The following is a 56,320-nucleotide window of genomic DNA, read 5'->3' as shown; positions in this document are numbered from 1 at the left end:
CACGCTACAGCGGCTGCAGGTCTGGTGCCGTGAGGTGGTGGACTTGCCTCACCCCAGCCCGATGAGCCTGCCGCTGATGGTCGAGCGCTTTCGTGAGAAGCTCAGCAACGAGAAACTGGCCGACCGGCTGGCCCGCATTCTGAAGGACGCCCAAAGGGCCCTGGGCCCGTGAGCCGCATGGCCCTTGACGAGCGGCCCGTGCAGATGCACGCCAGCCCCTGAGGGCATCCGACACGGATGCACGACGGGCCTCGCGCGGGTTCAGCTCTTCTTCGAGGTCTGTGCGAAAAAGCGGGTGGGCGTATGCTGCACAGCCGGGCTGCCGCACTTGGGGCAGGTCAGTCGCACGGTCTCGTGCTCGGCGATGTGTTCGACATGCTCGAAGACATGCCCGCATTTTTCGCAACGGTATTGATAGGTCGGCATGGCGATCCTCCTTGGAACCGGTCTGCCGTCGGGCCCGCGGGGCCCGGTGGTAGCCCCTGGGTGCATTCTGTCGCGGCAGGCCCCTGCTGGGCAAGGGCCTCGTCCCCGGAGTTGGCGGGCCAGGATCGCGCAGGCGGTGCTGGCCGTGTGCATGGCCTGGCCGGCTTCGGCAGGGGCGCAGGGCCGTGCGCCGGTGGAGCGCCTGGCCACCGTGGTCCATGTCACCGATGGCGACACGGTCTGGGTCGAAATGGGGCCGGCGGACCCGCTGCTCGCAGGGCGGGTGAAGGTGCGCATCGACGGCATCGACGCGCCCGAGTCCTGCCAGACAGGCGGCCCCGAAGCACGAGCGGCCTTGGCACAGCGGCTGCAAGGCCAATCGGTGCACCTGCTGCTACGGCGCCAGGACGCCTATGCCCGCTGGCTGGGGCGGCTGCACCACGAGGGTGAGGACGTGGGAGCCTGGATGGTCGCCCAGGGCCTGGCTTGGAGTTACCGCTTTGCCTCGGGGCGCGGGCCCTACGATGCCGAGGAAGCCCAGGCCCGGGAGGCGCGGCGTGGGCTCTTTGCCCATCCCGACCCGATGCCGCCCCGGGTGTTCCGGCAATGGCATGGTCCCTGTCACTGAGTCCGAGGTGGCGGGACGTCCGCGGATGTGACGGAATCGACGAAGGGCCGTGGCGGCATTGTTGCGAAATGTGAGTTCCCCCTCCTGGGGGACGTGGGCCCGCGATGCAACCGGCACAATGCTCGTTCCGTGCCGAATGAACACATCGTCCCCGCCGAGTCTGCTCGCATGAACTGGGGGTCCCCCGTGACGCCGCCGAGGCCTGTCCCCATGGGCATGAACCAGCCCGAGGAGCTGGCCGCCTGGCTGCGCTCCCTCGTGGGGGCCGAGCCGGCCGTGCGGGCCGAGGCGGTCGTGAAGCTGCAGCGCTGGCTGGAGTCGGTGGCGGCCGCACAGTCGGCGCTGGAGGCCGAGCTGGCCCAGGCCCGCCATCAGCATCGCGACGCCGAACGCATGCGCTTGGCCATGGAGAGCGTGCAGGACGCCTTCTGGGACTGGGATCTGGTGACCGGCGCGGCCTACTTCAGCCCCCGTCTGCTGGAGATCCTGGGCTACGCGCCGGGGGAGGTCGAGATGACCCTCGAGCGCTGGCGCGAGCACATGCACCCCGAGGATCGCCTCGAGGCCCGTGAGCAGCTCCGGGCTCATTTACGCAACGAGACCCCGCGCTATCAGGGTGAGTTCCGCGTGCGCAGCCGGGACGGCCAATGGCGTTGGGTGCGCTCGCGCGGCCGGGTGGTGGCGCGCGATGCTGCGGGCCAGGCGCTGCGCATGGTGGGCACGCACACCGACGTGACGCTGCAGCGCCAGGCCGAGGAGGAGGTGCTGCACCAGCTCCGTTTCATCGAGGAGCTGGTCGAGATCATCCCCAACCCGGTTTACTTCAAGGATGCGCTGGGCCGCTACATCGGCTGCAACCGGGCCTGCGAGAACCTGATCGGCCTGCGCCGCGAGGACTTCCTGGGTCGCACCGCCCGCGACGTGCTGGGCGGCGGCGGCGCGGACGAGGAAGTGCACGACCAGCGGCTGTTTGCCAGCGGTGGGGTACAGACCTTCGAGACGCGCCTGACCCTGCCCTCGGGCGAGATGCGTGAACTGATCCACAGCCGCACCTTGTTCACGGGAGCCCAGGGCCAGGTGGGCGGCATCCTGGGTGTGGTGACCGACATCACGCAGCACAAGCAGGTGGAGGCTGCCCTGCGCGAGGCCAAGGCCGCCGCCGAGGCGGCCAGCCGGGCCAAGAGCGAATTCCTCGCCAACATGAGCCACGAGATCCGCACGCCGATGAACGGCATCATGGGCCTGGTGGACCTCACGCTGGACACCCCGCTGAACGAGACACAGCGCCGCTACCTGACGCTGGTGAAGTCCTCGTCCACCTCGCTGCTGAACATTCTCAACGACATCCTCGACCTCTCGCGCATCGAGGCCGGCCGCCTGACGGTGGAGCAGCTCGGCTTCGACCTGCAGGGACTGCTGCACGAGGTGCTGGCGCCGCTGGAGCCGCGTGCGGCCGAGAAGGGCCTGGTTTTGCAGTGCACGATCGCGCCTGAGCTGCCGTCGCAGCTCGTGAGCGACCCGCTGAGGCTGCGTCAGATCCTGGTCAACCTGGTGGGCAATGCCATCAAGTTCACGCGCCAGGGCCGGGTGGACGTGACGGCCTGGCCCGAAGGCCGCGGCGGCTCGGCGGTGCTGCACCTGTGTGTGGCCGACACCGGCGTGGGCATCGCGCCGGACAAGCTCGATCGCATCTTCGAGTCCTTCACCCAGGCCGACAACTCCACCACCCGGGAATTCGGCGGCACCGGGCTGGGGTTGACGATCTCGCGCCGGCTGGCGCAGGCGCTGGGCGGACAGCTCTGGGCCGAAAGCGAGGTTGGCGTGGGCAGCCGCTTCCACCTGACCTTGCCGCTGCTGCCCTTGGCTGCGTCCGTCGATGCAGCAGGCGATGACGAAGTCCTGCAGGGCTGGAACGCCGCGGTGTCTGCCACGGTCAATGTCTCGCGTGACAAGGCGCGCTCGCGCTACGAGTCCACCGGCTACGTGGGGCTGGCCGGCCTGGAGACCGACGAGGGGGTTCCCGAGGGCGCGCAGGGCCTGCACGTGCTGCTCGTGGACGACCACGCGGTCAATCGCTTCATCGCCGGTCAGATGATTCGCCGAGCCGGCCACCGAGTGAGTGCGGCGGTGACGGCCGAGGAGGCGCTGTCACGCTGCGATGCCGAGGAATTCGACCTGATCTTCCTGGACCTGCAGATCCCGGGGATGAGCGGCATCGAACTTACTCACCGCATCCGGGCCTTGCAGGCTCAGTATGGCTGGCATTGCCCGATCGTGGCCCTCACGGCACGGGCGATGCCGATGGACCGGGCCCGCTGCATGGAGGCGGGCATGGACGACTATCTCACCAAACCGGTCGACCAGGAACGCCTGCAGGGGGTGCTGCGCCTGGTGGCCAGTGCCCGCTTGCAGCCGGCTTTCAGCGTGTCGCGGCGGTAGGGCCGGTGGATACCACCCCTCGACGCGAGGCCATCTCCATCCCCATCGCCGCTTGGGCTTGCGCGTCCAGCCGGACGCGGGCTGCGGGGTAGATCACGTTCTCCTCCAGCGCGATGTGGCTGTCGTACAGCCCGGTGAAGCGTTGCAGCAGTTCCAGTTCCTGGTGCGAGAAGTCGGCTTCCTGGCCTTGTGCGATGCGCTGCAGTGCCTCGCGCAGACCCTGCCACAGCTGGCGCATCAGCCGGTGGTCCTGCTCAAGCCGGCGCACTGCGGCGTGTACGGCGGCATGAGCTGCGTCCCGGGGCAGGGCCAACAGTGGCGGAAACACATGACGCTCCTCGTCTTCGTGGTGATGTGGGGCCGCCACGTCGAAGTAGCGCAGCACATCGGCCGCCGCCTGTCGGGCCGGCTCGTCGTTGCCCACCCGGTGGAGGTGCTCGGCCAGACGCTGCAGCAGGGCCACACTGCGTTGCACGCGCTCATGGCAGGCCTCGAGCATCTCGAAGGGCTGATCGAAGCCGACGGCGGGGGACTGGAAACCGGGAAGCATGGCAGCACTCTGGGGCCCGCTCCGACGGGCCCGGGGTCGCAAGCCATTGTGCGCGCAATGCGCTGGGCGGGGGATGCGCAGGGCCGATAGGCCTTGCGGTGGATCAAGTTTCATCCCTGGGGACAACCCGCGGGCCTTGGCAGGCCGCGCCAGTGCAGATCGGCTTTCTTGAGCCAACGCAACACCTGCCACGGGCCGAACTGAGAGAGTCAGGGTTCGACGATCTCCTGGTGTGTGGAGCAGACGATGAACAGGCTCATGGACCGATACCGAGGCCATCCCGCCGGCGCGGCCCAGCGTGAGCGGGGCATTCCTTTCGATGCCAGGGTGGCTTTGTTGCAGGCCGCGCTGGTGCCGGCGCGGGTCACTCGCGAGGCGGCGCAGGCCTTGGCCGCCTTGGCGCACGAACACCTGCTGGAGGGGGGGCAGGTGGTGCTCGATCGCACCCAGCGCGCGACGGCGCTGTGGCTGGTGGTCTCTGGGCAGGTGGCGCTGGGCACGCTGCGCCAGGGCAAGTTGGCCCAGCAGACTCGGCTGGTGGAGCCCGGTCAGTGGCTCGACGTGGCCAGTGCCTGGCTGGATGGGCGCTACCTCGAAGATGCGGTGACCCAAAGCGAGGCGCTGCTGTGGTCTTTCGACGTGGAGGCGGCCCGCGAGTGCTGCATGGACCATCCCAGCCTCGCCGACGGCCTGGTGCGGGCCCTGGCCCGTCGGGTGCGCTGCCTGACAGAAGGCACCCTGGGCTTGATGCTCAAGGACGCCGAGGCGCGCTGCGCGACTTGGCTGCTGGAGCATGCCGAGCTGCGGCCCGGCAGCGAGGGCAGCAAGACCGCGCTGGTGGCGCTGCGCGAACGCAAGCGGGCCATCGCCTCGCAACTGGCCGTGACCCCCGAGACCTTCTCGCGCGTGCTGCGCCAGTTGCGCGAGCGCCAGGTCATCGACGTGGCGGGCTATACCGTGAAGGTGCTGGACGTCGAGGCACTGCGCCGCGTGGCCGGCTCGCCGCTGAGCGAGCACGCGGCTGCGTGAGTCTCAGTTGGTGGCCGGGGAGGTGGCCTGCAGCAACTCGGCCGCCACCGCCACCGCGATCACCTCGGGTGCCTTGCCCTCGATGCCCGGCACGCCGATCGGACAGCGCATCCGCGCGATCGCCTGCGGCGCGACGCCCCGTTCGGCCAGTCGATGTTCGAACCGCGCCCGCTTGGTCTTCGAGCCGATCAAACCGAAATAGCGGAAGTCGCCGCGGCGCAGGATGGCCTCGGTGATGCGCAGGTCCAGGTCGTGCTGGTGCGTCATCACGAGGAAGCAGGCCCCCGGCGGGGCGCGGTCGACCTCGGCCTCCACGCTGTCCACACACAGGCGCTCGACATGGGCCTGTCCGCTCCCGGGTGCTTCGGTGGGGAAAGCGTCGTCGCGTTCGTCGATCCACTGCACCTGGCAGGGCAGGGTCGCCAGCAGGCGTACCAGCGCGCGTCCGACATGGCCGGCCCCATAGAGTTGCAACACGAAGCGGGGGGGCTGCACGGCCCAGCCCGCCCAGGCGGCTTCGTCCAGCGGCGCAAAGCGCAGCACGACCACGCCGCCGCAGCACTGTCCCAGGCGCGGGCCCAGCGGAAAACGCTGTGTAAAGACGGTCCATCCCGGCTGGGCAAGGGCCTCGCGCGCCAAGCGAATGGCCTCGAACTCCAGGTGGCCGCCACCGATCGTGCCGGCCACCTCGCCAGCCGACACCAGCATGCGCGTGCCGGCCTCGCGCGGGGCCGAGCCCTGGGTGTGGTCCACGCTCACCACCGCGGCCGCAAGGCCGCGGTCGAGCCAGGCGCGTGCGGTCTCGCGCAGCATCAGGCGACCTGTCGCACGGCCTCGACGGCCGCCAGGATAGCCTCGGGCGTGGCCGGCGCGCGCAGCGGGGGGTCGACGCGGTGGCTGCCCACGGCCGAGATGGCATCGCGGATCGCGAAGAACACTGAAAACGGCAGCAGCAGCGGCGGCTCGCCCACCGCCTTCGAGCGATGGATGCTGTCCTCGCGGTTCTCGGCGTCGTACAGGCGCACGTTGAACACCGGCGGCACGTCGTTGGCCGTGGGGATCTTGTAGGTGCTCGGTGCGTGCGTCATCAGCCGGCCGCTGCTTGGATGCCACCACAGCTCCTCGGTGGTCAGCCAGCCCATGCCCTGGATGAAGGCGCCTTCCACCTGGCCGATGTCCACGGCCGGGTTGAGCGAGCGCCCGGCGTCGTAGAGCACGTCGGCGCGCAGTGTGCGGGCCTCGCCGGTGAGTGTGTCCACGATCACCTCCGACACGGCAGCACCATAAGCAAAGTAGTAGAAGGGGCGGCCGCTGAGGGTTTTCGGATCCCAGTGGATCTTGGGCGTGGCGTAGAAGCCATCGCTCCACAACTGCACACGGGCCAGGTAGGCCGCCCACACCAGCTCGTGGAACGGCAGGCTGCGGCCGCCCACGCTCACGATGTCGTTGGCGAAGTGCACGTCCTGCGGCAAGCCGCCGAACCGGCTGGCGGCAAACGCGGCCAGCCGCTCGCGGATCTGGCGGGCGGCGTCCTGGGCCGCCTTGCCGTTGAGGTCGCTGCCGGTGGAGGCCGCGGTGGCCGAGGTGTTGGCCACCTTGTCGGTGTCCGTGGCGCTGCAGCGCACGCGCTCGAAGTGCACGCCCAGCTCGTGGGCCACCACCTGGGCCACCTTGGTGTTCAGGCCCTGGCCCATCTCGGTGCCGCCGTGGTTCACCAGGATGGAGCCGTCGTTGTAGACGTGCACCAGCGCGCCGGCCTGGTTGAAGTGCGGCACGTTGAAGGAGATGCCGAACTTCACCGGCGTGAGCGCGATGCCTTTTTTCAGCACGGCGCTCGCGGCATTGAAGGCCCGCGCGGCCTCGCGCCGGGCACGGTAGTCCGAGCTGCGCTCCAGCGCGTCCACGAGCTCGTGGATCACGTTGTCCTCGACGGGTTGGCCGTAGGGAGTGGTCTGTCCCTCGCGGGCATAAAAATTGAGCTTGCGCACGTCCAGCGGGTCACGACCCAGGTCGCGCGCGATGGAATCGAGGATCTGCTCGATCGCGATGGCGCCCTGCGGGCCCCCGAAGCCACGGAAGGCGGTGTTGCTTTGCGTGTTCGTCTTGGCCGAGTAGCCATGGATCGCCACCTCGGGCAGCCAGTAGGCATTGTCGAAGTGGCACAGGGCGCGGGTCATCACCGGGCCGGAAAGATCGGCCGAGAAGCCCGCGCGCGACACCATGTCGATCTCGGCGCCCAGCACGCGGCCCTCGTCGTCGTAGGCCACCTCGTACTCGTAGTGGAAGCAGTGGCGCCGGCCGGTGATGAGGAAATCGTCGTCTCGGTCCACGCGCAGCTTGACCGGGCGGCGCAGCGCGCGCGCCGCGATGGCCGCCACACAAGCGAACAGCGCCGACTGCGATTCCTTGCCGCCGAAACCGCCGCCCATGCGCCGGCACTCCACGCGCACGTGGTGGGCCTGCAGGCCCAGGGCATGCGCCACCACATGCTGCATCTCGGTGGGGTGCTGGGTGGAGCACTGCACCAGCATGCCGTCGTCTTCGAGGGGGCGGGCGTAGGCGATCTGTCCTTCCAGGTAGAACTGCTCCTGGCCGCCCACGTCGAACACGCCTTTGAGCTTGCGCGGCGCTTGGGCCAGCACCCGCTGGAGGGCTCCCGGGGCGCTCTCGCGCCTCATGTGCATGGGCGGCAGCACGTAGCGGCCGGCCGCATGGGCCGCTTGCGGGGTGAGCAGGGCCGGCAGGCTCTCGTAGGCCACCACATCGGGCTGCCGAGCCAGGGCTGCGGCACGCCGGGCGGCTTCCACCGAGGTGGCCACCACCGCAAACACCGGCTGGCCCACGTACTGCACCAGGCCGTCGGCCAGGATGGGGTCGTCGCCCTTCACGATGGGCGCGACATCGTTGGTGCCGGGGATGTCGCGCGCGGTGTAGACCGCCACGACGCCCGGTTGCGCCAGCACGCGACCGAGGTTCAGCGCGGTGATGCGCGCATGGGCCTCGCGCGACAGCCCCAGCGCCGCATACAGCGTGCCCGCCACCTCGGGGATGTCGTCCGTATAGGTGGCCTCGCCGGCCACGTGCAGGTGGGCCGATTCGTGGGGGCGGCTCACCCCCACGCGGGCCCCGGCGCGCAGGCGCTGCGCCTCGTCGTCGGCATCGATGCGCAGGGCCACGTTGTCCCGGTAGGCGGGGAAGGGCTCGCTGGGGTTCAGTTCGGTCAGGTCGGCACGCTTGTTCATGGCGGGGTCCTCACACATCGGCCGGGGCGGGCAGGGCGTGCGGCATGTCGTGCCACACCATCACGGGGGCGGCACCGGGGCGGGTGTCGTACCAGGCCCGCAGGATCAGGTTGCGCGCCACCTTCAGGCGGTACTCGGCCGTGGCCCGCATGTCGGTCAGCGGCTGGTAGTCCTGCGAGAGCGCCTCCATGGCGGCCTGCACACGCTCGTGCGACCAGGGCCCACCGCGCAGCGCGGCCTCGGCGCGGGGAGCGCGGCGCACCGTGGCGGCCATGCCGCCGTAGGCCAGGCGCACGTCACGCACGGTGTCGCCGTCCAGCCACAGGGACAGCCCCAGGCACACCGCGGAGATGTCGCTGTCGTAGCGCTTGCTGATCTTGTAGCCGCGCACCACCTGGCCCGCCTGGGGCAGGGGCACCTCCAGCGACTGAACGAACTCGCCCGGCTCCAGCGCGTTCTTCATGTAGTCGAGGTAGAAGTCGGCGAGCATCAGCCGGCGCACCCGTTCGCCGCGGCGCAGCACGATCTGCGCATCCAGCGCGATGAGCGCCGGTGCGCTGTCGCCGATGGGCGACCCGTTGGCCACGTTGCCCCCCATGGTGCCGGCATGCCGGATGGGCGGCGAGGCAAAGCGCAGCCACAGCTCGGCCAGATTCGGATACTGCGCCACCAGGGCGCTCCAGGCCGCCTCGAGCGTGGCGCCTGCACCGATGTGCAGCCGGCCGTCGCGCCGCTCGATGTGCCGCAGCTCGGCGACCTCGCCCAGGTAGATGAGGTCACCGAGATCGCGCAGCTGCTTGGTGACCCACAGGCCCACGTCGGTGGAGCCGGCCAGCAGCCGGGCCTGCGGATGGGCCAGGCGCAGATCGGCCAGCTCGGCCAGCGTGCGTGGGGCGAAGAAGCGGGCCGCGCCGGCGGGGGACGCGAGCTGCGCGCCCTGTTCGCCGGCCAGGCTGCGCAGCGCCTGTTCGATGGGCGCGGTGTCGAAGGTCGTCGCCGGCAGGTCGAACATGCGTTCGCCTGCGTCCAGGATCGGCCGGTAGCCGGTGCAGCGGCACAGGTTGCCCGACAGGTCGTCGGCCAGTTGCTGGCGGCTGGGCCGGCCGGCGGCACCGCAGCCGTGGCGTTCATAGGTGTGCCACAGTGACATCACGAAGCCCGGGGTGCAAAAGCCGCACTGCGAGCCATGGCATTCGACCAGGGCCTGCTGCACCGGGTGCAGGCGGCCGCCGGCCAGGCGCTTGAGATCCTCCACCGTGAACAGGGCCTTGCCGTCCAGCGTCGGCAGGAACTGGATGCAGGCATTGACGTTGCGCAGGTCCAGCGCACCCACGCGGCTGACACCGGGCGCCGGCGGGGCGGAAAGATCGGCCAGCTCGCCGATGACCACGGTGCAGGCGCCGCAGTCGCCCTCGGCGCAGCCTTCCTTGGTGCCGGTGCAGTGGAGGTCCTCGCGCAGGTACTGCAGCACCGTGCGAGTGGGCACGGCCTCGGGCAGGGTGTGCAGCCGGCCTTGGGCGTAGAAGCGGATCGGTCGCGTGAGCATGGCGTCGAAGGTGATGATGCAAGGCCGCTGCCGCAACGGCGGCGGCCCGGGGCGGATACCGCAACGGTAACGCCAACGTCTGCCCAGCGTATACGAGAATCCGAATAAAGGTTATTGGAGAACCGATATGGCACTGCGCGCCGATTTCGACAAGATCGAGCTCCATCTCGTCCGCGTCCTGCACACCGTGATCACCGAACGCAGCGTCTCTCGTGCCGCCTTGAAGCTGGGCCTGACCCAGCCGGCCGTCAGTGCCCATCTGCGCCGTCTGCGTGAGCTGACGGGCGATGCGCTGCTGGTGCGTTCGGGCAACGGCATGGCGCCCACGCCCAGCGCGCTGGATCTGCTCGAGCCTGCGGCCACCGTGCTGCGCGAGGCCGAGCGCCTGTTCGGGGCGCGTCAGCGCAGCCGCAGCTTCGACCCGCAGACGGCCACCTGGTCTTTCCGTGTGGCCGCCAGTGACTACCTCGACCCGCTCTTTCTGCCCCAGCTCGTGGCCCACATCAAGCACGAGGCGCCGCTGGTGCAGCTCGATCTCGTCCCACTGACAGCGGAGTTCGACGTGCGCCGCGCGCTGGCCTCGGGGGAGGTCGATTTGGTGGTGGGCAACTGGCTGGAACCGCCCGAGGAGCTGCACCTGGGGCGTCTGCTCACCGACGAGGTGGTCTGCCTGGTCAACCAGGACCACCCCGCCGTGCGCAGCGCCCGCGGCTGGACGGTCGAGCGCTACCTTGACTGTGAGCATGTCGCCCCCACGCCGCTGCACACCGGGCGCGAAGCCCTGGGCGTGATCGACGCCTACCTCGACGCTCAGGGCCTGCACCGGCGCGTCACCGTGCGCAGCGCCCACTTCGGGCAGATTCCGCAGATGGTGGCCGCCAGCCTGCTGGTGCTGACCACCGGGCGGCAGTTCTGCCAGCGCTACGTCCATCATCTGCCGGTGCGCATCGTGCGCTGCCCGGTGGCTTTTCCACCCATGAGCTACTACCAGCTCTGGCACGACCGCACCCATCCGTCCGCAGCCCACCGTTGGTTCCGCGAGCAGGTGCGTGATGTCGCTCGCGCCCTGGTGCCGCAATGACCCTGACTCCCAGGATGCCCTGCAGATGACCGCCACCTCCCGCTCCAAGTTCGCCCTGCGCGGCGACCTGCTCGACTTCACTGCCGATCCGGGCTGGGGCGTCGAGCCGGGTGCGGCCGTGCGCTTTCGGCCCGACCACTGGCTGCTGGTGGAAGACGGTGTGATCCGCGGCGCGCATTCCAGCGATGCTGCCCTCGATGCGAGCTGGACGCGCATCGACCACCGTGGCCGCCTGGTGCTGCCGGGTTTCGTGGACACCCATGTGCATGCCCCCCAGCTCGACGTGATCGCCAGCTTCGGCACCGAGCTGCTGGACTGGCTGAACACCTACACCTTCCCGGCCGAGCAGCGCTATGCCGATCCGCACGAGGCCCAGGCCGGGGCCGAGCGCTTCTGCGATGCCCTGCTGGCCCACGGCACCACCAGCGCGGTGGTCTTCCCCACCGTGCACAAGGTCAGTGCAGATGCGCTGCTGGCGGCTGCCCACGCCCGTGGCATGCGCATGGTGGCCGGCAAGGTGCTGATGGATCGCAACGCCCCGCCTGGGCTGCTGGACACCGTCGACAGCGCCGAACGCGACAGCCGCGAACTCATCGAACGTTGGCACGGCCGCGGCCGCCTCGCCTATGCGATGACCGTGCGCTTTGCTCCCACCAGCACCGTGGCGCAGCTCGAGATGGCCGGCCGCCTGATGCGCGAGGTGCCGGGGCTGTACATGCAGACCCATGTGGCCGAGAACCGCGCCGAGGTGGAGTGGGTGCGCGAGCTCTTTCCCCAGGCCCGCAGCTACCTCGACGTCTACCACCGCCACGGCCTGCTCGGCCGGCAGGCCGTGCTGGCGCACGGTATCTGGCTCGACGACGCCGACCGCGCCCTGCTGGCAGCCACCGGGGCCCAGATCGCCCACAGCCCGAGCTCCAACCTCTTTCTCGGCAGTGGCCTGTTCGGCTGGCGGGCCCTTGAAGACGCGGGCGCCCGGGTGAGCGTGGCCAGCGACGTGGGCGGCGGCACCAGCCTGTCGATGATCCGCACTCTGGCCGAAGCCTACAAGGTCCAGGCCCTGCAAGGGGTGAAGCTCACCGCTTGGAAGGGCCTGTACACCGCCACCCGAGGCGCCGCCATCGCCCTGGGGCTGGACCACGAGATCGGCAGCCTGGAGGCCGGCCGCCTGGCTGACCTGTGCGTGTGGGACTGGGCCTTGGGCCCCGTGGGCGAGCGCCGCCTGGCCGTGGCCACGGGACTGCACGAGAAGGTGTTTGCCTGGATGACTCTGGCCGACGAGCGCCACCTGGCCGAGGCCTTCGTGGCGGGCGTGGCACGCGTGCGGCGCGACACCGGCTGACCGTCGTTCCCCGAAACCCGTTCCCTGACCATCACAAGCGGGCGAGTCCGACCCGCACTGAGGAGACAAACCATGCAGGCCCAGACCGATCCCACGCCCGGCGTTGCCGACATCCACCCCCCGATGCCGTCCGCCGCGTCCCGACCGCTGCTGGAACGATGGTTCCAGCTGCACGCGCACGGCACCGACGTGCGCACCGAACTCACCGCAGGGCTGACGACCTTCCTGACGATGGCCTACATCATCTTCGTCAACCCCTCCATCCTGGGCGATGCCGGCATGCCCAAGGATGCCGTTTTCGTGGCCACCTGCCTGATCGCAGCACTGGGCACGCTGATCATGGGCCTGTACGCCAACTACCCCATCGCCCTGGCCCCGGGCATGGGGTTGAACGCCTACTTCGCCTACGTGGTGGTGCTGGGCATGGGCTACACCTGGCAGGTCGCACTGGGGGCGGTCTTCATCTCGGGCTGCCTCTTTTTGCTCGTCACCCTGCTCAAGCTGCGCGAGCTCATCATCCGGGGCATTCCCCACTCGCTGCGGGTGGCCATCACGGTGGGCATTGGGATGTTCCTGGCCATCATTGCCCTCAAGAGCGCCGGCATCGTCGCCGCGTCCAAGGCTACCTACGTGACGCTGGGCAACCTGCACCAGCCCTCCGTGGTGCTGGCCGTCCTGGGTTTTTTCACCATCGTCGTGCTCGACCGTCTCAAGGTGCGCGGCGCCATCCTGATCGGCATCCTGCTGGCCACCGTGCTGTCCTTCGTGTTCGCGGGCAACACCTTCGTGGGCGTGTTTTCCGCACCGCCTTCGATCGCACCGACCTTCCTGGCGCTGGACATCCGCGGGGCCCTCGCAGTGGGCGTGTTCAACGTGATCCTCGTGTTCTTCCTGGTCGAACTCTTCGACGCCACCGGCACGCTGATGGGCGTGGCCAAGCGGGCTGGCCTGCTTGGCGAAGGCAAGATGCACCGCATGAACCGGGCCCTGCTGGCCGACAGCGGCGCCATCTTTGCGGGATCGCTGCTGGGCACGTCCAGCACCACGGCCTACATCGAGAGCGCCTCGGGCGTGCAGGCCGGCGGGCGCACGGGCCTGACGGCCGTGACCGTGGCCGTGCTCTTCCTGGCCTGCCTGATGATCTCGCCGCTGGCCGGCTCGGTGCCGGCCTAGGCCACGGCACCGGCGCTGTTCTTCGTGGCCTGCCTGATGTTGCGCGAGCTCACCGAACTCGATTGGGAGGACACCACCGAGGTCATCCCGGCGGCCGTCACCGCCCTGACCATGCCGCTGACCTACTCCATCGCCAACGGCATCGCCTTCGGCTTCATCAGCTATGCGGTGCTCAAGCTGGGCACCGGCCAGGCCCGCCAGGCCCATCCGATGGTGTGGATCATCGGCGGCATCTTCCTCTTCAAGTTCATTTTCATCGGGGGCCACTGAGCCTGGCTGCACGGCGGCCTGCGCCCCGGCCCGGCTCTCGTGCTTCTGGCCGGGGCCGTCCCGGGAAAGGCACAATCACGGGCCGTGAACACGCCGGCCCGTCCTTCGGAGAACCCCATGCCCCTGCGCCTCGAACTGCTGGGCATCAGCAAGCAGTACCCTGCCGTCAAGGCCAACGATCGGGTGAACCTCAAGGTAGCGCCCGGCGAGATCCATGCCGTGCTGGGCGAGAACGGGGCCGGCAAATCCACGCTGATGAAGATCATCTACGGCGCGGTGCAGCCCGACGAGGGCGAGATGCGCTGGAACGGACAGCCGGTACGGGTGCGCAATCCGCACGAGGCGCGTGAGCTGGGCATCAGCATGGTGTTCCAACATTTCTCGCTGTTCGACACCCTCACCGCGGCCGAGAACGTATGGCTCGGCCTGGGCCGGGGACTGAGCCTGGCCCAGGTGAGCGAGCGCATCCGCGAGGTCTCCGGGCAGTACGGGCTGGACGTCGATCCCCAGCGCCCCGTGCACACGCTCAGCGTGGGCGAGCGCCAGCGCGTCGAGATCGTGCGGGCGCTGCTGACGAACCCACAACTGCTCATTCTGGACGAGCCCACCTCGGTGCTCACGCCCCAGGCGGTGGACAAACTCTTCGTCACCTTGCGCAAGCTGGCCGACACCGGCTGCTCCATCCTCTACATCAGCCACAAGCTCGACGAGATCCGTGCGCTGTGCCACCACTGCACGGTGCTGCGCGGCGGCCGGGTCACCGGCGAGGTCGACCCGACGAAGGAAACCAACGCCAGTCTGTCGCGCCTGATGATCGGAGCCGACCCGCCCGAGCTGGTGCATCGCGAGGCCCGGGCCGGCCCGGTGGCGCTGGCCGTGCAGGGCCTGAGCCTGCCCAAACTCCACCCCTTCGGCACTGCGCTGCACGACATCGCCTTCGAGCTGCGCGCCGGCGAGATCCTCGGGGTGGCCGGGGTGTCGGGCAATGGCCAGCAGGAGCTGCTGGCGGCCTTGTCGGGCGAGGACACGCGCGCCCCGGTGGGCAGCATCCGCCTGTTCGGCCAGGACATCGCCCGCCACGATGCCCGCCGCCGCCGCCGACAAGGCCTGCACTTCGTGCCCGAGGAGCGCTTGGGGCGCGGGGCCGTGCCCACGCTGTCGCTGGCGCTCAACACCCTGCTCACGCGCACCGAGGCCGTGCACCGCACGACCGGCTGGATCGACCTGCGCCACGTGCGTGAGATGACCGAGGCGATCATCGGCCGCTTCCAGGTCAAGGCCGGCGGCCCCGCCGCCGTGGCCAAAAGCCTGTCGGGTGGCAACCTGCAAAAGTTCATCGTCGGGCGCGAGATCAGCGCCAGCCCCAAGGTGCTGATCGTCGCCCAGCCCACCTGGGGGGTGGACGTCGGGGCCGCCGCGCAGATCCGCGGCGAGCTGCTGGCGCTGCGCGATGCCGGCTGCGCGCTGCTCGTGGTCAGCGAGGAGCTCGACGAGCTTTTCGAGATCAGCGACCGGCTCGTCGTGATCGCCCAGGGGCGGCTGTCGCCCGCTTTGCGCACGCGGGAGGCCACCGTCGAGCGCATCGGCGAGTGGATGAGCGGCCTGTGGCCGCGCGAGGCTGCCCAGGCGCCCTCACCGTCTCCCACCGGAGTGCACCATGCTTAAGCTCGAAGCCCGCGCGACGCCGTCGCGGGCGATGTCCTTCGCCTCGCCCTTGCTGGCACTGGCCATTACCGTGCTGATCGGCATCGGCCTATTCGTCATGCTCGGCAAGGATCCCGTGCGCGGCCTGCAGATGTTTTTCGTCGAGCCGCTCAAGAGCGGCTATCAGCTCAGCGAACTAGCGATGAAGGCCGTGCCCTTGGTGCTGATCGCCCTGGGACTGGCGGTGTGCTTTCGCTCCAATGTCTGGAACATCGGTGCCGAAGGCCAGTTCATCCTTGGGGCCATCTTCGCCGGCGGCGTGGCGATGCAGGCCGGACCCGACACCGCCCGCGGGTTCTTCGTCGTGGTGCTACTGGCCGGCGTGGTGGGCGGCATGGTGTGGGCAGCGCTCACCGCCGGCCTGCGAGACGGCTTCAACGCCAACGAGATTCTGGTGAGCCTCATGCTGGTCTACGTGGCCGACATGCTGCTGAGCTACCTCGTCTACGGTCCCTGGAAAGACCCGGCGGGCTTCAACTTCCCACAGACAGTCACGTTCGCCGATGCCACCAAGGTGCCGCGCCTGTTCACCGGTCTGCGGGTCAACATCGGCCTCATCGTGGCGCTCGTGATGGTGGCCGTGTTCAGCATCTTTCTCTTCCGCACCTACGCGGGCCTGAAGCTGCAGGTGGGTGGCCTGGCGCCGATGGCCGCGCGCTATGCGGGCTTCTCCTCGCGCCAGGCGCTGTGGACGGCGCTGCTGGTCTCCGGGGGCATGGCCGGCCTGGCCGGTGCGCTGGAAGCCGCCGGCCCGCTGGGCCAGCTCACGCCGCACGTGCCCTCGGGCTATGGCTTTGCCGCCATCATCGTGGCTTTCGTGGGGCGGCTCCACCCGGTGGGCATCGTCTTCTCCGCGATCCTCATGAGCATGTTTTACATCGGCGGTGAACTCGCCCAGTCGCGCATGGGCCTGCCCAAGTCCATTACCGGCGTCTTCCAGGGCCTGCTGCTGTTTGCGCTGCTGGCCTGCGACACGCTGATCCACCACCGCATCCGCTGGCGGCTCAGGGGGCGCCCAGTGGGGAGCGTTGCCAAGGAAGGGGCCTGACATGGAGCCGATCGCCCTGCTGATCGCGGCCACGATGAATGCCGGCACGGTGCTGGCCATCGCCTCGCTGGGCCTGCTCATCAACGAGCGCGCCGGCATCGTCAACCTTGGGGCCGAGGGCATGATGCTGGTGGCCGCCATCGCCGGTTTCGCCACTGGTGTGCACACCGGCAACGACTGGCTGGCCTTCGCAGCGGGCGCCGGTGCCGGCGCGACCATGGCGCTGGTGTTCGGGCTCCTGGTCATCTGGCTCAACACCAACCAGTACGCCTCGGGTCTGGCCCTCAGCCTTTTCGGCGTGGGCTTCTCGGCCTTCGTCGGCATCCGCTACACCCAGGAGCGCTTGAGCGACCGGCCCCGCTTCGAGATCCCGGGCCTGGCCGACCTGCCGTTCTTCGGCTCGGCCTTCTTCAAGCACCACCCCATGGTCTACTTCGCCATCGTGCTGACGCTGGCGCTGGCGTGGTTCCTCTATCGCTCACGGGCCGGCCTGGTGCTGCGTGCCGTGGGCGAATCGCCGGAGTCGGCCCACGCGCTGGGCTATCCGGTGCGGCGCATCCGGCTGCTGGCCGTGCTGGCCGGTGGCGCGCTGTGCGGCCTGGCCGGGGCCTACATCTCGGTCATCTACACCCCGCTGTGGGTGGAGGGCATGATCGCCGGCAAGGGCTGGATCGCGCTGGCCCTCACCACCTTCGCCACCTGGCGCCCGGCACGCGTGTTGCTTGGGGCCTACCTGTTCGGCGGCGTGACCATGCTCCAGTTCCACCTGCAGGGGCAGGGCGTGCAGATCGCCAGTCAGTTGCTGACGATGCTGCCCTACCTGGCCACCATCGTGGTGCTGGTGCTGATCTCGCGCAACCCGAGCTTCATCCGCGTCAACATGCCGGCCTCGCTGGGCAAGCCCTTCTACCCCGGCGGCTGATGGCGACATAATTGCCCGTTCACCTTCCTCCACCCTTTCATCGGAGACGCTTCGACATGACCGACTTCACCAAACGCACCCTGGTCCGTCTGGCCGGCCTGGGGGCCCTGGCGGCCGCGGCCGCCCTCGTGGGCTGCGGCAAGAAGGAAGAGCCGCCGGCGCCGGCGCCGGCCGCGCAGGCCCCGGCAGCCAAGCCCGAGCCGCTGAAGATCGCCTTCGCTTACGTGGGGCCGGTGGGGGATGCCGGTTGGACCTTCGCTCACGACAACGGCCGCAAGGCCATCGAGGCCGAGTTCGGCGACCGCGTGCAGACCTCCTTCGTTGAGAGCGTGCCCGAAGGCGCCGACGCCGAGCGCGTGATCCGCGACATGGTCAACCAGGGCAACAAGCTCATCTTCGGCACCACCTTCGGCTACATGGACTACATGCTGAAGATCGCCGGCGACCACAAGGATGTGAAGTTCGAGCATGCCACCGGCTACAAGACGGCCGAGAACATGCGCACCTACGACTCGCGTACCTATGAAGGGGCCTACATGGCCGGCGTGATCGCCGGCGCGATGACGAAATCGAACACCCTGGGCGTGGTGGGCTCGGTGCCCATTCCCGAGGTGATCCGCAACATCAACTCCTTCACCCTGGGCGCGCAGAGCGTCAACCCCAAGGTCACCACCAAGGTGGTGTGGGTCAACAAGTGGTTCGACCCGCCCAAGGAAGGCGAGGCCGCGCAGTCGCTGCTCAACCAGGGCGCCGACGTGCTGTTCCAGAACACCGATTCCTCGGCCGTGCTGCAGGCCGCGGAGAAGGCCGGCAAACTCGCCTTCGGCTGGGACTCCGACATGAGCCACTTCGGCCCCAACGCTCACCTCGCCTCGGCCATCATCAATTGGGCGCCGTACTACATCAAGGCCACGCGCGACGTGCTCGAGGGCACCTGGAAGACCGAGACCACTTGGTGGGGTGTCAAGGAAGGCGCGATCGACCTGGTCTCCGTCTCCGACAAGGTGCCGGCCGACATCCGCGCCAAGGTCGATGCCGTCAAGGCCGGTCTGAAGGACGGCAGCTTCCAGATCTGGAAGGGCCCCATCGTCGGACAAGATGGCAAGGAGATCCTGAAGGCCGGTGAGGTGGCTGACGACAAGTTCCTGCACGGTATCAACTTCTACATCAAAGGTGTGGAAGGCCGTGTGCCCACCGGGAGCTGACCCCAGGGCATGAAGACCGCCGGGGCCTTGTCCCCGGCTTTTTTTTGACCGAGGCCACTCGATGGGGGAGCGAGCCGAGAGGGCGCAGCAAAAAAAAGAAGCCCGCCGTGCGGCGGGCTCAACCCCGTTCCCTGAAGTTGATTGATCGTGGGTCAGTCGTCGTTCAGGCTGGACCAGACGGTGTCGCAGTGGTGCTCCGTGGCGAAGTTCAGGCGCGTGGCGATGCCCTCGCCGCCCGCCACATCCAGGCCCAGGTAGATCGGCGTGTCGCTGGCGAAGGCAGGCCAGGACGGCAGTCCGACCACATCGGGCTGGCCGGTGCGCGCAAACCTGGAAAAGTAGCGCACGATCGCATGCTTCAACGCCGTCTGTTCGGCATTCAGAGGGCGGGGCATGTCGAAGAGGTATTGAAGTTCAGCCGAGTGAGCGGCGCCTTGCGGGAAGCTCACGGCAGGCAAGACCTCGGGCGCGGTGCGGTCGCGAAACTCATAGGCATAGACCGACTGGCCGTGACCGGATAGCCGGCGTGCCACATTGAGGCCGTTGCAGGCAAACACCAAGTCGGTGCCCAGGGCCCCGAAGGCAAAGCTCGCGTTGTCGGCGAACAGGGCGGGGTGGTAGGTCCCGCTGGCCAGGATGCTGGCGATCGGCGCCGGCAGCCCCAGTCCCGTGATGGCCGCGGGCAGGGTCTCGGGCGTGAGTGGGGCTGCGCCCCCCAACTCGCTCAACGCGGCAAAGAGCCGGTACTCGTCTCGCGTGGAGCCTTGAAGCACAGGCATCGGGTGCTGAGTGCCCGCCCAAATTTTGTGGCGTACCGACGCATCGAGAACGCGGCCATCGATACTGGGAACCGGTCCGCGAGGGTAAGCCGTCATCTGCGCACCGAGCAAGGCTGTCACCGGAAGGCTGCGCAGGCACTCCACACTGCCGGTGTCGCACGTGGTGCCGCCGGACCCCGAGACGATGCTCATTGCGGCGGTGGCCAAGGCTTGTCCCTTGCTTTCCGACTGACTCAGGCTGTCTTGCACGTCCAGACCGTAGGCACCGCTCATCACGATGGCCTTGTGGAACAGCCCGGCCGACTCGGGGGCCGCCAGGTGGGACAAGACGCTGAAGCCGCCAGCCGACTCACCGAAGAGCGTCACATTGCCCGGATCACCGCCGAATGCGGCGATGTTGTCTCTCACCCACCGCAGCGCGAACTGCTGGTCCATCAATCCGTAGTTGCCGGAATGGCCGCCTTGCTCGGCACTCAAGGCCGGATGGGCCATGAAGCCGAGCGCTCCGAGGCGATAGTTCAGCGTCACGACGACCACGTTTTGGCCGACCAAGCTGGAGACATCCGGATACGCCGTGCTGGAGCCGAGGTAAAACGCTCCGCCATGGATCCATACCATCACCGGATGGGGACCGGGGGCCCTCGGACGGAATACGTTGAGGGTCAGACAGTCTTCATTGGTGGTCGGGCTGGGGGTGCCGAATGCGCTGGCCGGTTGAGCGCACGCGGGGCCGAATTCCTGGGCTTGGCGCTCTTGGGTCCAGGCGACCGGGGCTTGCGGCGCCCGCCAACGAAGGGCTCCGATGGGCGGCGCGGCATAGGGGATGCCCTTGAACTGCACCATCGAAGGACCAGCCGTGCCGCGCACAGGTCCATGGGTGGTCATCACGCGGGTGAGGGCGTCCTCGCCGTCCGGGCGTTCATTGCCGCCACCGCAGGCGACGACAGTCAGGGCGAGCATCCAGGCGGTCAGCAGTTTGAGTCTGACCCGGGTCTTTGAGGGGTGCAAGGGTGTCTCCTTCCTCATGATCGAGGCGCGTGTTCGCGCAGTTTTGCGCCATGATTCCACTCCCGCCCGTCGAGGAAGTGTCTCGTGGGCGGCAGGACGAACCCGCACCTCAGGCGTCACCTGTGCGACAGTTCAGCCTAGGTCTGGCAGTTGGGCGCGCTCACCCGAAAGGTGCAGAGCATCGAGGCTCCTTTCGTCAAGCGACTCAAGACCTTGCATGCGCAGCAAAGCGGTCAACTGCCGGAACCGGGTTCAACGGTCCTGACACGTTCGAGGCGACGACCATGCAAGTGAACGCGACACTTCCCCCGCAGGCCTTGGCCGATGTGCTGCGCACCATGCCGAAGGCCGAGTTGCACATCCACATCGAAGGCTCGCTGGAGCCCGAGCTCATCTTCGAACTGGCCCGGCGCAACGGCGTGGCCCTGGCCTACCCCGACGTCGAGAGCCTTCGGCGTGCTTATGCCTTCACCGACCTGCAAAGCTTCCTCGACATCTATTACGCCGGTGCGAGCGTGCTGCTGAAGGAGGACGATTTCTTCGATATGGCCATGGCCTATTTCCGCCGGGCTGTCGCGGACGGCATCGTGCATGCCGAGGTGTTCTTCGATCCGCAGACCCACACTGCGCGCGGCGTCCCCTTCGAGACGGTGATGCGCGGGCTCACGCGGGCCCGGGAGACGGCGCAGCGGGAACTGGGGCTGAGCAGCGCGTACATCCTGTGCTTCCTGAGACACCTCAGCGAAGACGCCGCTTTCGAGACGCTCGAAGAGGCGCTGCCTTGGCGGGAGCATTTCATCGGCGTGGGCCTGGACAGCAGCGAGCGCGGCCATCCTCCCGAGAAGTTCGCCCGGGTGTTCGCACGTTGCCGTCAGCTGGGTTTGCGCCTCGTGGCGCATGCCGGCGAGGAGGGGCCTGCCGCCTATGTGCGCAGTGCGCTGGACGAGCTGAAGGTCGAGCGCATCGACCATGGCGTGCGGGCCCTGGAGGATGCGGAACTGGTCCGGCGCCTGGCACGCGAGCGCGTTCCGCTCACGGTGTGCCCGCTGTCCAACGTCAAGCTGCGTGTCTTCGACCGGCTGTCCGATCACAATCTGGGACAATTGCTGGCTTCGGGGCTGGTGGCCACCGTCAATTCCGACGATCCGGCCTACTTTGGCGGCTACCTGCACCAGAACTTCGTCGAGACCTTTGCCGCGCTGCCTGCATTGCAGGTGCGCGAGGCCTACGTCCTGGCGCGCAACAGCATCGAGGCAAGCTTCGCCGAGGCCTCGGCCAAGGCGCGCTGGGTCGATCGGCTCGACGCCCATTTCGAGAGCTTTCACTGAACGCGTGTCCTCCGCGCCCCAGGAGGCCACGCGCCTGCTTCGGGGCCATGTAGAGGAACACCATGTACAAAAACCTCAGGCGTGCGGCCGCAGCCGCCGTCTCCGCACTCGTCTTCGCCAGCGGCCCGTCGGCCCAGACCCCTCCACCCAACCCGCTGCCGGCCGCACCCGCGCCGCTGAAGGTGGGCTTTGTCTTCGTCAGCCCAGTGGGCGAAGCGGGCTGGACCTACCAGCACAACCAGGGCCGACTCGAACTCGAGAAGAAGCTCGGCACCAAGGTGCAGACCACCTTCGTCGAGAACGTGGCCGAGGGGGCTGACTCCGAGCGCGTGATGCGCGACCTGGCGGCCCAGGGCCACCGCCTCATCTTCGCCACCAGCTTCGGCTACCTGGAGCCGGCGCTGAAAGTCGCTTCGGAGTTTCCGCAGGTGGCCTTCGAGCATGCGGGCGGCTACAAGACCGCGACCAACCTCAACACCTACAACGCCCGCTACTACGAAGGGCGCTATCTGGCCGGCCTGATCGCCGGGCGCATGACGCGCAGCGGCACGGCCGGCTATGTGGCGGGCTTCCCGGTGCCCGAGGTGGTGCAGGGCATCAACGCCTTCGCCCGCGGCCTGCGCGAGGCCAACCCTCAGGCCCAGTTGCGCGTGATCTGGCTCAACGCCTGGTTCGACCCGGCACGCGAGCGCGAGGCGGCCCTGACGCTGATGCGACAGGGGGCGGACGTACTCACCAACCATAGCGGCTCGACCGCGGTGGCCCAGACGGCCGAGGCCGAGGGCCGCTGGTTCATCGGCTACCAGAGCGACATGCGCCGCTTCGCCCCGAAGCGCCAGCTCACGGCCGTCACCCACCACTGGGGCGGCTACTACACCCGCGTGGCCCAAGCCGTGCTCGAAGGCCGCTGGACGGCCACACCGGCCTGGGGCGGGCTGAAGGACGGCTTCATCGACCTGGCGGCGCTGCACCCGGACATCCCGGCCGAGGTGGTGAAACTCGTGCGCGAGCGCCGTCAGGCCATCGAACAAGGCCGCTTCCACCCCTTCGCCGGGCGCATCGTCGACAACCAGGGCCGTGTGCGCCACGAGGGTGGCCCGATGGACGACCGCCGCATCGCGGCGATGGACTACTACGTCGAAGGCGTGGTGGGGCAGTTGCCCGGGCGGTGATCAGCCGGCCAGGGCCTGCGCGAGCCGGGTCGCCTGCGGGCCGAAGGCATAGGCGTCCATGCCCAGGCAGCCATAGGTCACGCCGGCGTGCAGCCGCACCGGCGCGGCCTGGCGTCCGCCCGCCCCGCCCGGGACGTAGAAAGGCAGCCAGTGCTCGTCGGTGGGGTGCATCAGGGCGGCATGCGGGGCCTGCCGCCGGTAGTCGATCAGGGCGGGCCAGTCGCGCGCCAGGCTGCGTTCCCACACCCAGTGGCGGAAGGCCGCGCATTCTGGCGTCTCGGGCCGGTCCTCAGAGCGGCCGCCACCGAGCGCCAGACGCAGGTTGTGCGTGAGGCTGCCGGTGCCCAGGATCAGCACACCCTCGTCAGCCAGCGGCGCCAGGGCCTCGCCGATCGCAAAGTGTTCGGCCGCAGCAGCAAAGGGTACCAGCGACAGCGGCACGATCGGGATGTCGGCCTTCGGCCAGGCGTGGATCAACGGCGTCCAGATGCCGTGATCCAGCCCGCCTGCGGCCAGCACGTGGTGCGCGATGCCGGCGTCGGTCAGGCATGCGGACGCGGCGTTCGCCACGGCAGGATCGCCCGGGGCGTCGTAGCGCATCTCGTCAAGCGCCTGGGGAAAGCCCCCGAAGTCGTGGACGGTGTGGTGCTGCGCGGCTGCCAGCAGCGCCGGCTCGCGCGTGGTGGTGTGCGCCGAGACCGCCAGGATGGCGCGCGGCCGGCCGAAGGCCTGCTCCAGGGCCGGCCCCAGGCGCCGGAAGAAGGCGCCGGTGTCGCCCGGGTCCAGCGCGATCAGCGGCGAGCCGTGGGACAGGAAGACCGGGGGCAGGGGGGAGATCGTCATACCGGCAGTGGACCATGACGCAGGCTGCACGGGGTTGCGCCGGCTTGACGTCAGCGTTCAGAACCGTTCACGCCGCCAGGGCCCGCCGCCCCGGAAGACCCCAGGGCGGCGCCCGGGTCCGGGCTCGGCTATCGTTGCCGTTCGCAAGCCCTCCACCTCCCATGCTGCAGCACATCCTCCCCCTTGCCATGCGCCAGACCCTGCGCGACTTCCGCGCGGGTGAACTGCGGCTGCTGGTCGTGGCCGTGATGCTGGCCGTGGCGGCGCTCACCGCGGTGGGCTTCTTTGCCGACCGGCTCAAGAACGGCCTGAACCGCGACGCTGCCCAGCTCTTGGGGGGCGATGCTCTCGTCGCCAGCGACCAGCCCATGCCCGAGGCCTTCGTCGAACGGGCCCGCTCGCAGGGGCTGCGCCAGGCCCGCACCGTGGCCTTTCCCAGCATGGCGCGTGCGCCGCAGGCCCAGGGCGGGGCCACCCGGCTGGTGGCGGTGAAGGCCGTGAGCGACGACTACCCGCTGCGCGGCCGCTTGCGCGTGGCCCCGGCGCCCGGCCAGGCCGACGCACCGGCCCAGGGTGTGCCGGCCCGCGGCAGCGTGTGGGTCGATGCGGCCCTGCTCGAGGCCCTGCAATTGGCCGTGGGCGACACCCTGCTGCTGGGGGACGCGGCCTTGCGCATCGAGCGCGTGATCACGCTCGAACCCGATCGTGGTGCCGGCTTCATGGCCTTTGCCCCGCGTGTGATGCTTCACGAGGCCGATCTGGCCGCCACCGCCCTGATCCAGCCTGCCAGCCGCGTCACCTACCGTCTGGCCGTGGCCGCACCGCCGGGGCGGGATGCCGAGATCGGCCGCTACCTCACCTGGGCACGGGCCCACATCGAGGAGGCGGGCCTGCGTGGCGTGCGCCTGGAGTCGCTGGACAACGGCCGTCCGGAGATGCGCCAGACGCTGGACCGGGCCGAGCGTTTCCTGAACCTGGTCGCGCTGCTGGCCGCCTTGCTGGCGGCGGTGGCGGTGGGCATCGCGGCGCGCGACTTCGCGTCACGCCACCTCGACGACTGCGCGATGCTGCGCGTGCTGGGCCTGCCACAGCGCACCATCGCCTGGAGCTATGCCCTGGAGTTCACCTTCGTGGGCCTGCTGGCCAGCACCCTGGGCGTGTCGGTGGGCTATGCCGTGCACCACGTCTTCGTGGCCCTGCTGGCCGGCCTGGTCGAGACCACCCTGCCGGCCAGCAGCGCTTGGCCGGCCGTCTTCGGCCTGGGCGTGGGCCTGACCCTGCTGTTCGGCTTCGGCCTGCCGCCGGTGCTGCAACTGGCCCAGGTGCCGGCGGTGCGCGTCATCCGTCGCGAGATGGGCGAACTGCGGCCGGCCTCCCTGGGGGTGCTGGCCGCCGGCGCCCTGGGCTTTGCCGCCTTGCTGGTGGCTGCCTCCAGCGACCTGCGCCTGGGTCTGATCGCCGTCGGAGGTTTTGCCGGCGCGATCGCACTGTTCGCCCTGGCGGGCTGGGTGGCGGTGCAGATCCTGCGCCGCACCGTGGTGGAGTTGCACGTGCCGCGCTGGCTGCGCCTGGCCACGCGCCAGGTGGCTGCCCGCCCGGGCTTTGCGGTGCTGCAGGTCTCTGCCCTGGCCGTGGGCCTGCTGGCCCTGGTGCTTCTGGTGCTGCTGCGCACCGACCTGATCGCCAGTTGGCGTCAGGCCACGCCGCCCGATGCGCCCGACCGCTTCGTGATCAACATCCAGCCCGAGCAGGCCCAGGCCTTCCGCGAGCGGCTCACGCAGGCTGGCTTGGAGGGCTTCGACTGGTACCCGATGATCCGGGGCCGGCTCGTGAGCGTGAACGGCCGGCCGGTGAACCCCGAGGCCTACACCGAGGACCGCGCGCGCCGCCTGGTCGACCGCGAGTTCAACCTCAGCCATGCCGCGGCGATGCCGGTGCACAACGGGCTGGCTGCCGGCCGCTGGACGCCCGAGGCGGCCGATGAGATCAGCCTGGAGGAGGGCATCGCCCGGACCCTGGGCCTGAACCTGGGCGACGTCCTGGTCTTCGACATCGCCGGGATGCCGGTGCAGGCCCGCATCACCAGCCTGCGCCGGGTGGACTGGGCCTCGATGCGGGTCAACTTCTTCGCGATGTTCCCTCGCAGCCGCATGGACGAGCTGCCCTCGACCTACATCGCCGCGTTTCGCGCGCCGCCGCAGGCCGGATTCGACAACGCCCTGATCCGGGAGTTTCCGAACATCACCAATGTGGATGTCTCAGCCTCCATTGGCCAGGTGCAGCGGGTGCTCGATCAGGTCATCCGTGCGGTGGAGTTCCTCTTCGGCTTCACGCTGGCCGCCGGGGTGGTGGTGCTGTTCGCGGCGGTGACGGCCACCCGCCAGACGCGCGAGCGGGAGTTTGCGCTGATGCGCGCGATGGGGGCGGGCAGCCGCCTGCTCTCGCGGGTGCAGCGTGCCGAGCTGGTGGGCGTGGGCGCTCTGGCCGGTGCCCTGGCCGCGGGGGCGGCCATCGCGGTGGGGTGGGCGCTGGCCCGCTATGCCTTCGAGTTCCACTGGGCGCCTTCGCCGTGGGTACCGCTGGCCGGCATGGGGGCAGGGGCGGGGCTGGCGTTGGCCGCTGGCTGGTGGGGGCTGCGCGAGGTGCTGCGCCGGCCGGTGGTGGAAACGTTGCGCAAGGCGGCGCTGTAGCGCTCAAGTCCGGGGTCGGCGTGTCGATAAGCCGGAAAATCGGCGTTCAATTCCCCGGGCCGGGCCCGGGGGGCTCGCTGCTAGACTGGATTCCACCGCTGCGCCGAAGCCAAGCACTCCGTGCCAACCGCCGCTCTGACCCACGACGCCCTGCGCCTGACCGAGCTCAAGCTCGAACAGGCGCTGAGCCTTTTGCAGCAGGCGGGATATCCCTTGCCTTCTCTGGCCGAAGCTCCGGCGACGATCGCGCTGCAGGCCATCATCGACGGCCTGTGTGACCTGTCGCTGCGCGACGCTCTCACCGGCTTGGCCAATCGTCGCCACTTCCGGGCGGTGCTCGAGCGCGAGATCGATCGTGTGGCGCGGACTGGCGAGTCGGCCTTGCTGCTGGTGGTCGACATCGACCACTTCAAGCACGTCAACGACACCCACGGCCATGCGGCCGGGGACGTGGTCATCCAGGCCGTCGGACAGCGCTTGTCCGAGTGCGTGCGACCGATGGATACGGTGGCGCGTTTTGGCGGCGAGGAGTTCGCGATGGTGCTGCCCAACTGCCATCCGGTCTACGGTGAAGCCGTGGCCGAGCGCATTCGCCGTACCATCGAGGGCCGCGCGATCCGCCTGCCATCGGGGCAGGATGTCCACGTCACCGTCAGCATCGGAGGAGCCTTCGCGCCCCAATGGGTGCGCTCGTCGGCGGCCTTGTGGACCGAACGCGCCGATCTGCAGCTCTACTGCGCCAAGACCGAGGGGCGTAACCGCGTCTGCCTCGAGCAATCCGTGGTCAGCAGCGTCAGCAGCGAGGAGAAATCCCTGCTCTTCGGTGTGACGGCCTGGGACGACAGCCTTGAATAAGCCCATGAACAGCCCAGACTCCAGCCCGTCGCTTCCTTTGCCCGGCGCCCAGCGCGCGTGGGTGCTGGCCGTCACCAGCGGCAAGGGGGGCGTGGGCAAGACCTTCGTCTCGGCCAACGTGGCGGCAGCGCTGGCCCGTCGCGGCCACCGCGTGCTCGTGCTCGATGCCGACCTCGGGCTGGCCAACCTCGACGTGGTGCTCAACCTGTACCCCAAGATCACGCTGCACGACGTCTTCACAGGCAAGGCCACCCTGGACGAGGCCGTGCTCAGGGCGCCGGGCGGCTTCTCGGTGCTGCTGGCCGGCTCGGGCCTGGTCGAATACTCGCGCCTCACGCCCGAGGTGCGCGAACAACTGCAACGTGTGGTGGCCTCGCTCATCCCGCGCTACGATTTCGTGCTGCTCGACACCGGTGCGGGCATCTCTGACGTCGTGCTCTACGCCATCTCCCTGGCCGACGACGTGCTGGTGGTGGCCACGCCCGAGCCCACCTCGCTCACCGATGCCTACGCCACCATCAAGGTGCTGGCCACCCAGCAGCGCCGTCGCTTGCTGCATGTGGCGGTCAACCAGGTCACCAAGTCCGGCGACGGCAGGATCGTCACCCACCAGCTCCAGCAGGTGGTCGACCGCTTCGTCGCCACCCCCCAGGGCGAGCCGGTGAAGCTCGTGCTGGCCGGCGACATCCCCAGCGACGCCGCGGTGCGCGAGGCCTTGCAGCGCCGTCAGCTGCTGTTCGAGAGCCTGCCCGGCAGTGCGGCGGCCCAGGCTGTGGCCGCGCTGGCCGGGCGCATCGAGGCGGCCGCGCCCGCCCCGGTCACGTCCTGAAACCCTGCGCGGGGCACGCGCGCAGGCGGCTTCCTACAATGGGTGTCCCTTCGACACCCGAAAGGACGCTCATGGATCCCCGCGCACTCGCCCAACGCCTGGCCCGCAACCGCCTGAGCCGCCGGGATGCCCTGTGGCTCCTGGGCGCGAGCACGGGGGTCGTGGCGGCCCCCTGGCTGCAGGGCTGCGCCACCTCGCCCGTCACCGGACAGACCATCGTCGTGGGCATGAGCGAGACCCAGGAACGCCAGGTCGATGCCCAGGTCTCGCCCCACCAGTTCTCCCAGGACCTCGGGCCCGTGCAGGATGCCGCCGTCAATGACTATGTGGTGTCGGTGGGCCGCAGCCTGCAGACCCACACCCACCGGCCGCAGATGCCCTATTCGTACCGCGTGCTCAACGCCAACCATGTCAATGCCTACACCTTCCCGGCCGGGGCCATGGGCGTGACGCGTGGCATCCTGGTCGAGATGGACGACGAGGCCCAATTGGCTGCGCTGCTGGGCCACGAGATGGGCCATGTGAACGCCCGCCACGCCGCGCAGCGCCAGGGCCAGGCCCTGATCGCGCAGTCGGTGGTGGCGGGCCTCAACGTGGCCGCCTCGAATTCGCAATGGGGCGGCCTCGTGGGCCTGGGCAGCCAGATCGGCGCCAGCGCGTTGCTGGCCAGCTATTCGCGCGACAACGAGCGCGAGGCCGACGCCCTGGGTCAGGCGTACATGGTGCGGGCCGGCTACCCGGCCGGTGGCATGACGGCGCTGCACCAGATCCTGGTGGACCAGGAAAAGGCCCGGCCCAGCCTGCTGCAGACCATGTTCTCCTCCCATCCGATGAGCACCGAACGGCGCGACACTGCACGCCGCCTGGCGCAGGAGCGCTACGGCGCCAGCGCCTCGCGGCCCGTGCAGCGCGAGCGCTACATGGACCAGACGGCCTCGCTGCGGCGCCTGAAGCCCACCATCGAGGCCTGCCAGCGCGGTGAGACGGCGATGGCGCGCAAGTCCTACGATGAAGCGGCCGCGGCCTTCACCCGAGCCCTGACACTCACGCAGGAGGACTACGCGGCCAACCTGCGCATGGCCCAGTGCCTGCAGGCCCAGGGCCGCCATCGCGACGCGCTGCGCTATGCCGAGGCGGCCAAGACCCTCTACCCGCAGGAGGCTCAGGCCCGCAAGCTCACCGGTGTGCTGGCCCTGGTGGAAGGCGATCCGGGCAGGGCCCATGCCGAACTGCTGGCCTTCGATCGCCTGCTGCCCGGCGACCCGGGCGTGACCTTCCTGCGCGGCGTGGCCCTGGAGGGCCTGGGCGAGCGCGAAGCCGCCGCGCGCCAGTACCACGCCTTCCTGCGCCTGGGGGCGCAGGGGCAGGCCGCCCAATACTCCGCCAGTCGCCTGAAGGCCTGGGGCTACGTGAAGTGAAGACTCGATGACCCCGAATCCCCCTGATCAAGCCACCCAACCCGAGACAGCCTACGAGTGGGTCGGCGGCGAAGCTGCCGTGCGTGCCCTGGTGGACCGCTTCTACGACCTGATGGACCTGGAGCCGGCCTATGCCGAACTGCGCGCGCTGCACCCCACCACGCTGGAGGGCTCGCGCGACAAGCTGTTCTGGTTCCTGTGCGGCTGGCTGGGCGGGCCGCAGCATTACGTCGAGCGCTTCGGCCACCCGCGCCTGCGCGCGCGTCACCTGCCGTTTCCCATCGGCATCAGGGAGCGCGACCAGTGGCTGGCCTGCATGGACCAGGCCATGCAGGAACTGCAGCTCGATCCGGCCCTGGTGAACCGCCTGCGCGAAACCTTCTTCAATACCGCCGACTGGATGCGCAACAAGGGCGGCTGAGGCTGGGGGCTCAGCCCGTGTTGCGCAGACCGGCGGCGATCCCGTTGATCGAGATGTGGATGCCGCGCTGCACGCGCTCATGCACCTCGCCGGCGTCTTTCTGCTGCCGGTAGCGCCGCATCAGCTCCACCTGCAGGTGGTTGATGGGGTCGAGGTAGGGGAAGCGGTGCTCGATGGAGCGTGCCAGCGCCGGGTTGGACGCCAGGCGCTGCTTCTCACCGGTGATCAGTGCCAGGGCCTCGTGCGTGCGCTGCCATTCGGCCTCGATGGCCTTGAAGATGCGCCGGCCCAGGCGCTTGTCCTCGACCAGCTCCACGTAGCGCGAGGCCACGGCCAGGTCGGTCTTGGCCAGCACCATGTCCATGTTCGACAGCAGGGTGCGGAAGAAGGGCCACTGGCGGTGCATGCGCGTCAGCAGGGCGAGCCGTTCCTTGCGCTGAGCACCCTGGCCCAGGTAGGCCTCGATGGCCGAGCCGAAGCCGTACCAGCCCGGCAGCGCCACACGGCATTGCCCCCACGAGAAACCCCAGGGGATGGCGCGCAAGTCCTCGATCGCGCGCGTGGCCTTGCGCGAGGCCGGGCGCGAGCCGATGTTGAGTTCGGCGATCTCGCGGATGGGCGTGGCGGCGAAGAAGTAGTCGGTAAAGCCCGGCGTCTCATAGACCAGCTTGCGGTAGGCCTTCATGCTGGCCTCCGACAGGGCCTGCGCGGCCTCCAGGAAGGCCTTCGGCGCGCTCTTGGTGGGGTGCAGTAGTGTGGCCTCCAGCGTGGCGGCCACCAGCGTCTCGAGGTTGCGCAGGCCGATCTCCGGGTTGGCGTACTTCGAGGCGATCACCTCGCCCTGCTCGGTCAGCCGGATCTGGCCGTTCACCGTGCCGGGGGGCTGGGCCAGGATGGCCTGGTAGCTCGGGCCGCCGCCGCGGCCCACCGTGCCGCCACGGCCGTGGAAGAGCCGCAGCGTGATGCCGTGCTCGGCCTTGAGGCGGTTGAAGTGCTCCACCAGCTCGATTTCGGCTCGGTAGAGCTCCCAGTTGCTGGTGAAGTAGCCGCCGTCCTTGTTGCTGTCGCTGTAGCCGAGCATGATGTCTTGCTCGCCGCCGCTGCGCTTGACCAGGTCGAGCACGCCGGGCAGCGCATAGAAGGTGCGCATGATGGGGCCGGCCTGGCGCAGGTCGCCAATGGTCTCGAACAGCGGCACGACGATGAGGTCGGCCACGGCATCCTCGCCCAGGGTGCCGCGCATCAGCCCGGCCTCCTTCTGCAGCAGCAGCACCTCCAGCAGGTCGCTCACCGTCTCGGTGTGGCTGATGATGTAGTGGCGGATCGCCTCGGGGCCGAAGCGCTCGCGCATCACCCGGGCCGTCTCGAAGATGGCGAGTTCGGATTCGGTGTGCTCGCTGTAGGTGGCGCCACGCACGCGCAGCGGCCGCGGGTCGCGCAACTGCTGGACGAGCAGTTCGATCTTGTGGATCTCGTGCAGGTGCGCGTAGCCCGACTCCACCCGCGCGCGTTCCAGCAGTTCGGCCACCACGGCCTCGTGTTTGTCCGAGCTCTGCCGCAGGTCCACCGTGGCCAAGTGAAAGCCGAACACCTGTACCGCTCGCATCAGCGGGCGCAGGCGCACCTCGGCCAGGGCCGTGCCGTGGTGATGCGCCAGCGAGTCGTCGATGACGCGCAGGTCGGCCAAGAACTCGCCGGCGCCGGCGTAGGGCGTGGACGGCGCCACCGCGTGGCGCAGCGCCTCGGTGCCGGTGAGGTGCGACAGCGTGGCCGCCAGACGCGCATACATGCCGATCAGCGCACGCCGGTAGGGCTCGTCGCGGCGATGTTCGTTGGTGTCAGGCGAACGCTCGGCCAGCGCCGCCAGCGCGGGCGTCACGTCCACCAGCATCGCCGAGACCGACAGCTCGGCCCCCAGCGCATGCACCTCGGTGAGGTAGTAGCGCAGGGCCGTCTCGGCTTGCTGGCGCAGCGCGAACTCCAGCGTCGCGGCGGTGACATTGGGATTGCCGTCGCGGTCGCCGCCGATCCAGTTGCCCATGCGGAAGAAGGGCGCGATGTCGAAGCCGGGCAGGGCGCGCTCCAGGCTGCGGTACATGCGGGGGATCTGCCGCAGGAAGGTGGTGTGGTAATAGCTCAACGCGTTCTCGATCTCGTTGGCCACCGTGAGCTTGGTGTAGCGCAGCATGCGCGTTTGCCACAGCTGCGTCACGCGCGCGCGGATCTGGGCCTCGTTGTCGTCCAGCTCGCGCTGGGTGTGCAGCTCGTCGCGCTGGTGGATCAGCTCGGCGATGGCGCGCTCGGCGTCCAGGATGGACTTGCGCTGCACCTCGGTGGGGTGGGCCGTGAGCACCGGGGAGATGTAGGCACGCTGCAGCGTGCGTGCGATGTCCTCGGCGCGCACGCCGCCTTCGGCAAGGCGCTCGAAGCTGTAGGCGAGCGAGCCTTCCTGCACATGGCCCTGGCGCTCGTGGTGCTCGCGCCGGCGCACGTGATGGCGGTCCTCGGCGATGTTGGCCAGGTGAGAGAAGTAGCTGAACGCGCGGATCACTGACACCGTCTGGTCGCTGCTCAGATTCTTCAGCAGCCGGTCCAGCGCGCGGCCGGCCTGGGCATCGCGCTTGAGCCGGTAGGCCACCGAGAGCTGGCGGATGCGCTCGATCAGCTCGTAGGCCTCGCGCCCTTCCTGCTCGCGGATCACGTCGCCCAGGATGCGGCCCAGCAGCCGGATGTCCTCGACCAGCGGACGGTTCTTCTCGGCGGCATCGGCCTCGATGCGCTTCGCGCGGGGCCGGGCGGGTGCGGTGCGGGCGGCGGGCATGGGTACCTCGGGGTGGCTGGCGATGGTAACTAAATTACAAGCCCAGGATGGTAGCACCGCCGCGGCCATGGGCGGGCATCGCACCGCCTGGTGCCCTCTGGTGCCTCGGGTAGCATCCGGCCATGATCACGTCTGAGCCTTCCTCCTCCTCCGGCCCCGTCGCGGCGAATGCCCGCTGGGTCATCGCCACCCGCGAAAGCCGCCTGGCCCTGTGGCAGGCGCGGCATGTGCAGACCCTGCTCGAGCAGCGCTTCGGTCATCGCGTCGGGCTGCTGGGCATGACCACGCGCGGCGACCAGATCCTCGACCGCACGCTGTCCAAGGTGGGTGGCAAGGGCCTGTTCGTCAAAGAGCTGGAAGTGGCGCTCGAGGAAGGCCGAGCCCACCTCGCTGTGCACTCGCTCAAGGACGTCCCGATGGAGCTGCCCGAAGGCTTCTTGCTGGCTGCCGTGCTCGAGCGCGAGGATCCGCGAGATGCCTTCGTCTCGACGCGGCATGCCAATCTGGCCAGCCTGCCGGCGGGGGCGGTGGTGGGCACCTCCAGCCTGCGCCGCCTGGTGCAGTTGCGTGCGCGCCGGCCCGACCTGCGCATCGAGCCATTGCGAGGCAACCTCGACACCCGGCTGCGCAAGCTCGACGAGGGGCAGTACGACGCCATCGTGCTGGCCGCAGCCGGCTTGAAGCGCCTGGGCCTGTCCGGGCGCATCCGCACGGTCTTCGAGCCCGAGGAGATGCTGCCGGCGGCGGGGCAGGGGGCCCTGGGCCTGGAGATCCGGGCCGATCAGGGCGAATTGCGCGAAGCGCTGGCCACGCTCGTACACCGCCCCACCTGGCTGGCGGTGCATGCCGAGCGCGCCGTCTCGCGCGCCCTGGGGGGCAGTTGCAGCGTGCCGCTGGCGGCCCATGCGCTGTGGCAGCACGAGGAGCTCGTGCTGCATGCTGCCCTGGGCGACCCGGACGCCGAGCCGCTTGGCCTGCTGCAGGTGCGCTGTGCCGCAGCGGTCGCCGACACCGAGGCAGCCACACGGCTGGGCATGCAGGCCGCCGCCCGGTTGCGCGAGCTTGGGGCCGAGGCGCTGCTGGCCCGCCTGGCGTCGAGCGCCTGAGGATGGCGGTGCTCCCCCCATGCCTGCTCGTCACGCGCCCTGCGGCGCAGGCCGGTGACTGGGTCCAGCGACTGCAGGCGCTGGGCGTGCCAGCGCGGGCCCTGCCGCTGATCGCGATCGCCGCGCCAGCCGATATGAGCGCCGTGCACCAGGCCTGGGCAGAACTGCCGGGGCGCAATCTGGTCGTCTTCGTCAGCCCCAGCGCCGTCGAGCAGTTCTTTGCCCAGGCCCCCGGCGGGGCGCGCTGGCCAAACGGTGTGCGGGTGGCCACGCCCGGGCCCGGCACCGATGCCGCGCTGGCGCGCGCCGGCGTGCCCGAGGCGCTGCGTTTGCGGCCGGCCGACGATGCCGAGCAGCTCGACTCCGAATCGCTGTGGGCCGTGCTGCGCGGCGAGCCCTGGGCGCGGCGTCGCGTGCTCATCGTGCGCGGCGAGGGCGGGCGGCCCTGGCTGGCCGAGCGTCTGACCGAAGCCGGTGCGGTGGTCGACTTCCTCGGCGCCTACCGGCGCGGCCTGCCGGTGCTGGACCCGGCGGACACGACGCTGCTGCACACGGTGCTGGAGACGGCTGGCGAGGCGGTGTGGCTCTTCAGCAGCTCCCAGGCCATCGACCATCTGGCGAGTCTGGCGCAGGCCCAGGGTCTGCGGCCCGACTGGGCGCAGCAGGTGGCCATCGTCACCCACCCGCGCATCGGCGAGCGCGCCCGTGCCCTGGGCCTGCGCAGGGTCCTGGGTTCGCACCCGGCCCCCGACGCCGTGGCCGCGGCCTGGGCGCGCAGGCGCGATGCGCCATAGGTGCTCGATACAATGGCCCTCACCGTGAGCGACACCACTTCCCCCACCACCCCGCCGACCTCCCCCGATCCCCCGTCAGAGCGCGCGGCCGCGCCCGCTGCGCAGGCCGCTGCGGCGCCCGGCCAGGCCGCACCGCAGGCGGCCAGCCGTTCCCTGTGGTGGGTCGCCGTGGTCGGCCTGCTGTTGCTGGCCGTCGTGGGCCTCACGCTGGCCTACCAGGCGCAGCAGCAGGTCCAGGGCCTGGAGCGCGAACTCGTGCGCCGCCAGCAGGACAGCCAGGACCTTGCCACCGAAGCCCGGGCCGTGGCCCGGCAGGCGCAGGACGCCGCGCGCGAGGCCCTGGCCAAGGCCTCCGTGCTGGAGGCGCGCTTGGCCGAGGTGGCGCTGCAGCGCGACCAGCTCGACGAACTGCTGCAGGCCCTGTCGCGCTCGCGGGACGAGAACGTGCTTGTGGAGATCGAGGCGGCCCTGCGCGTGGCCGTGCAGCACTCGGCCATCACCGGCAGCGCCGAGCCTCTGCTGGCGGCCTTGCGCAGCGCCGACGAACGCCTGCAGCGCCTGAACCAGCCGCGGCTGGAGCGCGTGCGCCGTGCCATCGTCCAGGACGTGGAGCGCGCACGCGCCGTGGCCGTGGCCGACGTGCCTTCTCTGGTGGCGCGGCTCGACGAGGCCGCGCGTCTGGCCGACGAACTGCCCTTGCTGTCCAGCCCCGGCACGGGGGTGGCTGCACGCGCGTCGCGGTCCGAACCGTCGGCCAGCCAGGCCGCCGACGACTGGCCGGCCCGCGGCCGTGACTTCGCGGCCCGTGTATGGAGCGAGCTGCGCTCCCTCGTGCGCGTGACCCGCATCGATCAGCCCGAGGCCATGCTGATCGCGCCCGAACAGGCCTTCTTCCTGCGCGAGAACCTCAAGCTGCGGCTGCTCAACGCGCGCCTGGCCCTGCTGAGCCGGCAGTTCGAGACGGTGCAGGCCGACATGCGGCAGGCCCAGCAGGCGCTCGATCGCTATTTCGATCCGCGCTCGCGTCGGGTCATGCAGGTGGCCGACACGCTGCGCCAAGTGCAGGCCCAGGCCCGTGCGAGCCAGTTGCCGCGACCCGACGAGACGCTCGCGGCCTTGCAGGCCGTGCTGGCCACCCGCTGAGCGGAAGGCGTCCGGCCATGCGCAACGTCATCTGGATCCTTCTGCTCTTCGTGCTCGCGGTGGTGGCCGCGGGCGTGTTCGGGCGCAACGATGCCGTCGTCACGCTCTACTGGGCCCCGTGGCGGCTGGACCTGTCCTTCAACTTCTTCGTGCTGCTGTTGCTGCTGCTGTGCGCGGGCCTCTACCTCGCCTTGCAGACCCTGCACACGCTGATCGGCCTGCCGCGCCGCGCGCGCGAGTGGCGCATCGCAAGGCGCGACCACTACGCCCAGCAGGCCTTGCGCGAGGCCCTGGCGCTGTACTTCGGCGCCCGCTACAGCCGCTCCCACAAGGCCGCGCAGCGGGCCCTGACCATCCAGGGCGCCACGCCCGAGCTGCGCTCCGATGCCGAGTTCATCACGCTGGCGCGGCTGCTCGCCGCGGGCAGCCTGCACCGCCTGCAGGACCGCGCGGGCCGCGACGAACTCCTCAGGCAGGCCCTGGCCACGCCGGCGGCCGGCGGCAACGGCCGGGCTGCCGACGAGGGCGTGCGCCTGATGGCCGCGGAATGGGCGCTGGAGGATCGTGACGCCGAGCGGGCCCTGGAGCTGCTGGCCGAACTGCCGCCGGGCCTGGCACGGCGCACCCAGGCCCTGCGCCTGAAGCTGCAGGCCGCACGCCTGGCGCGCCAGCCGCTCGATGCCCTGCGCACGGCCCGGTTGCTGGCCAAGCACCAGGGCTTCTCGCAGGTGGCTGCGCAAGGTCTGCTGCGTTCGCTGGCGATGGAGGCTCTGGACACCGCACGCGATGCCGACCAGCTCCAGCGGGTGTGGGAACAGCTCGATGCCACCGACCGCCGCGACGCCTTCGTGGCGGCGCGTGCCGCCGCGGCCATGGCCGGCCACGGACGTGCGGCCGAGGCGCGTGCGATGCTCCAGCCGTTCTGGGACACGCCGCAGGGCCGCAGCGCCGAGGAGTGGCAGGCGCTGGCCGAGGCCTTCGTGCGCTCGCTCGAAGGCCTGGGCACCGACTGGCTGCCCCGCCTGGAGGCCGCGACACACGCCCACCCCACGCGCCCCGAGCTCACCTATGCGCTGGGCCGCGCACTGGCCCAGTTGCAGCTTTGGGGCAAGGCACGCCAGCAGCTCGAGCGCTGTGCCGACGACCCCGCGCTGCCGGCGCCGCAGCGGCGCAGCGCCTGGCGCCGCCTGGCCGAGATGGCCGAGCAGGACGAGGACCTCGAACGGGCGCGTGCCTGCTATCGACGCGCTGCACGCATCGAGTGATGACAAACGCGAAAAACGTGTTATAGTTTCGGTCTTCGCGGCTGTAGCTCAGTTGGATAGAGTACTTGGCTACGAACCAAGGGGTCGTGGGTTCGAATCCTGCCAGCCGCGCCAACTCCTCAAGGGCCTGATCCTGCACAAGGGATCAGGCCCTTGTTCTTTGCGGGGCTTGTGAACGCTGGGGCGAAGCAACCGCCGTCGGTCAATGCGAAGAAAAAAAGCCGGCAGGTGCCGGCTGTTCGACGTCAAAGCAGGGCCCTGAGGGCCCTGGAGGTCACTTGCCCTTCTTGGCTGCCTTCTTGGCAGCGGCCTTGGGCGCCGGGGCCTTGGCGGCCTTGCGGGTGGCCGCCTTGGGGTCGACGGCGGCCTTGAAGCCGGCACCCGGGGTGAACTTGGGCAGCTTGGCCGCGGCGATCTTGATCTTGTCGCCGGTGGCGGGGTTCACGCCGTTGCGGGCGGCGCGGGCGTGCTGCTTGAAGGAGCCGAAGCCCGGCAGGGTCACGGCCTCTCCCTTTTTGACGGTCGTGACGATCGCGTCGAGCAGGGTCTCGAGGATGCGGCCGGCCTCGGCCTTGGACAGATCGTGCTTGGAAGCCAGGTGTTCAACCAGTTCGGTCTTGTTCATGCGATGTGTTCAGCGTTGAAAAAAAGACGCCCGACCATGACGGGCGGGCCGATTGTGCCGCACATCTGGCCGAATTCCCCGCGAGCCGCATGAATTGATGCGCCTCGCACGCAGCGCATTGGCCCCTCCATGGTGAGAGGGTGGCGTGCAGGGCAAGAGTCCGGGAAGACGAGCGAGAATTCATCCTCACGTTGTCGTGCCAAGAAGGTGAGCACACCCCGATGTCCCCTCACGCCCGCTTTCCCAGGGTTTCGGCCCGCGTGGGCGCACTGATCATTCGGCGCGCCAGCGTCTTGGGCGTGGAGCCGGCGCAACTGATCGGCGGGACGGGTTTTGATGAGGCGTGGTTGAGCGAGACCGAGGCGCGCGTACCGCTTGCGATGGAGGAACTCTTGTGGGCTCGCGCGGCGGAATTGACCCACAGGCCAACGTTTGGCCTGTTTGCTGCCAGCCAGATTCGCCCGGGCGAGTTCGATGTGCTGGACTACGCCGTGCGCACCGCGCCCGATCTGCGCACGGCACTCCAGCGTCTGGCGCGCTACAACCGGCTTGTGCACGATCTCGCGGTTTTCGAGATCATCCCGATGGGTGAGACCACACGGATCGAGCATCGCTTCGACATCGTGGGCGCGCGGCCTTGTCCGCAAGCCGCAGAGTTCACCATGGCGTCGCTGGTGGTGGTGGCGTCTCAGCTCTGCGGTGAACCGGTGCATGCGCTGAGCGTTGAATTCGAGCATGCAGCACTGGACAAGGTCGATGCGTACCGATCCGTCTTTGGGGTCGTGCCCCGCTTCGAGTGTCCTGTCACCTGCCTGGTTCTGGCCAGTGAGCTGCTGGACCGCCCGGTGCCTGGCGCTGATCCAGGTTTGTCGCGCATCGTCACCTCCCACGCCGAGCAAGTACTGACAGTCAGCCTGCGGCCGCCGGAGAACATCACAGCACGGGTGCGCAGGGAACTGACCGAAGGCATGGCCCACGGGCGGACATCGCTGCAGGCAGTGGCTCGGCGCCTGAATCTGAGCGAGCGCAGCCTGCAGCGTCGGCTCGATGACCAAGGCACATGCTTTGCGGCTTTGATGGATGATGTGCGACGCGATCTGGCCATGCGCTACATAGCCGATGGGCGCCTGGCGCTCGGCGAGGTGGCCTACCTGCTGGGCTTTGCCGACCCGAGTTCTTTCCACCGTGCGTTCAAACGCTGGACCGGCATGACACCGGCGGCGGCTCGGCGTTCTCGGCTCTGACCTCCCACGCCCATCGGGGCGACGGTGACCTGCAGACGTCGGCATCACGGCGCACAGACGCGCGCAAGAAAGTCCAGCAGATGGGGCGCCACGCGTTCGGGCATTTCCAGGTGCGGGTAGTGCCCGGCTCCCTCGACCATCAGGGACTCGGCACCCAGTGCGCCGGCCAGCCAGCGGGCCTCGGCGGCGGGATCGGGAAAGTCGGGGTCCTGCGTGCCCATCACCACCAGGGCGGGCACGCGGCTGCGCGCAACGATGGCGGCGGTGTCGGCCTTGGACAGGCCGATCATCGTGCGCAGTGCCTCCATGCGGCCTGGTTCTCTGAGATTCGCGGCGAGCGCAGCTTTGACCTTGGCATGGTCCGCGGGCTTCCGAGACGGGAACAGGCTGTCCCAGAACGCCAGCCAAAACGCCACCCGCCACGGGCCGGCGAAGCCGACGGCGACCGCCATCTTGGCGAACCAGGAGGGTGCGCCGTCACGCACAACGGGCCCCAATAGAACGACTGCACGCACCCGTGCCGGCGCATCATGCGCGGCCCACAGCGCAGATCCCGCCGCAAACGAGTTGCCCAGGATCACGGCAGGGCCCGCATTCAAGTGGTCGATCAGCGCCAGGGCATCACGACCGACGGCCCGAGCGCCATAGTTGTTCCAACCTGTGGTCGTATCACCATGGCCACGGATGTCCATCGTGACGACGCGGTATCCAGCCTGCTGAAGCAGTGGTCGCAGAGCCCGATACTCCGAGCGCAGATCGCCCATCCCCGGAATGGCCAGCACCAGCGGTCCATTGCCGCCGGTGTCATCGTAAGCGATGCGGCCTGCGCCGACGTCCAGGTATCGGCTGCTGGGTTGGGGCAGGTCCGTTGCGGCCACAGGGTCCGTGGGCGTCGGTCTGTCCAACGCAGCCGCGGTGAGCGGGCGCTTGATCGAGGCATTCATCGTGAGGTTCCTTGGTTCGATCGATGATTCACTGTGCCGCAGCTCGAACTTCGCGGCCATGACGGCGGGCGCCAAAGTGTTGACCGCGGGCGACATCGGGGAAAGGCTGGGTCGCTCAGGGGGTGATTCGGGGTGTTTCCCAAAGGGAGGGATCCCGTGTCCAGCGAGCGAGCGCTGACGGACGGGGCCTCGGCTGAGGTGGTCCCAGGGAGAACCCGATTCACGCAGGTGACAGAAGGCGCTCACGCGCATGCCGGATACTCGAAGGCACAAGAGCTTCGAGGAGACTGCCATGTCCGACCGGCACTTCGCCTTCTGGCCGGAACACGCCACGCGGCACCTGCACGTGCCGCAGACGCATCTGTACCGCAACGTCGAAATCTCGGCGATGCGCTATCCCGACAAGCCGTTCCTGATCTTCTACGACACGCCGCTCACGTTCGCGCGCTTCCAGGACGAGACCGAGCGCATCGCAGGCTACCTGCACAGGGTGTGCGGCGTGCGCAAGGGAGACCGGGTGCTGCTCGACATGCAGAACAGTCCCCAGTTCATGCTGGCCTACTACGGCATCTTGCGTGCCGATGCGGTGGTCGTGCCGGTCAACCCGATGAACCTCACGGCGGAGCTGGAACACTACGCGCGCGACAGCGGCGCGCGCGTGGCCTTCGTGGCCCAAGAGCTCTACGGGCGCATGGAGCCCTTGCTGGGCCGTGCCCTCGACCATCTCATCGTGGCCACCTATGGCGACTATGCCACCGAGCCCACCGACCTGCCCGTGCCCGAGTTCGTGTCGGCTGCGCGCATGGCCCTCGGCACCCCCGGCGCCGTCGCCTGGAACGAGGTGATCGCCGCCAACCTGCGCCCCGGCCCGATCCTCGCCGGCCCGGACGATCTGGCCGTGATGCCCTACACCTCGGGCACCACCGGGCAGCCCAAGGGCTGCATGCACACCCATCGCACCACCATGTACAACGTGGCGGCCGGCAGCATCTGGTGGAAGGCCAACTCTGGCCAGGTGGGCATGGCCGTCTTGCCGCTCTTCCACGTCACCGGCATGCAATCCGGCATGAACGGGCCGCTGTACACCGGCAGCACCATCGTGGTGCTGCCTCGCTGGGACCGCGATGCCTGCGCGTTGTGCGTGCAAAAGCACGGCGTCTACGGTTTGGCCCTCATCACTGCGATGGTGATCGACTTCGTCTCCAATCCGCGCCTGCCCGAATACGACCTGAGCAGCCTGCGTCGCATCGCCGGCGGCGGTGCCGCCATGCCCAAGGCCGTGGCCCATGCGCTCGAGCACAAGCTGGGCCTGCGCTATGGCGAAGGCTATGGCATGACCGAGACCATGGCCGCCACGCACAGCAACCCGCCCGATGCCCCCAAGGCCCAGTGCCTGGGCGTGCCGCTGTTCGATGTGGACGCGCGCGTGGTCGACACGACGACCTGGCAGGAGCTGCCTCCGGGGGAGGTGGGCGAGATCGTCGTGCACGGCCCGCAGGTGATGCTGGGCTACTGGAACCAGCCCGAGGCCACGGCCCAGGCCTTCGTCGAGATCGACGGCAAGCGCTTCCTGCGCACCGGTGACCTGGGCACCACCGATGAGGACGGCTACTTCTTCTTCGTCGACCGACTCAAGCGCATGATCAACGCGGCCGGTTTCAAGGTTTGGCCCGCCGAGGTGGAGGCGCTGCTGTACCAGCACCCGGCCGTGCAGGAGGCCTGCGTCATCGCCGCCGTCGACCCGCGCCGCGGCGAAACCGTCAAGGCCGTGATCGTGCGCAAGCCCGGGGCGGCCGGCGAGGTGACCGAGCAGCAGATCATCGACTGGTCGCACGAGCACATGGCGGCCTACAAGGTGCCGCGCATCGTTCAGTTCGTCGACAGCCTGCCCAAGTCGGGCACCGGCAAGGTGATGTGGCGCGAGCTGCAGGAACGCGAGCGCCGCGCCGCGTCCTGAAGGCTGGTTTACAGCCGGCCCATGGCTGGCTAGGATGAAACGTTTTCAGCATCTTGTTCTGCAATGCAGAACATTCGTCTGGTGTCCTTCGGAGCTTTCATGAGCAGCGCCCCTTCTTCCTCCCGTCCTTCCCAGGCCGACGTGCCGCCGGAGGTCGCCGCCTTCATCGAGCGCGCCGAGCGCGTGGCCGCACAGATTCCCGACGTGCCGGCCGACACGCCGCTGCGTGCGGTGCGCAAGGTGGGCGTGATCGGCGCGGGCACCATGGGCGGCGGCATCACGATGAACTTCCTGAATGCCGGCGTGCCCGTGGTGCTGCTGGAGATGAAGCAGGAGGCGCTGGACCGCGGTCTGGCCACCATCCGCCGCAACTACGAGAACTCGATGAAGAAGGGCAAGCTCACGGCCGAGCAGGTCGAGGCGCGCATGGCCCTGATCACACCCACGCTGGCCTACGACGGCTTGCGCGATATCGATCTCGTCGTCGAGGCGGTGTTCGAGGACATGGGCGTCAAGGAAACGGTCTTCAAGACGCTCGATGAGGTCGTGCAGCCGGGCGCCATCCTGGCGTCGAATACCTCTTACCTCAACATCGACCGCATCGCCGCGTTCACCAAGCGCCCGCAGGACGTGCTGGGCCTGCACTTCTTCAGCCCGGCCAACGTGATGCGCCTGCTGGAAGTGGTGCGCGGAGCGAAGACGGCGCCCGACGTGCTGGCCACCAGCATGGCGCTGGCCAAGACCATCGGCAAAGTGGCGGTGGTGTCGGGCGTGTGCGACGGCTTCATCGGCAACCGCATGTTGGCGCGTTACGGTGCGGCTGCGCAGGGCCTGATCCACGCTGGGGCGTTGCCGCAGCAGGTCGACGGCGCTCTGCAGGCCTTCGGCATGGCCATGGGCCCCTTCCGCATGGGCGACCTGGCCGGTCTGGACATCGGCTGGGCCACCCGCAAGCGGCGTGCGGCCGAGGCAGGCGTGCCCCTGCAGCCCGTCGTGGCCGACATGCTCTGCGAGGCCGGCCGCTTCGGTCAGAAGACGGGTGCCGGCTGGTACCGCTACGAGGCCGGCAGCCGCGAGCCGCTGCCCGATCCGGTGACCGAGCAGCTCATCGCCGACTACCGCTCGGCCCGCGGTATCACGCCGCGCGCGATCAGCGACGAGGAGGTGGTGCAGCGCTGCATCTACGCCCTGGTGAACGAGGGCGCGCGCATCCTGGAGGAAGGCATCGCCGCACGGGCCTCGGACATCGACCTCGTCTATCTCCACGGCTACGGCTTTCCGAAGCATCGGGGCGGGCCGATGTACTACGCCGATACCGTGGGCCTGGCCGAGGTGCTGCGCTGTCTGGAGCGCTTTTCTGCCGAGCCGGGGGCCGACCCGTCCTGGCAGCCGGCCCCGCTGCTGCGTCGGCTGGCCGACCAGGGCCGAGGCTTCCACGCCTGACCCTGCAGGGCGGACCGGGTCGAGGTACAATATTGGGCCGTTCACGGAGCGCAGCACACCGTCGGGATGCCCCTGCCGACGAGCCGTGGTCCTTGGGCCTTTGCCCTGTGAACGAAGGCGCGGCACGGCCCTGGCGTCGTGCCTTCCTGTCCCCAACCGGCCGCATCCCGGCCTTGCGCACCGACAGCTCGCATGCCCGGCCCCCTGCGCCGCCCTGGCGTTCCGGTTCATCCCGGCGCGGTGGCTGGCGGCGTGGCGTGTGCGGCCTGCATTCGGCGCGATACCGAAGGCTTCCAGTCATGAGCAGCAAACCGGTTACCACCAAGATCAAGGAAGATGGGCTGCGCTACCGCTCCAAGGTGGGCGGCTCGCCCTTCGTGGGCAACGGCAACACCCGCTCGTGCTTCAAGTGCGGCAAGCACCGCACGCCCGACCAGTTGCAGCCCAAGCGCGTGCTGGGTCGTACCGAGATGGTGTGCAAGCCCTCCTGCAAGGATCTCGAGAAGTCCTGAGTCCCACCGCCTGTCGGGGGTGAGATGAGCAAGGCGTTCACGAAGGAAACCGACAACACCGACGAGGACGACGCGCCCGAACGGCCTGCGTTGCCCCAAGGCACGCGCAACTACATGACGCCTCAGGGCTATGCCCGGCTGCGCGCCGAGCTGGTGGCGCTGGTCAACGATGAGCGGCCCAAGGTGGTCGAGGTGGTGTCCTGGGCGGCTTCCAACGGCGACCGCTCCGAGAACGGCGACTATCTCTACGGCAAGAAGCGGCTGCGCGAGATCGACCGCCGCATCCGCTACCTCACCAAGCGCCTGGAGATCGCCGAGGTGGCCGATCCCTCCATCCACCACGGCAAGGACCAGGTCTTCTTCGGCGCCACGGTCACCTATGCCAACGCCCGCGGCGAGGAGCGCACGGTGACGATCAAGGGCATCGACGAGGTCGATCCCCTGCAAGGGGAGGTGAGCTGGGTTTCGCCGATCGCGCGGGCCCTGCTGCGCGCCCGCGAGGGCGATGAGGTGTCCTTGGTCACGCCCGCCGGCGTGGAGAGGATCGAGATCCTGCAGGTGCGCTACCCGGCACCCGGGGCCTCTCACTGAGACTTGACGCGCGCCACCCGCAGCACCAGCGGTGAGCGCTTGAGCGTGCGCAGCACCTGGGCCAGGTGGATGCGGTCACGCACCGACAGCAGCAGTTTCAGTTCGGTGGTGGACTGCCCGGGGTCGTGCCCCATGTCGATATGGGTGATGTCGGCCTCGGCCTCGCTGACGGCTTGGGCCACCTTGGCCAGCACTCCCTTTTGGTTGAGCACCAGCAGCGTGACGGCCGTGTCGAAGCTGCGCACGAGCTCGTCGGCCCATTCCACGGCGATCCAGCGCTCGCTGTCGCGCTGGTACAGGCGTTTGCCGACGTTGCACTCGCCGGTGTGCACCACCAGCCCTTCACCCCGGCCCAGGTAGCCCACGATCGCATCGCCCGGGATGGGGCGGCAGCAGGTGGCCATCTGCACCGTGCCGCCTTCGCTGCCGTCCAGGGTGATCATGGCCTGCGCGGGGGTGATGTCGTCGGTGAGATAGCGGCTCATCGACAAGGTCAGCGCGTCGGGCTTCGTGCCGGTCTCGACCAGCAGTTTGGCCAGGCGCTTGGCCACGATGGTGGCGATCTTGCGGCCCAGACCGATGTCGATCAGCAGTTCACGCTTGTTGCGATTGCCGCTCCACCGGATCAGCGCCTGCCACAACGCGGTGGCCGGGCCGTGGGTTTCGTCGCCGGCGGGCATGTGCAGTCCTTCGCCGCGCATGGCCTGCGCCAGCAGCTTCTCGCCCAGATCCAGCGACTCCTCCTGCTTCATGTTCTTCAGGTAGTGCCGGATCTTCGAGCGAGCCCGGCCGGTGCGCACGAAGCTCAGCCAGGCCGGATTGGGCCGCGAGACCGGGGCGGTGATCACCTCCACCACGTCACCGCTGCGCAGCTCGGTGCGCAGCGGCACCTGCTCGCCGTTGACCTTGGCGGCGACGATGTGGTTGCCGATGTCGGAGTGGATGGCATAGGCGAAGTCGACCGGCGTGGCCCCGCGCGGCAGCGCCAGGATCTTCGACTTGGGCGTGAAGACGTAGACCGCATCGGGGAAGAGGTCGACCTTGACGTGCTCGAGGAACTCGGCGGCGTCGCGCGTCTCGTCCTGGATGTCCAGCAGCGACTGAAGCGACACCGTGCCCAGGCGCTGCGCCTCGGTGGCCTCGGCGGCATCGCTGGCCTTGTATAGCCAGTGGGCCGCGATGCCCTTCTCGGCCACCATGTGCATCGCCTCGGTGCGGATCTGGAACTCCACCGCGGTGCCCAGCGGGCTCACCAGCGTGGTGTGCAGCGACTGGTAGCCGTTGGCCTTCGGAATGGCAATGTAGTCCTTGAAGCGCCCCGGCATGGGCTTGTAGAGCTGGTGCAACACCCCCAGGGCCAGATAGCACTCCGGCAGAGTGTTGACCACAATGCGGAAGCCGAAGATGTCGCTCACCTGCGCGAAGCTGAGGTGCTTTTCGCGCATCTTGGTGTAGATCGAGTAGAGCGTCTTCTCACGGCCGTAGATCTGGATCTTCAGCGAGGATTCGGCGAAGGCCTTCTCCACGTCGGCCTGGATGCGGTTGACCAGGTCGCGTCGGTAGCCGCGGGCCTTTTGCACGGCCTTGCTCAGCGCCGCGTAGCGCCAGGGCAGCAGGTGGGCGAAGGACAGTTCCTGCAACTCGCGGTAGACCTGATTCAGTCCCAGCCGGTGGGCGATGGGGGCGTAGATGTCCAGGGTCTCGCGGGCGATGCGCCCGCGTTTGGCCGGCGGCATGGCCTCCATGGTGCGCATGTTGTGCAGCCGGTCGGCCAGCTTGATCAGCACGACGCGCACGTCGCGCGCCATCGCCAGCAGCATCTTGCGGAACGATTCCGCCTGGGACTCCTCGCGCGTGGAGAACTGCAGCTTGTCCAGCTTGGTGAGCCCGTCCACGAGCTCCGCAGTGGCGGTGCCGAAGCGTTCGGCCAGTTCGAGCTTGGTGGCGCCGCTGTCTTCCATCACGTCGTGCATCAGCGCCGCCATGATGGCCTGGGCGTCGAGCTTCCACTCGCTGCACAGGCCTGCCACCGCAATGGGGTGGGTGATGTAGGGCTCGCCGCTGGCACGGAACTGGCCCAGGTGGGCCGCATCGGCGTACTTATAGGCCTCGCGGATGCGCCGGATGTCGGCTTCGTCGAGGTAGTCGAGCTTGTGGGTGAGCGCCGCGAAGGAGGCCGCCGCGGCATCGGCATGAGCAGGCGCCACCGCCTCGGAGCCGGGCGGGCGCTTGCTGGCGACGACGGGAGCGGCGGATCGGGCGGCCATGACAGGAATTTAGCGCGGATTGTCCCCCGTTGCCTGTCGGCGGCCGAAACGACCGCGCCCGATACGGGATCGGGCGCGATGCGACGGGGGTGCCAAGCGGTCCCGCCGCCGCGGAGGCGGGACGCGGGTCAGATCGGAACCTTGCGCAGCATCTCCAGCCCGATCTCGCCGGCGGCGATCTCGCGCAGCGCGGTCACGCCCGGCTTGTTCTTCGTCTCGATCTTCGGGGCATGCCCCTGGCTGAGCATGCGGGCGCGATAGGTGGCCACCAGCACGAGCTGGAAACGGTTCGGGATCTTCTTCAGGCAGTCTTCGACGGTGATGCGGGCCATGGACACTCCAAAGGGCGCGCTGGGGGGCGCCTTGTGGTCAGCTCAGGTTGAGGGCCTCGAAAACGGCTTTCCTGGCGCGACGCTGGGCGACGTACTTGAGCCGCTGCGCGTGCACGATGGCTTTCAGATCGAATAGAGCCGTCTCGAAGAGGGCATTGATTATAACGAAGTCGAAATGCCGAGCTTGGGCCACCTCGGTGCGGGCGTTGGCCATGCGCGTGGCGATCACATCCTCGCCATCTTCGCCGCGGCGGCGCAGGCGCTGCAGCAGCTCCTCCCAGCTTGGGGGGAGGATGAAGATCAGCACGGCGTTGGGGAAGAGCTGCTTGATCTGCAGTGCGCCTTGCCAGTCGATCTCCAGGATCACATCGTCTCCGGCGGCCATGCGCGCCTCGATGGCCGAGCGCGACGTGCCGTAGAGGTTGCCGTGCACGCGGGCCCACTCGAAGAACTCGCCGCGTTCGATCATGGCCTGAAACTCGGGCTCGGTGATGAAGTGGTACTCGCGTCCATCCACCTCCTGCCCCCGGGGCGCGCGGGTGGTGTGCGAGACCGAGACGTTGAGGCGGGAATCGAGCTCCAGCAGGGCCTTGACCAGGCTGGACTTGCCCGCCCCGCTGGGGGCGGCGACGACGAAGAGGTTGCCGGGGTAATCCATCTCGGATCCTTTGTCATTCGATGTTCTGCACCTGTTCGCGCATCTGCTCGATGAGCACCTTCATCTCTACGGAGATCTGCGTGAGCTCCAGCGCGGCCGACTTCGAGCCCAGGGTGTTGGCCTCGCGGTGCAGTTCCTGGATGAGGAAGTCGAGCCGCTTGCCGATCTCGCCTCCTTTGTCGAGCAAGCGCTCGATCTCGTCCAGGTGCGCCGACAGGCGCGAGAGCTCTTCGGCCACGTCGATGCGCAGGGCATAGGCCGCTGCCTCGCTCAGGGCGCGTTCGCGCAGCGCCTCGGCGCTCATGCTCTGGGTGGCGCCGGCCGATTCCAGAGCTTGCTGCCAGCGCTCCAGGAAACGCTCTTGCTGGCGCTGCACCACCTGGGGCACCAGCGGGGCGGCTTGAGTGGCCAGTTCGCGCAGCTTGACGACGCGCTCCATCAGGATGGACACCAGGCGCTCGCCTTCACGGGCGCGGGCATCTTCCAGTGCTTCGAGGCACTCGCGTGCAGCGACCAGGGCGGCCTCGTCCAGGCGCTCACCCCCTGAGCTGCCCTTGCACCACTGGAGGGCTTCGTGCACAGACAGCGGCTGGGCGCGGGGCAGCCAGGTCTGCACCGTCGCTTCCAGCCGGGCCAGGCGCCCCAGTTGGTCGGGCTGCGGCCGAGGCCAGGCATCGTCGGCCTCCCGCTGGGCGTTCAGCCGCAACTCGACCTTGCCGCGCCGTAGCCGGGACGTGAGCAACTCGCGCAAGGCGGGCTCCAGGGCGCGCAGTTCGTCGGGCAACCGGAACGTGAGGTCCAGGAAGCGGCTGTTGACCGAGCGCAGCTCGACCGTGATGCCAGTGCCGCGCACGGGGGCTTCACTGCCCTGGGAACCCTGGGCTCGCGAGGACGCGCTCGCGTAGCCGGTCATGCTGTAAACTGCCATCGCACCTATCGCATTGCAAAATTCGATTATGTCAAAGCCCAAACCTTCCCCGTTGCCGCCGGGCACCGTGGTCGGTGGTTACCAGGTCATCAAGAAATTGGCGGCCGGGGGCTTTGGCGTGGTCTACCTGGCCGAAGATCAAGAAAAGCGCCTGGTGGCGCTGAAGGAATACCTGCCGTCCTCGCTGGCCGAGCGCGCTCCGGGTGAGCTGGCCCCGCGGGTCAAGCCCGAGAAGCAGCCGCTGTACCGTCTGGGCCTGAAGAGCTTCTTCGAGGAAGGCCGCTCGCTGGCCCAGATCTCGCACCCCAGCGTGGTCTCGGTGCTCAATTTCTTCCGCGAGAACGAAACCGTCTACATGGTGATGAACTACCTGCAGGGCGACACCCTGCAGGACTTCATCGTCACGGCCCGCGAGCTCAAGCGCGACAAGGTCTTCCGCGAATCCACCATCCGCTCGCTGTTCGACGAGATCCTGCGCGGCCTGCGCATCGTGCACCAGCACAAGATGCTGCACCTGGACATCAAGCCGGCCAACATCTTCATCACCAACGACAACAAGGCGGTGCTGCTCGACTTCGGTGCGGCACGCGAGGTGCTGAGCAAGGAAGGCAACTTCATCCGGCCGATGTATACCCCGGGCTTTGCCGCGCCCGAGATGTACCGGCGCGACGGCACCCTGGGCCCCTGGACCGACATCTACGCGATCGGCGCGTGCATCTATGCCTGCATGCAGGGCTATCCGCCCAACGACGCGCCGCAGCGTCTGGAGAAGGACCGGCTGGCGCTGTCGCTCTCGCGGCTGCGCAACATCTATTCGGACAACCTGATCGAGGTGACCGAGTGGTGCATGGCGCTGGACCCGCTGTCGCGCCCGCAGAGCGTGTTCGCGCTGCAGAAGGAGCTGGCGCGGGAGACCGAAAGGCGCTACACCAAGCTGAGCTTCAGCGAGCGCCTGAAGCTGCAGCTCGAGAACCTCAAGGGCGGCAAGCCGGCCTGAGGGCGCGGCCATCAGCGAGGACGACATGAGGTTTTCGGTCTACCAGGTCAGCCGCAAGGGCGGTCGCGAGAAGAACGAAGACCGCATGGGCTACTGCTACACGCGCGACGCGGGCCTGTTTGCGCTGGCCGATGGCATGGGCGGTCATCCCGAGGGCGAGATGGCCTCGCAGATCGCGCTGCAGACGATGGCGGCGCTGTTCCAGCGCGATGCCAAGCCCGTGCTGAAGGACCCGATCCGCTTCCTGCACGATGCGGTGATCGCCGGCCACCACCAGTTGCTGCGCTATGCCACCGAGCGGGCCCTGATCGACACCCCGCGCACCACGGTGGTGGCCTGCGTGTTGCAGAACGGGGCGGCGTACTGGGCCCATTGCGGCGACTCGCGCCTGTATCTCGTGCGCGGCGACAAGCTGATCGCACGCACGCGCGACCATTCATACTCTGAGCTGCAGGAAACCCTCAACGGGGTGGTCGGGCTGGGTGAACGCTTCAACCGCAACGTGCTGTTCACCTGTCTGGGCAGCCCGGGCAAGCCGGTGGTGGACACGGTGGGCCCGCTGCTGCTGCATCAGGGCGATCGCATCCTGCTGTGCTCCGACGGCCTGTGGGGCACCCTGCCCGACCAGGTCATCACCGACCAGCTCGCCACCCGGCCGATCGCCGACGCGGTGCCCGAACTGGTGGAGATGGCACTGCGCAAGGCCGGGGCCAAGAGCGACAACGTCACCGTGCTGGCGGTGGAGTGGGAGTCCTCGGAGGACGACGACTCCACGCGGGCGATCTCCACCCAGACCCTGGGTGAGGAGGTCTTCGCCTCGACCATCCAGGCCAGCGTGCTCGGCCAGGAACCCGACGAGCTCGACGAGGCCGAGATCGAGCGCTCGATCCGCGAGATCAACGAAGCCATCAGGCGCTCGTCGCAGAAGAAGGGCTGAGCCTCCTTCCGGCCGCGCCCCCGGCCGGGGGACAATAGCGGATTCAACGAGGATCCCTTGCCATGCCGTTCCAGAGAACCGCGGGCCGCGCCCACGATGCGCTGCGCCCTGTGAGCATCACCCGACACTACACCAAGCACGCCGAGGGCTCGGTGCTGGTGGCCTTCGGCGACACGAAGGTGCTGTGCACCGCCTCGGTCGAGGAACGGGTGCCGCCGCACAAGAAGGGCAGCGGCGAGGGCTGGGTGACGGCCGAGTACGGCATGCTGCCGCGTTCGACGCACACGCGCAGCGACCGCGAGGCCGCGCGCGGCAAGCAAAGTGGGCGCACCCAGGAGATCCAGCGCCTGATCGGCCGCTCGATGCGCGCGGTCTTCGACCTGGCCAGGCTCGGCGAGCGCACCCTGCAGCTCGACTGCGACGTGCTGCAGGCCGATGGGGGCACGCGCACCGCGGCGATCACGGGGGCCTGGGTGGCCGCGCACGATGCCGTCTCCTGGCTGCTGCAGCGCGGCCTGATCGAGGACTCGCCCCTGCGAGATGCGGTGGCGGCCGTCTCGGTGGGCCTGGTGGAGGGGGTGCCGCTGCTGGATCTGGAGTACGTGGAGGACTCGGCTTGCGACACCGACATGAATGTCGTGATGACCGGCAGCGGCGGCTTCGTCGAGGTGCAGGGCACGGCCGAGGGCGCCGCCTTCACGCGCGCCCAGATGGATGCGATGCTCGCGCTGGCCGACAAGGGGATCCGCGAGCTGCTGGCCGCCCAGCGTGCGGCCCTGGGGTTGTGAGCCCTGCCATGCGTGTGGTGCTGGCGTCCAACAACGCGAAGAAGCTGCGTGAGCTCGATGCGCTGCTCGGCGGCCTGGGCCTGGAGCTGGTGCCGCAGGGCCGCCTGGGCATTGCCGAGGCCGAGGAGCCGCACGACAGCTTCATCGAGAACGCGCTGGCCAAGGCGCGGCATGCGGCGCGCGCCAGCGGCGGGCCGGCCCTGGCCGACGATTCCGGGCTGTGCGTGGACGCGCTGGGCGGTGAGCCGGGTGTGCATTCGGCGGTGTTCGCCCCCGCGCCGGTCCTCGAAGGCGACCGCGAGATGCGGCGCGCGGCCCAGGACGCCGCCAACAATGAACGGCTGCTGAGCCGTCTGCAGGGCGTGAGCCATCGTCGGGCGCGTTTCGTCAGTGTGCTGGTGGCCCTGCGTCATGCCTTCGACCCCGAGCCTTTGGTGGCGATGGGCCGGTGGGAGGGGCAGATCTTGGAGGCACCGCGCGGACAGGGTGGCTTCGGCTACGACCCGTTGGTCTACATCCCTGCGCTGGGCCGCAGCGTGGCCGAACTGGATGCCGCCACCAAGAATGCCCACAGCCACCGTGCGCTGGCCGCGCAACGGCTGCGCGAACTGATGCGGGAGGTCTGGGGCCGTGGCTGAGTCTCCGGTCTCGCCGGCCGATGCGGCGCAACGCTACCTGCGAGAAGGCACGCTGCGCCTGGCCTCGCTGCCGCCGCTGTCGCTGTATGTGCACCTGCCCTGGTGTCTGCGCAAGTGTCCGTACTGCGATTTCAATTCTCACGAATGGGGCGGGTCGGCGTCGGCGCTGCCCGAATCGGCCTACCTGGATGCGCTGCGAGCCGACCTGGAGGCGGCCTTGCCGCTGGTGTGGGGGCGCAAGGTGCACAGCGTGTTCCTGGGTGGCGGCACACCCAGCCTGTTTTCGCCCGAGGCCATCGACCGGCTGCTGGGCGATGTGCGATCGCTGCTGCCGCTGGAGGCGGGCTGCGAGGTGACGCTGGAGGCCAACCCCGGCACCTTTGAGCGCGACCGCTTCCGTGGCTATCGCCAGGCCGGGGTGACGCGTTTGTCGGTGGGAGTGCAAAGCTTCGACGACGACAAGCTACGACGTCTGGGCCGGGTGCACGACCGCCGGCAGGCCCTGGCCGCGCTGGAGGAGGCCCGGGCGTGCTTCGACACCTTCAACCTCGACCTGATGTATGCCCTGCCGGGGCAGACACTCGATGAGCTCGAGGCCGACCTGGCCCAGGCGCTGGCCTTCGAGCCACCGCACCTGTCGGTCTACCACCTCACGATCGAGCCCAACACCTATTTCGCCAAGTACCCGCCGCCGGTGCCGGACGAGGATCTGGCCTTCGAGATGCTGGACCGCATCACCGATCGCACCGCGGCGGCCGGGCTGGAGCGCTACGAGGTCTCGGCCTACGCGCGGCCCGGGCATCGCTGCGTGCACAACCTGAACTACTGGAGCTTCGGTGACTATCTAGGCATTGGTGCTGGTGCGCACAGCAAGCTGAGCTTTCCGCACCGAGTGGTGCGACAGGTCCGCTACCGCGAGCCGGCGCGCTACATGTCGGCGGCCCGCGACGGGCAGGCGGTGGCGCAGGAGCACGAGGTGGCTCGTCAACAACTGCCTTTCGAGTTCATGCTCAATGCCTTGCGCCTGAAGGACGGTTTCGAGCTGGCGCAGTTCGGTCAACGCACGGGTCTGCCTTTGTCGGCGATCGCCCCAGGACTGGACGAGGCCGAGCGTCGGGGTTTGCTGGCGCGTGACTGGCAGCGCGTGTGGCCGACTGCCAAGGGCTTCGACTTTCTGAGCGACTTGCAGGCCTTGTTCCTGGAAGACCCCCTCGATTGAGAGGTTTCACAAGCTCCGAGGCTTGACCCCAGGGGTCTGCGTGGCAGCATGCAAGCCTGAGTCGCATCGCATCGGCCGGTCTCTGTCATGAACCTTCCTTCCGCTGCCTCTGGCGCTGTGCGCGTGCTGCTGGTCGAGGACGACCGCGTGCAGCAGTTGCTCGTGTCCACGCTGCTGGAGCGCGAAGGCTGTCTCGTCGATCTGGCCGAGGATGGGCACGAGGCGCTGGCGCTGTGGCAGGAGCATCGCCACACGCTGGTGGTGACCGATTGCCGCATGCCGCGCATGGACGGATATGCTTTCACGCAGGCCTTGCGGGCCTTGCCGGGGGGAGATTCGGTGACCGTGGTGGGAATGAGTGCCGACACCGACGATCGGGTGAGGGCACGTCAAGCCGGCATGAATGCGCTGCTGGACAAGCCGTTGACGGCCTCGGCGGTGGCGCAGCTGCTCAGACGCGGTTGAGGCTCAGGCCGGCGGTGTTGCGCAGGTACTCGATGAGGTGGGGAGCGATCCGCGGCAGCGGCAAGACTTCGTGCACTGCGCCGGCGGCAATGGCCTCTCGCGGCATGCCGAACACGACGCAAGAGGCTTCGTCCTGGGCCACGCAGTAGGCCCCGGCGTCGCGCATTTCGCGCATGGCTTTGGAGCCGTCGGCCCCCATGCCGGTGAGCATCACGCCGATGGCATTGGGGCCTACGACCCGGGCCGCGGACTTGAACAGCACCTCCACCGAAGGCATGTGCCGGTTCACCGGTTCGCCCACTTGCACTCGAGCGATGTAGTTGGCACCAGAGCGTTCGACGCTCAGGTGCTGACCCCCTGGGGCGATGTAGGCATGGCCTGGCAAGATGCGCTCACCGTCCTGGGCCTCTTTCACGACGATGCGGCACAGGCCATTCAGGCGCGCTGCGTAGCTTTTCGTGAAGCCGGCAGGCATGTGCTGGGTGATGACCACCGCCGGAGCGTCGGCCGGCAAGGCGGTGAGCAATTCCCGAGTGGCTTCGGTGCCGCCGGTGGATGCGCCGATGAAGATGATCTTCTCGGTGGAGAGACGTCCCAAGCCCGCGGAGGCGGCAGGGCGGTGGTCGGCGGCCGGGCCGGACGCCGTGGCAACGGGCGTGTGGAGCTTGCGAACCTGCGCCTTGGCGGCCACGCGGATCTTCTCGGTGATCTCCTGGGCGAGCTGCTGCAGTCCGTCGGCGATGCCGATCTTGGGTTTGGCCACGAAATCCACGGCGCCGAGCTCCAGCGCCCGCAGCGTGACTTCGGCGCCACGCTCGGTCAGCGTGGACACCATCACCACCGGCATGGGCCGCAGGCGCATCAGCTTGGAAAGGAAGTCGATGCCGTCCATGCGGGGCATCTCCACGTCCAGCGTGATGACGTCAGGATTGAGGTTGCGGATCATCTCGCGCGCGGCGTAAGGGTCGGCCGCGGCGCCGACGCACTGCATGTCGGGCTGGCGGTTGATGATTTCGGTGAGCAGGCTGCGCACGAGGGCCGAATCGTCGACCACCACGGCTCGGATCTTGGACATGGCTTGCGCTTTCTCAGAACAAGTCGATGGAGCCGGCGCCGCTGGCCGGCGGCACCACTCGCTGGCTGGCCGCGCGTTCCTGGGCGATCAGGGCTTCGGGGTTGCTCGGGGCCAGGCGTTTGACCATGGCCTTGCCGCTGGCCGGCAGGAAGCAGACCTTGCGCGGGTAGATGTCGAGCACGTCTTTGGACACCACCGGAATGCGCTCGGTGTGCAGGTACTGCAGCACGAAGTCGGTGTTGCGCTGGCCCACATTGAGCGTGTTCATGCCGCTGATGACCTGGCCGCCGCCGAAGACCTTGGCCTCTAGCGTGCTGCGCGTGGCGCCGCGCTTGAGCAGTTCGTTGATCAGCAGCTCCATCGCGAAGGAGCCGTAGCGTCCGCTGTCTTGCGCACCGGCGGCCTCGGGCAGCATGAAGTGGTTCATCCCGCCCACGCGGGCGTTTCGATCCCACAGGCACGCGGCGATGCACGAACCCAAGGTGGTCATGATGAGCAGGTCTTCGTCGTGGACGAAGTACTCGCCCGGCAGCACCTTGACCGCCTCGGACTTGAAATGGGCGTCATAGAAGAAGAAGGAGGCTTCGCCCGGCTTGCGCGGCGCGGCCTTCAGTGCGGCCAAGCGTGAACCTGCGGGGGCACCGGACGCGCCACCCAATCCCCCGGACAGGCGGGGGGCAGGGGCTTCGGCGCTGGGGAGGGGGCTGCGGACAAGCATGGTCGTCATTTCGGCAGAAGCGGGCCTGGCTTGAGACGGCGGCGGTCATTGGCGACTTCACAGCCGGCGGTACACGGTCTTGCCTTGAAGCTGGAAGAGGTCGCGCGAATCGGTGAAGTTCTCCGAATGGCCGACGAAGAGCACAGCGCCGGGCCGCATCACCGCGTGCATGCGTTCGAGCACCTTGCGCTGCGTGGGAGCGTCGAAGTAGATCATCACGTTGCGGCAAAACACGATGTCGAAAGGATCCCCTAAGGACCATGTCGTGCTCATGAGGTTGAACTGACGAAAATCGATCAGCCGACTCAGTTCAGGCTTGACACGGATGAAGCCGGCGTTGGCGCCGGTGCCGCGCAGAAAGTGACGCTTGAGGCGATCGGTAGACAAGCCCCGGACCTCTTGCGAGTAGATGCCCCGGCTGGCCACCGCGAGAACCTTGGTGTCGATGTCGCTGGCCAAGATGCGCACGGCCGGCGACGGACCGAGGGTCTCGATCACCGTCATGGCGATCGAGTACGGCTCTTCCCCCGTGGATGCGGCGTTGCACCAGATTCGAACCGACCGGCTCGCACTCATGCGTTTGAGGTGCTCGGCCAACACCGCGAAGTGATGTTCTTCGCGAAAGAACGCAGTCAGGTTGGTGGTGAGGCAGTTGACGAACTCCTGCCACTCGGCCTCGGCCAGTGGGCCCTGGGCCTGTTCCAGCCATTTCAGGTATTCGGCGAACGAGCGGTGACCGGTCTCGCGCAGGCGGCGGGAAAGCCGGCTGTACACCATGGCTTGCTTGCCGTCATGAAGGCTGATGCCGGCGCGCTGGTAGATGAGTTGGCGCACCCGCTCGAAGTCGTGCCGGTCGAAGCTGAACTCGCGCTGGATGTCGGCAACCTGGGCCGCGGCTTCGAGCG

48 protein-coding genes, 1 tRNA gene and 2 pseudogenes (1 of these 51 cut by a window edge) are annotated in these 56,320 nt (G+C 68.8%); 34 read left to right on the top strand and 17 right to left on the bottom strand.

Annotated elements, in window-relative coordinates:
• Nucleotides 1–172: the 3' end of a ligase-associated DNA damage response DEXH box helicase gene (locus ACK4ZD_RS09510; RefSeq protein WP_409660899.1), read on the top strand. 2,276 nt of this gene lie to the left of the window's left edge; 172 of the gene's 2,448 nt are visible here — the last part of the coding sequence; its start codon lies off the left edge, out of view; the stop codon is at nt 170–172.
• An 89-nt stretch (nt 173–261) separates the two neighbouring features.
• Here ACK4ZD_RS09510 and ACK4ZD_RS09505 read toward each other — a convergent pair whose 3' ends face one another.
• The gene (locus tag ACK4ZD_RS09505) at nt 262–426 is read right to left on the bottom strand and encodes an FmdB family zinc ribbon protein (protein ID WP_409660896.1); all 165 of its coding nucleotides are present in this window, start codon (nt 424–426) and stop codon (nt 262–264) included.
• A gap of 136 nt (nt 427–562) precedes the next feature.
• Between ACK4ZD_RS09505 and ACK4ZD_RS09500 the strand changes: the two genes are divergently transcribed.
• Entirely contained in the window at nt 563–1,054 is a 492-nt protein-coding gene (locus ACK4ZD_RS09500) for a thermonuclease family protein (RefSeq protein ID WP_409660893.1), read from the top strand.
• A gap of 216 nt (nt 1,055–1,270) precedes the next feature.
• Nucleotides 1,271–3,493: a PAS domain-containing protein gene (locus ACK4ZD_RS09495; RefSeq protein WP_409660890.1), complete on the top strand. Its 2,223-nt coding sequence runs from the start codon at nt 1,271–1,273 to the stop codon at nt 3,491–3,493.
• Here ACK4ZD_RS09495 and ACK4ZD_RS09490 read toward each other — a convergent pair.
• Nucleotides 3,474–4,043, bottom strand: a complete 570-nt coding sequence (locus tag ACK4ZD_RS09490; protein WP_409660887.1) for a hemerythrin domain-containing protein — start codon at nt 4,041–4,043, stop codon at nt 3,474–3,476. The two genes, ACK4ZD_RS09495 and ACK4ZD_RS09490, sit on opposite strands and share 20 nt — an antisense overlap.
• Nucleotides 4,044–4,301: 258 nt before the next feature.
• On the opposite strand from ACK4ZD_RS09490, the gene ACK4ZD_RS09485 reads away from it, so the two are divergent.
• The gene (locus tag ACK4ZD_RS09485; RefSeq protein WP_409660885.1) at nt 4,302–5,072 is read left to right on the top strand and encodes a Crp/Fnr family transcriptional regulator; all 771 of its coding nucleotides are present in this window, start codon (nt 4,302–4,304) and stop codon (nt 5,070–5,072) included.
• A gap of 3 nt (nt 5,073–5,075) precedes the next feature.
• Here the strand turns inward: ACK4ZD_RS09485 and xdhC are convergent, their stop codons facing one another.
• Genes xdhC through xdhA form a run of 3 tightly spaced genes read right to left on the bottom strand, consistent with a single transcriptional unit; the run spans nt 5,076 to nt 9,860 of the window.
• The gene (gene xdhC / locus ACK4ZD_RS09480) at nt 5,076–5,885 is read right to left on the bottom strand and encodes a xanthine dehydrogenase accessory protein XdhC (protein WP_409660882.1); all 810 of its coding nucleotides are present in this window, start codon (nt 5,883–5,885) and stop codon (nt 5,076–5,078) included.
• On the bottom strand, nt 5,885–8,314 hold the full coding sequence (gene xdhB, locus ACK4ZD_RS09475; RefSeq protein ID WP_409660879.1) for a xanthine dehydrogenase molybdopterin binding subunit: 2,430 nt from the start codon (nt 8,312–8,314) through the stop codon (nt 5,885–5,887). Before xdhB ends, xdhC begins: the two co-directional genes overlap by 1 nt.
• A gap of 10 nt (nt 8,315–8,324) precedes the next feature.
• Nucleotides 8,325–9,860: a xanthine dehydrogenase small subunit gene (gene xdhA, locus ACK4ZD_RS09470; protein ID WP_409660877.1), complete on the bottom strand. Its 1,536-nt coding sequence runs from the start codon at nt 9,858–9,860 to the stop codon at nt 8,325–8,327.
• 127 nt (nt 9,861–9,987) lie between these two features.
• Between xdhA and ACK4ZD_RS09465 the strand changes: the two genes are divergently transcribed.
• The 7 genes and pseudogenes from ACK4ZD_RS09465 to ACK4ZD_RS09435 all read left to right on the top strand — a co-directional run bounded on the left by ACK4ZD_RS09465 (nt 9,988) and on the right by ACK4ZD_RS09435 (nt 18,605).
• Nucleotides 9,988–10,941 (top strand): LysR family transcriptional regulator, encoded by a 954-nt coding sequence (locus tag ACK4ZD_RS09465; protein WP_409660875.1) that lies wholly within the window; start codon nt 9,988–9,990, stop codon nt 10,939–10,941.
• A gap of 25 nt (nt 10,942–10,966) precedes the next feature.
• Nucleotides 10,967–12,283: a guanine deaminase gene (guaD, locus tag ACK4ZD_RS09460; RefSeq protein WP_409660872.1), complete on the top strand. Its 1,317-nt coding sequence runs from the start codon at nt 10,967–10,969 to the stop codon at nt 12,281–12,283.
• A gap of 123 nt (nt 12,284–12,406) precedes the next feature.
• A pseudogene (locus ACK4ZD_RS09455) lies at nt 12,407–13,726 on the top strand (NCS2 family permease).
• A gap of 117 nt (nt 13,727–13,843) precedes the next feature.
• A complete protein-coding gene (locus ACK4ZD_RS09450) occupies nt 13,844–15,391 on the top strand; it encodes an ABC transporter ATP-binding protein (RefSeq protein ID WP_409660871.1) in 1,548 nt (515 codons plus the stop codon).
• On the top strand, nt 15,384–16,478 hold the full coding sequence (locus tag ACK4ZD_RS09445; RefSeq protein ID WP_409660869.1) for an ABC transporter permease: 1,095 nt from the start codon (nt 15,384–15,386) through the stop codon (nt 16,476–16,478). The genes ACK4ZD_RS09450 and ACK4ZD_RS09445 overlap by 8 nt, the downstream gene beginning before the upstream one ends.
• A 1-nt stretch (nt 16,479) precedes the next feature.
• Nucleotides 16,480–17,400: an ABC transporter permease gene (locus tag ACK4ZD_RS09440; RefSeq protein WP_409660866.1), complete on the top strand. Its 921-nt coding sequence runs from the start codon at nt 16,480–16,482 to the stop codon at nt 17,398–17,400.
• 56 nt (nt 17,401–17,456) lie between these two features.
• Nucleotides 17,457–18,605 carry a BMP family ABC transporter substrate-binding protein gene (locus ACK4ZD_RS09435; protein ID WP_409660863.1) on the top strand — a complete coding sequence of 383 codons (1,149 nt, stop codon included), beginning with the start codon at nt 17,457–17,459 and terminating at the stop codon, nt 18,603–18,605.
• Nucleotides 18,606–18,757: 152 nt separating this feature from the next.
• On the opposite strand, the gene ACK4ZD_RS09430 is transcribed toward ACK4ZD_RS09435, so the two are convergent.
• Entirely contained in the window at nt 18,758–20,344 is a 1,587-nt protein-coding gene (locus ACK4ZD_RS09430; RefSeq protein ID WP_409660861.1) for a carboxylesterase/lipase family protein, read from the bottom strand.
• Nucleotides 20,345–20,676: 332 nt separating this feature from the next.
• Here ACK4ZD_RS09430 and ACK4ZD_RS09425 point away from each other — a divergent pair, with 332 nt between their 5' ends.
• Nucleotides 20,677–21,720, top strand: a complete 1,044-nt coding sequence (locus ACK4ZD_RS09425; protein ID WP_409660858.1) for an adenosine deaminase — start codon at nt 20,677–20,679, stop codon at nt 21,718–21,720.
• Nucleotides 21,721–21,782: 62 nt separating this feature from the next.
• Nucleotides 21,783–22,892 (top strand): BMP family ABC transporter substrate-binding protein, encoded by a 1,110-nt coding sequence (locus ACK4ZD_RS09420; protein WP_409660856.1) that lies wholly within the window; start codon nt 21,783–21,785, stop codon nt 22,890–22,892.
• Here ACK4ZD_RS09420 and ACK4ZD_RS09415 read toward each other — a convergent pair whose 3' ends face one another.
• The gene (locus ACK4ZD_RS09415) at nt 22,893–23,735 is read right to left on the bottom strand and encodes a dioxygenase (RefSeq protein WP_409660854.1); all 843 of its coding nucleotides are present in this window, start codon (nt 23,733–23,735) and stop codon (nt 22,893–22,895) included.
• A gap of 188 nt (nt 23,736–23,923) precedes the next feature.
• Between ACK4ZD_RS09415 and ACK4ZD_RS09410 the strand changes: the two genes are divergently transcribed.
• The 5 genes from ACK4ZD_RS09410 to ACK4ZD_RS09390 all read left to right on the top strand — a co-directional run bounded on the left by ACK4ZD_RS09410 (nt 23,924) and on the right by ACK4ZD_RS09390 (nt 29,948).
• Entirely contained in the window at nt 23,924–26,425 is a 2,502-nt protein-coding gene (locus ACK4ZD_RS09410; protein ID WP_409660852.1) for an ABC transporter permease, read from the top strand.
• A gap of 120 nt (nt 26,426–26,545) precedes the next feature.
• Nucleotides 26,546–27,280, top strand: a complete 735-nt coding sequence (locus ACK4ZD_RS09405; protein ID WP_409660850.1) for a GGDEF domain-containing protein — start codon at nt 26,546–26,548, stop codon at nt 27,278–27,280.
• 4 nt (nt 27,281–27,284) lie between these two features.
• Nucleotides 27,285–28,109 carry a MinD/ParA family protein gene (locus ACK4ZD_RS09400; protein WP_409660848.1) on the top strand — a complete coding sequence of 275 codons (825 nt, stop codon included), beginning with the start codon at nt 27,285–27,287 and terminating at the stop codon, nt 28,107–28,109.
• Nucleotides 28,110–28,180: 71 nt separating this feature from the next.
• Nucleotides 28,181–29,527 (top strand): M48 family metalloprotease, encoded by a 1,347-nt coding sequence (locus ACK4ZD_RS09395; protein ID WP_409660846.1) that lies wholly within the window; start codon nt 28,181–28,183, stop codon nt 29,525–29,527.
• A 7-nt stretch (nt 29,528–29,534) separates the two neighbouring features.
• Complete coding sequence (locus ACK4ZD_RS09390) at nt 29,535–29,948, top strand: group II truncated hemoglobin (protein WP_409660844.1); 414 nt, start codon at nt 29,535–29,537, stop codon at nt 29,946–29,948.
• Nucleotides 29,949–29,958: 10 nt separating this feature from the next.
• Here ACK4ZD_RS09390 and ppc read toward each other — a convergent pair whose 3' ends face one another.
• Complete coding sequence (ppc, locus tag ACK4ZD_RS09385) at nt 29,959–32,769, bottom strand: phosphoenolpyruvate carboxylase (protein WP_409660841.1); 2,811 nt, start codon at nt 32,767–32,769, stop codon at nt 29,959–29,961.
• A 122-nt stretch (nt 32,770–32,891) separates the two neighbouring features.
• Here ppc and hemC point away from each other — a divergent pair, with 122 nt between their 5' ends.
• From hemC to ACK4ZD_RS09360, 5 genes are all read left to right on the top strand, one after another.
• On the top strand, nt 32,892–33,875 hold the full coding sequence (gene hemC / locus ACK4ZD_RS09380) for a hydroxymethylbilane synthase (RefSeq protein WP_409660838.1): 984 nt from the start codon (nt 32,892–32,894) through the stop codon (nt 33,873–33,875).
• Between the two features lie 2 nt (nt 33,876–33,877).
• Entirely contained in the window at nt 33,878–34,669 is a 792-nt protein-coding gene (locus ACK4ZD_RS09375) for a uroporphyrinogen-III synthase (RefSeq protein WP_409660836.1), read from the top strand.
• Between the two features lie 24 nt (nt 34,670–34,693).
• Nucleotides 34,694–35,812, top strand: a complete 1,119-nt coding sequence (locus ACK4ZD_RS09370; protein WP_409660833.1) for a uroporphyrinogen-III C-methyltransferase — start codon at nt 34,694–34,696, stop codon at nt 35,810–35,812.
• A gap of 17 nt (nt 35,813–35,829) precedes the next feature.
• Entirely contained in the window at nt 35,830–37,077 is a 1,248-nt protein-coding gene (locus ACK4ZD_RS09365; protein ID WP_409660830.1) for a heme biosynthesis HemY N-terminal domain-containing protein, read from the top strand.
• Between the two features lie 37 nt (nt 37,078–37,114).
• Nucleotides 37,115–37,191 (top strand) — tRNA-Arg (locus ACK4ZD_RS09360).
• 160 nt (nt 37,192–37,351) lie between these two features.
• On the opposite strand, the gene ACK4ZD_RS09355 is transcribed toward ACK4ZD_RS09360, so the two are convergent.
• Entirely contained in the window at nt 37,352–37,702 is a 351-nt protein-coding gene (locus ACK4ZD_RS09355; protein WP_409660827.1) for an HU family DNA-binding protein, read from the bottom strand.
• A gap of 221 nt (nt 37,703–37,923) precedes the next feature.
• Here ACK4ZD_RS09355 and ACK4ZD_RS09350 point away from each other — a divergent pair, with 221 nt between their 5' ends.
• Nucleotides 37,924–38,946, top strand: a complete 1,023-nt coding sequence (locus tag ACK4ZD_RS09350; RefSeq protein ID WP_409660824.1) for an AraC family transcriptional regulator — start codon at nt 37,924–37,926, stop codon at nt 38,944–38,946.
• A gap of 44 nt (nt 38,947–38,990) precedes the next feature.
• On the opposite strand, the gene ACK4ZD_RS09345 is transcribed toward ACK4ZD_RS09350, so the two are convergent.
• Nucleotides 38,991–39,986, bottom strand: coding sequence for an alpha/beta fold hydrolase (locus ACK4ZD_RS09345; RefSeq protein ID WP_409660821.1), 996 nt, complete (start codon nt 39,984–39,986; stop codon nt 38,991–38,993).
• Between the two features lie 196 nt (nt 39,987–40,182).
• Between ACK4ZD_RS09345 and ACK4ZD_RS09340 the strand changes: the two genes are divergently transcribed.
• From ACK4ZD_RS09340 to greB, 4 genes and pseudogenes are all read left to right on the top strand, one after another.
• Complete coding sequence (locus tag ACK4ZD_RS09340; protein ID WP_409660818.1) at nt 40,183–41,847, top strand: long-chain fatty acid--CoA ligase; 1,665 nt, start codon at nt 40,183–40,185, stop codon at nt 41,845–41,847.
• Between the two features lie 177 nt (nt 41,848–42,024).
• Nucleotides 42,025–43,290 (top strand): annotated as a pseudogene (locus ACK4ZD_RS09335) (3-hydroxyacyl-CoA dehydrogenase NAD-binding domain-containing protein); the annotation flags it as partial.
• Between the two features lie 299 nt (nt 43,291–43,589).
• Nucleotides 43,590–43,802 carry a hypothetical protein gene (locus ACK4ZD_RS09330; RefSeq protein WP_409660815.1) on the top strand — a complete coding sequence of 71 codons (213 nt, stop codon included), beginning with the start codon at nt 43,590–43,592 and terminating at the stop codon, nt 43,800–43,802.
• Between the two features lie 24 nt (nt 43,803–43,826).
• Nucleotides 43,827–44,393: a transcription elongation factor GreB gene (gene greB / locus ACK4ZD_RS09325; RefSeq protein ID WP_409660812.1), complete on the top strand. Its 567-nt coding sequence runs from the start codon at nt 43,827–43,829 to the stop codon at nt 44,391–44,393.
• Here greB and ACK4ZD_RS09320 read toward each other — a convergent pair.
• From ACK4ZD_RS09320 to ACK4ZD_RS09305, 4 genes are all read right to left on the bottom strand, one after another.
• Entirely contained in the window at nt 44,387–46,660 is a 2,274-nt protein-coding gene (locus ACK4ZD_RS09320; protein ID WP_409660809.1) for a RelA/SpoT family protein, read from the bottom strand. The two genes, greB and ACK4ZD_RS09320, sit on opposite strands and share 7 nt — an antisense overlap.
• Before the next feature lie 128 nt (nt 46,661–46,788).
• Nucleotides 46,789–46,992, bottom strand: coding sequence for a DNA-directed RNA polymerase subunit omega (gene rpoZ / locus ACK4ZD_RS09315; protein ID WP_409660806.1), 204 nt, complete (start codon nt 46,990–46,992; stop codon nt 46,789–46,791).
• Nucleotides 46,993–47,029: 37 nt separating this feature from the next.
• Nucleotides 47,030–47,650: a guanylate kinase gene (gene gmk, locus ACK4ZD_RS09310; RefSeq protein WP_409660804.1), complete on the bottom strand. Its 621-nt coding sequence runs from the start codon at nt 47,648–47,650 to the stop codon at nt 47,030–47,032.
• 13 nt (nt 47,651–47,663) lie between these two features.
• Entirely contained in the window at nt 47,664–48,578 is a 915-nt protein-coding gene (locus ACK4ZD_RS09305; RefSeq protein WP_409660801.1) for a YicC/YloC family endoribonuclease, read from the bottom strand.
• 28 nt (nt 48,579–48,606) lie between these two features.
• On the opposite strand from ACK4ZD_RS09305, the gene ACK4ZD_RS09300 reads away from it, so the two are divergent.
• The 6 genes from ACK4ZD_RS09300 to ACK4ZD_RS09275 all read left to right on the top strand — a co-directional run bounded on the left by ACK4ZD_RS09300 (nt 48,607) and on the right by ACK4ZD_RS09275 (nt 53,622).
• Nucleotides 48,607–49,575, top strand: coding sequence for a serine/threonine protein kinase (locus tag ACK4ZD_RS09300; protein WP_409660798.1), 969 nt, complete (start codon nt 48,607–48,609; stop codon nt 49,573–49,575).
• 25 nt (nt 49,576–49,600) lie between these two features.
• Entirely contained in the window at nt 49,601–50,512 is a 912-nt protein-coding gene (locus tag ACK4ZD_RS09295) for a PP2C family protein-serine/threonine phosphatase (protein WP_409660796.1), read from the top strand.
• Nucleotides 50,513–50,574: 62 nt separating this feature from the next.
• Nucleotides 50,575–51,300 (top strand): ribonuclease PH, encoded by a 726-nt coding sequence (gene rph, locus ACK4ZD_RS09290; protein WP_409660793.1) that lies wholly within the window; start codon nt 50,575–50,577, stop codon nt 51,298–51,300.
• 8 nt (nt 51,301–51,308) lie between these two features.
• A complete protein-coding gene (rdgB, locus tag ACK4ZD_RS09285; RefSeq protein WP_409660912.1) occupies nt 51,309–51,938 on the top strand; it encodes an RdgB/HAM1 family non-canonical purine NTP pyrophosphatase in 630 nt (209 codons plus the stop codon).
• Complete coding sequence (gene hemW / locus ACK4ZD_RS09280) at nt 51,931–53,157, top strand: radical SAM family heme chaperone HemW (RefSeq protein WP_409660790.1); 1,227 nt, start codon at nt 51,931–51,933, stop codon at nt 53,155–53,157. Before rdgB ends, hemW begins: the two co-directional genes overlap by 8 nt.
• Nucleotides 53,158–53,244: 87 nt before the next feature.
• Nucleotides 53,245–53,622, top strand: coding sequence for a response regulator (locus ACK4ZD_RS09275; protein WP_409660787.1), 378 nt, complete (start codon nt 53,245–53,247; stop codon nt 53,620–53,622).
• On the opposite strand, the gene ACK4ZD_RS09270 is transcribed toward ACK4ZD_RS09275, so the two are convergent.
• The 3 genes from ACK4ZD_RS09270 to ACK4ZD_RS09260 are packed head-to-tail and all read right to left on the bottom strand — an operon-like array spanning nt 53,609 to nt 56,291.
• Complete coding sequence (locus ACK4ZD_RS09270; RefSeq protein ID WP_409660784.1) at nt 53,609–54,697, bottom strand: chemotaxis response regulator protein-glutamate methylesterase; 1,089 nt, start codon at nt 54,695–54,697, stop codon at nt 53,609–53,611. The two genes, ACK4ZD_RS09275 and ACK4ZD_RS09270, sit on opposite strands and share 14 nt — an antisense overlap.
• Before the next feature lie 13 nt (nt 54,698–54,710).
• On the bottom strand, nt 54,711–55,424 hold the full coding sequence (cheD, locus tag ACK4ZD_RS09265) for a chemoreceptor glutamine deamidase CheD (protein ID WP_409660782.1): 714 nt from the start codon (nt 55,422–55,424) through the stop codon (nt 54,711–54,713).
• 48 nt (nt 55,425–55,472) lie between these two features.
• Entirely contained in the window at nt 55,473–56,291 is an 819-nt protein-coding gene (locus tag ACK4ZD_RS09260; RefSeq protein ID WP_409660909.1) for a CheR family methyltransferase, read from the bottom strand.
• Nucleotides 56,292–56,320: the final 29 nt, after the last annotated feature.

Source organism: Caldimonas sp. (assembly GCF_046291045.1).
Taxonomy (GTDB): domain Bacteria; phylum Pseudomonadota; class Gammaproteobacteria; order Burkholderiales; family Burkholderiaceae_C; genus Caldimonas.
This window is presented reverse-complemented; position numbering and strand designations above follow the sequence as displayed.

Bases quoted from the DNA above. Each gene is read 5' to 3' on its own strand.
- ACK4ZD_RS09505 (WP_409660896.1), bottom strand. From the start codon at position 426: ATGCCGACCTATCAATACCGTTGCGAAAAATGCGGGCATGTCTTCGAG.
- ACK4ZD_RS09495 (WP_409660890.1), top strand. From the start codon at position 1,271: ATGAACCAGCCCGAGGAGCTGGCCGCCTGGCTGCGCTCCCTCGTGGGG.
- ACK4ZD_RS09490 (WP_409660887.1), bottom strand. From the start codon at position 4,043: ATGCTTCCCGGTTTCCAGTCCCCCGCCGTCGGCTTCGATCAGCCCTTC.
- ACK4ZD_RS09485 (WP_409660885.1), top strand. From the start codon at position 4,302: ATGGACCGATACCGAGGCCATCCCGCCGGCGCGGCCCAGCGTGAGCGG.
- xdhC (WP_409660882.1), bottom strand. From the start codon at position 5,885: ATGCTGCGCGAGACCGCACGCGCCTGGCTCGACCGCGGCCTTGCGGCC.
- xdhB (WP_409660879.1), bottom strand. From the start codon at position 8,314: ATGAACAAGCGTGCCGACCTGACCGAACTGAACCCCAGCGAGCCCTTC.
- xdhA (WP_409660877.1), bottom strand. From the start codon at position 9,860: ATGCTCACGCGACCGATCCGCTTCTACGCCCAAGGCCGGCTGCACACC.
- ACK4ZD_RS09465 (WP_409660875.1), top strand. From the start codon at position 9,988: ATGGCACTGCGCGCCGATTTCGACAAGATCGAGCTCCATCTCGTCCGC.
- guaD (WP_409660872.1), top strand. From the start codon at position 10,967: ATGACCGCCACCTCCCGCTCCAAGTTCGCCCTGCGCGGCGACCTGCTC.
- ACK4ZD_RS09450 (WP_409660871.1), top strand. From the start codon at position 13,844: ATGCCCCTGCGCCTCGAACTGCTGGGCATCAGCAAGCAGTACCCTGCC.
- ACK4ZD_RS09445 (WP_409660869.1), top strand. From the start codon at position 15,384: ATGCTTAAGCTCGAAGCCCGCGCGACGCCGTCGCGGGCGATGTCCTTC.
- ACK4ZD_RS09440 (WP_409660866.1), top strand. From the start codon at position 16,480: ATGGAGCCGATCGCCCTGCTGATCGCGGCCACGATGAATGCCGGCACG.
- ACK4ZD_RS09435 (WP_409660863.1), top strand. From the start codon at position 17,457: ATGACCGACTTCACCAAACGCACCCTGGTCCGTCTGGCCGGCCTGGGG.
- ACK4ZD_RS09430 (WP_409660861.1), bottom strand. From the start codon at position 20,344: ATGCTCGCCCTGACTGTCGTCGCCTGCGGTGGCGGCAATGAACGCCCG.
- ACK4ZD_RS09425 (WP_409660858.1), top strand. From the start codon at position 20,677: ATGCAAGTGAACGCGACACTTCCCCCGCAGGCCTTGGCCGATGTGCTG.
- ACK4ZD_RS09420 (WP_409660856.1), top strand. From the start codon at position 21,783: ATGTACAAAAACCTCAGGCGTGCGGCCGCAGCCGCCGTCTCCGCACTC.
- ACK4ZD_RS09415 (WP_409660854.1), bottom strand. From the start codon at position 23,735: ATGACGATCTCCCCCCTGCCCCCGGTCTTCCTGTCCCACGGCTCGCCG.
- ACK4ZD_RS09410 (WP_409660852.1), top strand. From the start codon at position 23,924: ATGCGCCAGACCCTGCGCGACTTCCGCGCGGGTGAACTGCGGCTGCTG.
- ACK4ZD_RS09400 (WP_409660848.1), top strand. From the start codon at position 27,285: ATGAACAGCCCAGACTCCAGCCCGTCGCTTCCTTTGCCCGGCGCCCAG.
- ACK4ZD_RS09395 (WP_409660846.1), top strand. From the start codon at position 28,181: ATGGATCCCCGCGCACTCGCCCAACGCCTGGCCCGCAACCGCCTGAGC.
- ACK4ZD_RS09390 (WP_409660844.1), top strand. From the start codon at position 29,535: ATGACCCCGAATCCCCCTGATCAAGCCACCCAACCCGAGACAGCCTAC.
- ppc (WP_409660841.1), bottom strand. From the start codon at position 32,769: ATGCCCGCCGCCCGCACCGCACCCGCCCGGCCCCGCGCGAAGCGCATC.
- hemC (WP_409660838.1), top strand. From the start codon at position 32,892: ATGATCACGTCTGAGCCTTCCTCCTCCTCCGGCCCCGTCGCGGCGAAT.
- ACK4ZD_RS09375 (WP_409660836.1), top strand. From the start codon at position 33,878: ATGGCGGTGCTCCCCCCATGCCTGCTCGTCACGCGCCCTGCGGCGCAG.
- ACK4ZD_RS09365 (WP_409660830.1), top strand. From the start codon at position 35,830: ATGCGCAACGTCATCTGGATCCTTCTGCTCTTCGTGCTCGCGGTGGTG.
- ACK4ZD_RS09355 (WP_409660827.1), bottom strand. From the start codon at position 37,702: ATGAACAAGACCGAACTGGTTGAACACCTGGCTTCCAAGCACGATCTG.
- ACK4ZD_RS09350 (WP_409660824.1), top strand. From the start codon at position 37,924: ATGTCCCCTCACGCCCGCTTTCCCAGGGTTTCGGCCCGCGTGGGCGCA.
- ACK4ZD_RS09345 (WP_409660821.1), bottom strand. From the start codon at position 39,986: ATGTCGCCCGCGGTCAACACTTTGGCGCCCGCCGTCATGGCCGCGAAG.
- ACK4ZD_RS09340 (WP_409660818.1), top strand. From the start codon at position 40,183: ATGTCCGACCGGCACTTCGCCTTCTGGCCGGAACACGCCACGCGGCAC.
- ACK4ZD_RS09330 (WP_409660815.1), top strand. From the start codon at position 43,590: ATGAGCAGCAAACCGGTTACCACCAAGATCAAGGAAGATGGGCTGCGC.
- greB (WP_409660812.1), top strand. From the start codon at position 43,827: ATGAGCAAGGCGTTCACGAAGGAAACCGACAACACCGACGAGGACGAC.
- ACK4ZD_RS09320 (WP_409660809.1), bottom strand. From the start codon at position 46,660: ATGGCCGCCCGATCCGCCGCTCCCGTCGTCGCCAGCAAGCGCCCGCCC.
- rpoZ (WP_409660806.1), bottom strand. From the start codon at position 46,992: ATGGCCCGCATCACCGTCGAAGACTGCCTGAAGAAGATCCCGAACCGT.
- gmk (WP_409660804.1), bottom strand. From the start codon at position 47,650: ATGGATTACCCCGGCAACCTCTTCGTCGTCGCCGCCCCCAGCGGGGCG.
- ACK4ZD_RS09305 (WP_409660801.1), bottom strand. From the start codon at position 48,578: ATGGCAGTTTACAGCATGACCGGCTACGCGAGCGCGTCCTCGCGAGCC.
- ACK4ZD_RS09300 (WP_409660798.1), top strand. From the start codon at position 48,607: ATGTCAAAGCCCAAACCTTCCCCGTTGCCGCCGGGCACCGTGGTCGGT.
- ACK4ZD_RS09295 (WP_409660796.1), top strand. From the start codon at position 49,601: ATGAGGTTTTCGGTCTACCAGGTCAGCCGCAAGGGCGGTCGCGAGAAG.
- rph (WP_409660793.1), top strand. From the start codon at position 50,575: ATGCCGTTCCAGAGAACCGCGGGCCGCGCCCACGATGCGCTGCGCCCT.
- rdgB (WP_409660912.1), top strand. From the start codon at position 51,309: ATGCGTGTGGTGCTGGCGTCCAACAACGCGAAGAAGCTGCGTGAGCTC.
- ACK4ZD_RS09275 (WP_409660787.1), top strand. From the start codon at position 53,245: ATGAACCTTCCTTCCGCTGCCTCTGGCGCTGTGCGCGTGCTGCTGGTC.
- ACK4ZD_RS09270 (WP_409660784.1), bottom strand. From the start codon at position 54,697: ATGTCCAAGATCCGAGCCGTGGTGGTCGACGATTCGGCCCTCGTGCGC.
- cheD (WP_409660782.1), bottom strand. From the start codon at position 55,424: ATGACGACCATGCTTGTCCGCAGCCCCCTCCCCAGCGCCGAAGCCCCT.